A 57,671-nucleotide genomic window follows, 5' to 3' on the forward strand; every position below is an offset into this window, starting at 1 on the left:
CGATCCAGGGCGAAGCCGGCGTGGTGATGCCGCCGCCCGGGTACTTCAGCCGCGTGCGCCAACGGTGCACGGAACGCGGCATCACGCTGATCCTGGACGAGATCCAGACCGGCCTGGGACGCACGGGCAAGCTGCTGGCCGAGGAGCACGAAGGCATCGAAGCCGACGTCACGCTTATCGGCAAGGCGCTGTCCGGCGGTTTCTATCCCGTGTCCGCCGTGCTGTCCAACGCCGACGTGCTGGGCGTGTTCCAGCCCGGTCAACACGGCAGCACCTTTGGCGGCAATCCGCTGGCGTGCGCCATCGCGCGCGCCGCGCTGCGGGTGTTGACCGAGGAAGGCATGATCGAAAATGCGGCCGCCGTGGGAGCGCATTTCCTGGAGCGCCTGCGCAGCCTGCCCGGCCCGGTGCGCGAGGTCCGCGGGCGCGGCCTCATGCTGGCCGTGGAACTGGAGCCGGACGCCGGCGGCGCCCGCCTCTGGTGCGAACGCCTCCAGGCGCGAGGCTTGCTGGTCAAGGACACCCACGGTCATACCCTGCGCCTGTCGCCTCCCCTGATCGTCACGCGGGACGAGGTGGACTGGGCGTGCGACCAACTGGCAGCGGCGCTATCCGCCGCGTGACCCCACGCGCCGCAACGTGAACACTGCAATACGGAGCATGCGAATTGACGAACGCATTGACGAAACCCCCCACCCTGCCCACCCAAGTCACCCTGATCGGCGCACCGACCGACATCGGCGCCGGCGCGCGCGGCGCGTCAATGGGCCCTGAAGCGCTGCGCGTCGCGGACCTGGGGCCGGTCATCGAAGCGCAGGGCTTTCAGGTCCGCGACCGCGGCAACCTGTACGGCCCCGCCAATCCCTGGCTGCCGCCCGTGGACGGCTACCGCCACCTTGAGGAAGTGACCGCGTGGAATCAGGCGGTGCACGATGCCGTGTACGAAGAACTGGCCGAAGGCCGCCTGCCCGTCCTGCTGGGCGGCGACCACAGTCTGGGCATCGGCTCGGTCAGCGCCGTCGCACGCCACTGCCGCGCCACCGGCAAGAAACTGCGCGTGCTATGGCTGGACGCGCACGCCGACTTCAACACCCATCTGCTCACGCCCACCGGCAACCTGCACGGCATGCCGGTGGCCTGCCTGTGCGGCAATGGCCCCGCGCCGCTGACCGGCATGTCGGGCGAGTTTCCGGACATCGAGCCGTCCTGCGTGCGGCAGATCGGCATCCGCAGCGTCGATCCCGGCGAAAAACGCCTGCTGCACGACGCCGGCCTCGAGGTCTTCGACATGCGGTATCTGGATGAGATGGGCATGCGCGCCACGATGCAGGCCGCCTTGGCCGGGCTGGACGCCGACACGCATCTGCACGTGAGTTTCGACGTGGACTTTCTGGATCCCGAGATCGCGCCAGGCGTGGGCACCACGGTGATGGGCGGCCCAACCTATCGCGAGGCGCAGCTCTGCATGGAGATGATTGCCGACACCGGACTCATGCGCTCGCTGGATGTGGTGGAGCTGAATCCGGCGCTCGACGTGCGCAACCGCACGGCGGAGCTGGCGGTGGATTTGATTGAAAGCCTGTTCGGAAAGTCCACGCTGGTGCGGCGGGGGCCTTGACGCGGGCGGTCGATGACGCGCGGCGCATCGACCGCATCGCTTCCGGCGGCGTAGACCGATGGAAATATCCCCTTATCCCTCGCGATCACGCCGGATCGCCTCGGCCGCGTCGCGCAAATGAATCAGATTTTCCTCGCGCTGCGCCCACACGCGCGGCGTGGGACCTGCCACGCATAGCGCGTACCATTCGCCGCCCAGATCCAGTGCGACGGCCAGCCCCATGAGGTCCGCGACGCTTTCCCCCACGTTCGAGGCCCAGCCCCGCTCGGCAACCTTGCCCACGTCGGCCAGCAGGGCTTCGCGGGTTGTCAGCGTGCTATCCGTGTAGCGCGTGTATTGCGCCGCCGCCAGGACCTGATCGCGGTCAGCGGCCGGCAGGCGCGCCAGGATGGCTTTGGCAACCGAACTCGTGTGCAGCGGACGTCGTTCGCCGGCGCGCGCCGCATAGTGGACGGGCCGGGTCGACTCGGCCACGTCCAGAAACACGACGGCGCCATCCTGGATCTTGCCCAGCATCACGGTCTCGTTGACGGCATCGCGTAGCGCCAATAACCGCGGCCGCACCAGATCCAGCCACGGGTCGCCCGCGAGAATCTGCGCCGCCAGCCCGTGCAGCTTGCCGGTGGGGTAATACCCGGCGCGGCGCCTGACCTCGTACAGATACCCCCGAGCCACCAAGGTGCGCACCAGTGCCAGACAGCTCGACATCGGCGCGCCCAGCCCCTGGGCCAGCTCGGTCAGCGGCATGGGCCGCTTCGTCTGCGCAAACAGCTCCAGCAACTCCAGCGTGCGAGCGACAAGCTTGACTTCCACGGCGTCGGCCCTCCTTCGTGGCAATGCGTATTTGGCACCCGGACTAGGGTGTTCCACCGTGTTGACTTTTCATGTGCAGGTACCTAAATTCTTGCACAGGAATTTGCATTCACCAATGTGAAATACATTTCAGCCGGCTGGAGCACCGGCGCCCGCCTACCCGAGTTGCCGCGTCATCCATAACGTTCAATAAAACGGTCCGCTTCAGGGCTGGGAGACAGAAAGATGCGTATCAAACCCGTGTTGGCGGCTCTGGCCGCCACCTTGGCCGCCTGCGCGGCCCAAGCCCAGTCCGACGTCGTGCGGCTGGGCGTGTCCAACGACCGTTCCGGCATTTATTCCGAACTTGGCGGCCTCGGGTCCGAGACCGCCGTGCGCATGGCCGTGGAGGATTTCGGCGGCAAGGTGGCCGGCAAGACCGTCGAGGTGGTCGGCGCGGACAACCAGAACAAGGCCGACGTGGCGTCCGCGCTGGTGCGCCGCTGGTTCGACACGCAGAATCTGGTCGCGGTGGTGGACGGCGGCGCCAGCTCGGCCGGCCTGGCCGCCCAGGGCGTGGCGCGCGAAAAAGGCGGCACCGCGCTGATCAGCGGCGGTTTTGCCGGGGACTTCAGCGGCAAGCAATGCAGCAACCTCAGCACGCAATGGGCGCCGGATACCTACGCGCTGGCCAACGCCGTGGTCAAGAGCGTCGTCGAGAGCGGCGGCAAGAGCTGGTACTTCATCACCACCGATTACGTCTTCGGCAAATCGCTGGAAAGCAACGCGTCACGCTTCGTCGAGGCCGCGGGCGGCAAGGTCGTGGGCAGCACGCGCCATCCGCTGGGCGCGATGGACTTTGCGTCGTTCCTCATCCAGGCGCAGTCATCCAAGTCCGACGTCGTGGGCCTGGCCAGCGCCGGGGGCGACCTGGTCAACCTCATCAAGCAGGCGCAGGAGTTCGGCCTGGCGGGCGGCAAGCAGCGGATGCTGACGTTCCTGACCTTCATCAACGACGTCCATGCAATGGGGCTGCCCGTTGCGCAGGGGCTGACCTTCCCCACCGGCTTCTATTGGGATGCCGACGAGGACACCCGCGCCTGGACCCAGCGCTGGCAAAAGAAGATGGGCGTCACGCGCGCCCCCTCCATCGTCCAGGCCCTGAGCTATGTGGCCACCACGCATTACCTGCAGGCCGCGCAGGCCGCCGGCACCTTCGACGCCGCGGTGGTCAACCAGAAGATGCGCGAATTGCCCATCACCACCAAACTGATCAAGAATGCCCGGGTGCGCCCCGAAGATGGCCGCGTCATCATGGACCTGTACCTGGTCGAGGTGAAAAAGCCCGCCGAGTCCAAGCATCCGAACGATTACTACCGCATCCTGTCCACGGTGCCCGGCGAAAAGGTCTTCGTGTCGCTCGCCGACAGCGAATGCCCCCTGGTCAAGAAATAGGTCACGCCGGACGCGCCGGATTCCGGTCCGGCCGCAGGGTGCAGGAGATTACATAAAGGAGACAACCATGAAGTGCTATTGCGTCGTCAATTTCCGCGAACCGCTGCAGGAAATGGACCAGCCCACCCCCACGCCGCAAGGGTCGCAGGTCCTGCTCAAGGTTCGCGCGGCCGGCGTGTGCCACAGCGATATTCACTTGTGGGAAGGCGGCTACGACCTGGGCCAGGGCCGGACCCTGTCGCTCAAGGACCGGGGCGTGTCGCTGCCGCTGACCATGGGCCATGAAACGGTGGGCGCCGTCGTGGCGGCCGGCCCCGACGCGCAGGGCCTGGCCACCGACCGCAATTACCTCGTCTATCCGTGGATCGGCTGCGGCAAGTGCCCGTCGTGCATGGCCGGAATGGAAAACCACTGCACCGTGCCGGCCTGCCTGGGCGTCCACCGCGCTGGCGGCTACGCGGACCACATCGTCGTGCCGCATCCGCGCTACCTCATCGACATCGGCGACCTGGACCCCGCGCAGATCGCGCCTTACGCGTGCTCAGGGCTCACCACGTACTCCGCCTTGCAGAAGATCGGCGCAGACATCTACCGCGAGCATCCCGTCGTGATCTTCGGCGCGGGAGGCCTGGGCCTGATGAGTCTGACGCTGATCAAGGCGCTGGGTGGCGCGGGCGCCATCGTGGTCGACATCGACCCCGCCAAGCGCCAGGCGGCGCTGGATGCGGGCGCGCTGGCGGCCATCGACGGCGCCGCCCCGGACGCCGCGCAGCAGATCATGCAGGCGGCGGGGGGCAAGCCGGTGCGGGCCGCGATCGATCTGGTCGGCGCACCGGCCACCACCTCGCTGGCGTTCGACTTCCTGACCAAGGGCGGCAAGCTCATCATCGTTGGCCTGTTCGGCGGCGGCTCCACCTGGCCCATCGCCTTGATTCCGATGAAGGCCCTGTCCATCATCGGCAGCTACGTGGGCAACCTGGCCGAACTGAAGGAACTGATGGAACTGGTGCGGGCGGGCAAGGTGCCGCCGATGCCGGTCCACCGCCACGCATTGGCCGAGGCGGACAGCGTGCTGGCCTCGCTGCGCGAAGGCAAGGTCGTGGGCCGGGCGGTGTTGACGGTTGATTGAGGCTTTTGCGGCGATTGCGACTGAACGCGCCCGGCAATGGGCGCGTTCTTTTTGACGCCTGATTTTTCACGCCTGCCTTTGGACGCCTACGCCGGCCGCAACCGCGGATCGTAGACGAAGCGTTCGCGCCGCACCACCACGATATCCTCGGCGTCCGGATGCGCCGGATTGATCAGGAAATTGCAGTCCGGCACGCCGCGATATGGCACGATCGCGCTGGGCAGTTCCAGCAGCGCCGACACCCCCGACGCCACCCAGTTGTCGCCCACGGCCTGCGACGCTTCGGCAAAGGGCACCGCGTCCCAGAACGGATAATCGTCCTGCAGTTGCGCCAGCGACAGCGACTGGCGCGCTTCGAAGATGCTAGTGGGCACGGCCAGTTCAATCAGGTAGCGGTTGGCGTGCTCGGACGCGCGCGCGGCAAAATGCACCACCGTTTCCAGCACGGCCAGCGCGACACTGGCCGAGGCATACACCACCGGCGTGCCCGGGCTGTTGTAGCGTCCGCCCACCGCGGCCGCGCCGGCGCCGGAGAGGTCGTCCGCCCGGTACTTGCCCGCCGTGGTGCCAATGCGCCAGAGCGAAACGTAATCGGTCATGCGTAGACGCCCGCGGCGGCGCGGGCCAGCGTGTCTTCGACGATGCGGCTGCTGGCATCCGACGTCAGCAGCGACAGCGGCTTGACGTTGCCCAGCGCCGGCACGGGCGTGTTCAGCCACAGCACCGCTTCCGCGTCGCTGCCCAGCACCTGACGGGCGACGCGCACCACGCGGGCGACGCGGGCAAGCCGGTCGGATTCACCGAGCGGCAGCGCCTGCCCTTCGCGCGTCCAGCGCGACAGCGACGCCGCCTTGACCTCCGTGATCGCCATGATTTCCGACTTGGGCACCTGCAGGTAATCGGCGGCATCGTCGACCATCCGCGCGGGCAGTCCACGGTGCACATCCCGCGCAATATCGGTCAGCGGACTGTCGATCAGGCCGCGAAAAAGCTGCCTGGGGCGCGGCGGGCGCTTGGTGGAGGCGCCGCGCTTGGCGGGCGATTTGTCAGTCAGCGCGATGGTCATGATCTGCTCCGGGCGCCGCGTGGACGAAGCGAAAGCCGGAGAAACCGGCCAGACTTGCACGGCGGCTGAATTACCAAATTGAATTTATAATATCCCATTTGGAAATCGGCTTGCAAGGCGGCCGTTGCCGAGCCGGCTGCGGGCCGCGCTTTGCCATCGTCCGCGGCCCCGTCATGCACCATATTTGGGCCTATCATAGGCGGCGGCAAATTCGCCCCTCGAATTTCTCTCAAGGACACGCAATGACGGACCGGCAGCTCACCATACTCGCGGCGATCAACCTCATGGTGGCGGTGGGCGCCGGGGCATTCGGCGCGCATGGCCTCAAGCGCATCCTGACGCCAGAACTCCTGGCCGTCTGGCAGACCGGCGTCATGTACCACCTGGTCCACGCCCTGGGCATCTTCATCATCGCGTTGCTGGGCGCCCGCTTCGGGTCGCCGCTGCTTTCGGCCGCCGGCGTTGTCATGTTCGTCGGCATCGTGCTGTTTTCGGGCAGCCTGTACCTGCTGACGCTGACCGGCACCCGCTGGCTCGGCGCGGTGACGCCGTTCGGCGGAACGGCCTTCCTGGCCGCCTGGGCGATGGTCGCCATTGCCGCCTACCGCGCGCAGAGCTGAAAGGCCTTCCCGATCTTCACCTATCCGTTCTTCACCCTCAGGCGGCAGGAACCGCCGCCCTTGCAGGTTTCAGATGTCCCCAAGCACCGCATTACCCTCCGTCCGTGAACATTCCGCCGCCGCAGGCATCGCCTGCGTGGCGGGCGGCATCTTCTTTCTGACGCTCAGCGACGCCAATGCCAAATGGCTGGGCGCCAGCTACAACCCGCTGCAGATCCTCTTTCTGCGCGCGCTGATCGCGCTGCCCTTCGTGACCGCGCTGGCCCTGTGGCTGGGCGGACGCCGCGTGCTGCGTACGACGCATCCCGGCCTGCACCTGACGCGCGGCGCCATCAACGTGGTCTCGGCCTGTTGCTTCTATCTGGGATTGCAGGCGCTGCCGCTGGCCGAGGCCACCGCCATTGCGTTCGCCGCGCCGCTGTTCGTCACGGCGCTGTCGGTGCTGATCCTGAAGGAACGCGTGGACGGCAAGCGCTGGCTGGCAGTGCTGGCGGGCTTTGCCGGCGTGCTGATCGTGGTTCGCCCTGGCACGCAGGCCTTCCAGGCCGCCACCCTGCTGCCGCTGACCACCGCCCTGCTCTACGCGGTCATGATGATCACCGCGCGCGGCATCAACCGCGCAGAAGGCATGCTGACCACCACTTTCTACATCGTGTTGGGACAATTGGTGTGCAGCGCGATCGGATTGCCGTGGGTGTGGCGCGCGCCGGCCATGGACGACCTGCCCTATTTTGGCGGCGTGGCGCTGTTCAGCACGTTGGGCCTGGCGCTCATCACGCAGGGATTCCGCATCGGGCCCGCGTCTGTCGTGGCGCCTTTCGACTACACGGGTCTGGTCTGGGCCACGATCCTGGGATGGATCTTCTGGCGCGAGGCGCCCGACGCCTATGCGTACCTGGGCGCCGTTTTCATTGCCGGCAGCGGCGTGTACATCGCCGTGCGCGAAGCGCGCGGCAAATCGCGCCGGCGTGCCGCCACCTGAAGCTGCCCGCGTTATTCGGTGGGCGGCGGAAAGTGCCGCCGCAACACCCGGGCCACGTTCGGTTCCAACGCTGCTTCGCGGGCGACCGCGGTCAATGCCGGACACATCGCGCTGAACCACGACGGGCCGGGACGCCAATGCGTCATGACCGTCACATACAGGTCCAGCGCTGAAAAACGCCGCCCCAGCATGTGCGGCGCGCCGGCCTGGCGTTCCAGCTCCTGCCACAGCTCGGCGCGGCGCGTGTGGACCCGTTCGCGCAGCAGGTCCACCGCATCGCCCGGCGTCGTCCACTGCGCGGGATCGTCGCCGTACGTGAAGGTCGGGTAAACCGCCGCCACGACCCGCACCAGCAGGTTCAGAAAGCGCGCCCGTTCCGGCTTGTCCGGCGCGGGGGCAAGACCGGCCTGCGGCGCCAGGTCGTTCAGATGCAGGATCATCGCCGCGCTCTCGGTCATGACCTCGCCGTCGGGCAGGATCAGCGTGGGCACCTGCCCCAGCGGATTCAGATGCAGCAGCCGGTCCCGCTCGGGACCGGGCTTCAGGTACGGCACGTCCGTCAGGACGTGCGGCACATTGGCCAGCACCAGCGCCATCTCGACGATGGCGGAGCCGCACCCCGCGGATCCGATGAGCTCATAGGTCTTCATGACGGTCACCCTCCTGTTTCGGCCGGCGCCACCCGCAGCAGTTCGCCCGGGGAAGCGTCCGTCAGCACATACACATAACCGTCCGGCCCCTGCCGCACGTCGCGGATCCGGCGCTTGCGGTCGACCAGCAGCCTTTCCTTCTCGACCACGTTTTTGCCGTCGACGGTCAGGCGGATCAGGTTCTGGTTGCCCAGCGCGCCGATGAAGAGCGAATTGCGCCAGGCCGGAAAGCGGTCGGCGTCATAGAACGCCATGCCGCTGATGGCGGGCGATTTCGGCCACCAGTAGACCGGCGGCTCCATGCCCGGCAGCGTCTCGCCCTTGGCTTCCGGAATCTTCAGACCCGAATAGTTGATGCCGTAGGTCGCCAGCGGCCAGCCATAGTTCTTGCCCGGCTGCACCACGTTGATCTCGTCGCCGCCGCGCGGCCCGTGTTCGTTTTCCCAGAGCTCGCCGGTCCAGGGATTGAGCGCCATGCCTTGCGGATTGCGATGGCCGTACGACCAGATCTCGGGCCGCGCGCCCTGCTTGCCCACGAAGGGGTTGTCGTCAGGCAACGCGCCGTCGGCCTTGAGCCGCACGACCTTGCCCTGCAGCTTGTCCAGGTCCTGTGCGGTTGGCCGCTGGTTGTTCTCGCCCAGCGCAATGTAGAGGTAACCCTTGCCGTCAAACACCAGGCGCGAGCCGAAATGCAGTCCGGACGACAGCTTGGGTTCCTGGCGGAAGATGACCTTGAAGTCTTCAAGTCCGCTGGCATCGTCGGCCAGCCGGCCGCGTCCGACGGCCGTGCCGCTCTTGTCGCCGTCCGACTCCGCATACGACAGATACACGTAGCGGTCGGTCGCAAAGTTTGGCGACAGCGCCACGTCGAGCAGACCGCCCTGGCCGCGCGCGGCCACCTTGGGCACGCCGGTCAGCGGCTTGGACAACCCGCCGGGCGTACGCAACAGCCGCAGATTCCCGGGACGCTCGGTGATCAGGATGCCGCCGTCGGGCAGGAACGCCATGGACCAGGGATGATCCAGGCCGCCGACAACCGGCATCACGCGCGCAGGCGCCGAGGGCGGCTCCTGCGAGGCTTGCGCGATGGCGGGCGCAGCGGCGCAGGCCAGGGTCAAGGACAAGAGAAAGGGGATCGCGCGCGTGCTCGCGGCGGTGCGTGACTGCATGGACATCTCCGGCGGCGACAGATTGAAAAGCGGGCGCGGAAGGCATGACAGAGTGACGCGGGACCACTCGCGAATGGCATACCCGGTTGGCGTACCATAGCGCCCACGGACGGGAGCTCTCCCGTTCTTCCTTCCAGGAGTCTCCGACAGATGAAACTGTACTACATGCCCGGCGCGTGCTCGCTCGCTTCCCATATCGTGCTCGAATGGATCGGCGAGCCGTATGAAACGCACAAGCTCAGCCGCGAGGCGCTCAAGGAGCCTGAGTTTCTGCGGATCAATCCGATGGGCGCCGTGCCGGCGCTGACCGATGGCGACTGGACCCTGACGCAGAACGTATCCATTCTGGAGTATCTGGCCGAACAGGCGCCCGAAAGCACGCTGCTGGGCGACGGCTCCGCACGTTCGCGCGCCGAAGTGCGCCGCTGGGTCGGCTTCATCAATTCCGACGTCCACAAGACGTTCTCGCTGCTGTTCGGCGCGCAGCGTTATTTGAAGGACGAAGGCGCGCAGAAGGAACTGGCCGCATCGGCCTCGGCGCTGCTGACCAAGCTGTTCGCGCAACTGGACACGCAACTGGCCGGCAAGCAGTACCTGGCGGGCGCCGCGCCTTCGGTTGCCGATGCCTACCTGTACGTCGTGCTGCGCTGGGCGCACGCCAAGGAAGTGGACCTGACCGGCCTTTCCAACCTGTCCGCGTTCTTCGAGCGCATGCAGGCCAACGCCGGCGTCAAGGCCGCGCTGCAGGCCGAAGGGCTGTAAGGGTCTGCGCTGCCCCGCTGACGCCCGGGCGTCCTATTCCGGCGTCACCCCGGGCAGCGCCTCGCTCTCAAGGATCTTCTTGACGGCGGCCAGAAAGCGCCGCGCCAGCAGGGGCGGCGCACTCAGGTTGGAATGCGTCGCCCAGATCTCAACGCTAGCCTCGGGCGTGATCGGGCGCAGCGCCATGTGCGCAGCCTGGTCCGGCGTGACGCACCAGGCATCCACCAGCGCCGGGCCCAAGCCCTGCTGCACGAAAGAACAGGCGGTCACGGGCGAATGCACCTCGATCGACGCCGCGCAGTGCGGTCCTTCGCCAAAGAACGGCTGCAGCGCGCGCCCCAGCGGCGTATCGCGCGGATAGCCGATCCACGCCGCCGATGAAAAGTCTTCCGGACGCACCGCGTCGTGGCTGGCAAGCGGATGCCCGGGCGGCAGCACGCACACTACCGGCACTCGCGCCAGCCGGACCGACGTCAGGTTCGGATGATCCGGCGGCTGCATGGAAATGCCGATGTCCGCCTGTCCCGACAGAAAGTACGCCGCCAGTTCGTCGAACGTCACGCTGCGGTAATCGACGCGCGCGCCCGCATTGCGACCGCGAAACCGCTCCAGCGCCATGGGGATCAGCCGCTGACCGAAACTGGCGCTTGCCACGATCTTCAGCATGCCCGCGCCGGACTGCCCCAGGCTGGCGGCCAGGTCGTTCACGCGCTGGATGCCGCCGTACACCTGCTCGACCTCGGCATACAGACGCCGCGCCTCCGCCGTGGGGGACAGCCGGCTCTTGACGCGCTCGAACAGCCGATAGCCCAGACGGCTTTCCGTGAGGGCAAGCACCCGGCTCACAGCCGGTTGCGACACGTGCAGCATGCGCCCCGCTCCGCTGATCGAGCCGGCCATCATGATGGCGCGGAACACCTCGATCTGGCGCAGGTTCAGCGGCCGCCCGGCGCTCGGCCCGGCCTCGTCGGCATACGCATCGGCTTCCATTTCTTCCCCTTTTCCAATAACGAGGGATTATAGGTTTGAGACATTTTTCGATGACGCAGTGCCGCATGGCCGGGTGTAATCTGCCCGCTCCACAAAACAAAACCAGGGGAAATCCACCATGCGCAGCACGCTCCTTCGCAGTCTTTCCATGGCGGCGCTCAGCGTCGTCTTCGCCGGCGCCGCCTCGGCCGCCAGCTATCCCGACAAGCCCATCACTTTCGTGGTCCCGTCTGCCGCCGGCGGCTCGCCTGACGTGCTGTCGCGCCTGATCACCACGCAGATTGCCCGCGACACCGGCGCCACGATGGTCATCGAAAACCGCCCGGGCGCCGCCGGCAACATCGGCATCGCGCTCATCAAGCGCGCAGCGCCGGATGGCTACACGGTCGGCTACGGCAACATCAACACGCTGGCGGTGAACCGCTCGCTGTTCAAGCGCCTGCCGTACGACGTGGACAAGGACCTGACGCCCGTCGCGCACATGTTCGACCTGTACAACGCTCTGATCGTCCCGGCCGACTCGCCCGTCACCAGCGTGCAGGACCTGATCGACCGAGCCCGCAAGGAGCCGGGACGCTTGTCGTATGGCGCGTCGGGCGTCGGCACCACCGGCCACATGGGCGGCGAACTCTTCAAGAGCATGGCCAAGCTGGACGTGATGTTCATCCCCTACAACGGCGGCCCCGCTGCCATCCAGGATCTGCTGGGCGGCCGCCTGGACTACCTGTTCGTCAACACCTCCGAGGCCGCGCCGCTGGTCAAGAGCGGCAAGGTCCGCGCCATCGGCGTCAGCAGCCTGAAGCGCCTGGCGCTGATGCCCGACGTGCCCACGCTGGACGAGTCCGGCCTGAAGGGTTACGAGACAGTTGCCTGGGGCGGCGTGGTGGCGCCCAAGGGCACGCCCGACGACGTGGTGGCCACGCTGAACGCCGCCATCCAGAAGGCGCTGCAGGCGCCGGAAGTGCGCCAGGGCCTGGCAACGCTGGGCGCCGAGCCGGCGACCGGCTCCCCCGCCGACTTCAAGCAGCTGATCGATCGCGAAACCGCCAAGTGGCAGCAGATCATCGACAACGCCGGCATCGAAAAACTCGACTGAGCACGCTTCATGACGGCAGACACCTTGCAGGCTGACTTCATCGTCGCGGGCGCCACGCTCATCGACGGCTCGGGCGGGCCCGCCACCCAGGGCGACCTGGCCGTGCGCGGCGGACGCATCGCGGCGGTGGGCAGCTTTGCCCATCCCGCCGGCGTGCCGGTCATCGATGGCCGGGGCCAGGTCCTGGCGCCGGGCTTCATCGACTCGCACACCCACGACGACGGCTACCTGCTGGCGCATCCCGACATGCTGCCCAAGGTGTCGCAAGGCATCACCACGGTCGTCACCGGCAACTGCGGAATCAGCCTGGCGCCCCTGGCGCGCACGCAGATTCCGCAGCCGCTCGACCTGCTGGGTCCGCCGGCGCTGTTCCGCTTTGGCACCTTCCGCGCCTGGATGGACGCCCTGCGCGACACGCCGGCCGCGGTCAACGTGATTCCGCTGGTGGGCCACACCACCTTGCGCGTCGCCGTCATGGACGACACCTCGCGCGCGGCCAACGACGCGGAACGGGCCGCCATGCGCGACCTGATGCAGGAAGCGCTGGATGCCGGCGCGTTCGGCGTGTCGACCGGCACCTTCTATCCGCCAGCCAGCGCCGCGCCCACGGACGAGATCATCGACGTGTGCCAGCCGCTGCGCGGCCGCGCCGGCATCTATGCCACGCACCTGCGCGACGAGGCCGACCACATTGTGCCCGCCATGGAAGAGGCCCTGCTCATCGGACGCGAAACCGATTCCCGCGTGGTGTTCTCGCATCACAAGCTGGCGGGCGAACGCAATCACGGCCGCACCCGCGAAACGCTGGACCTCATCAGCCGCGCCGCGGCCGCGCAGCCGGTCTGCCTGGACTGCCATCCCTATCCGGCCACCTCGACCATGCTGCGGCTGGACCGCGCGCGGCTGGCCAGCCGCACGATGATCACGTGGTCCACGGGCTACCCCGAGGCCACGGGCCGTGACTTCAGTGACGTCATGGCCGAACTGGGCCTGGACGACGAAGCCGCGGTCGCCCGGCTGGCCCCAGCCGGCGCCATCTATTTCCTGATGGACCCGTCGGACGTCAAACGCATCTTTGCCCATCCGCTGACCATGGTCGGCTCGGACGGCCTGCCCTTCGACCCGCATCCGCACCCCCGCCAATGGGGCACGTTCACCAACGTGTTGCGCACCATGGTGCGTGAACAGAACCTGCTGTCGCTCGAAGCCGCCATCCACAAGATGACCGGGTTGGCCGCCGCCCAGTATGGCGTCGCCGGGCGCGGCCTGCTCCGGGAGGGGTATCATGCTGACCTGGTGCTGTTCGATCCCGCCACCGTCACCGACGTGGCCACTTTTTCAGCGCCCATTCAGGCAAGCCGGGGCATCCACGCCGTGTGGGTCAACGGCAGGCAGGTCTGGGACGGGGAACGGACGGGCACCGAACGCCCGGGCCAGGTCCTGACGCCCGGTGATGCATGAGCACGGAGTACTTAAAGTGAAGACGTTTTCCCAGGGCTGCTACCTGGGTGTATTGGGCGGAATGGGCCCCATGGCCGGCGCGGCCTTTGCCCTTCGCCTGGCGGCGCTGACGCCCGCCACGGTTGACCAGCAACACATCCCCACCCTGCTGCGCAACGATCCCCGTATTCCCGACCGCTCCAGCGCCTACATGGCCGGCGGCGAGAATCCCCTGCCCCACATGGTCGATGGCGTGCGCTTCCTGGAACAGGCCGGCGCCCAGCTCATCGCCATCCCGTGCAACACCGCCCACCTGTGGTTCGACGACATCGCCGCGTCCACGCGTCTGCCCGTGCTGCACATCATCGAAGCGGTCATCGAAGACCTGCGCCGCCTTGGCCTGCCCAGCGGCCGCATCGGCCTGATGGGCACCGCCGCCACGCTCAAGCTCGGCCTCTACCAGCGTCACCTCGAAGCCCAAGGCTACGAGTGCATCGTGCCTGACGACGACGAAGTCGAACGCTTCTGCATGGGCTCGATCCGCGCGGTCAAGGGCAACCAGCTCGAAGACGCCTTTGCGCCCGCCGCCGAATGCATCGCGCGCCTGAAGGCCCGCGGCGCCGACGCCGTCGTGCTCGGCTGCACGGAACTGCCCCTGGCCGTGCCGCACGCCCTGCGCCCCAGCCTCGGCGTGACCCTCACTGACTCCATCGACGCCCTCGCCCGCGCCGCCATCGCGCACTACCAGGCCGACCAGCCGGCCGAACGGATCGCCGCGTAAAAAAAAGGGCGCATCTTTCGATGCGCCCACTTCCTTCGCGGGGAAGAGGTCAACCGCCCAGGTACGCCTTGCGGACCTTGTCGTTGACCAGCAGGTTGGCGCCGGTGTCCTGCAGGACCACGCGGCCGTTTTCCAGCACGTAACCGCGGTCCGCCACGCCCAGCGCCTTGTTGGCATTCTGCTCGACCAGGAACACGGTCACGCCCTGCTCCCGGATCTCGCGGATGATGTCGAAGATCTGGGCGATCACCAGCGGGGCCAGGCCCAGCGTCGGTTCGTCCAGCAGCAAGAGGCGCGGCCGGGTCATCAGCGCGCGGCCGATGGCCAGCATCTGCTGTTCGCCGCCCGACATCAGGCCCGCACGCTGGCTGGCGCGTTCCTTCAGACGCGGGAACAGACCGTAGACGTGGTCAATCCCCGCCTCGATCTCGTCGCGCTTGGAAAAGAAGCCGCCCATCATCAGGTTCTCGGCGACCGTCAGGTCCTTGAACACGCGCCGCCCTTCAGGCGAAATGGCGATGCCACTGCGCATGATGTGGTGCGTGTCCTTGTTCGTGATGTCCTCGCCTTCGAACGTGATCTTGCCTTCGCGCGCCCGGGGATTGCCGCAAACGGTCATCAGCAGCGTCGTCTTGCCCGCGCCGTTGGCGCCGATCAGCGTGACGATCTCGCCCTGGTTGACGTCCACCGACACGCCGTTCAACGCCTGGATCGCGCCATAGTACGTGTGTATGTTTTCCAGCTTCAGCATCATTCCTCCCCCAGGTACGCCTTGATGACGCGCTCGTCGTTGCGCACCTGCTCGGGGGTGCCGGTCGTGATGGGCTTGCCGTGTTCCATGACCAGAATGCGGTCCGAAATGCCCATGATCAGGCTCATGTCGTGCTCGATCAGCAGCACGGCCACGCCGAATTCGCGGCGAAGCTGGTCGATGAGCGATTGCAGATCGCGCTTTTCCTGAGGATTCAGGCCGGCCGCGGGCTCGTCCAGCATCAGCAGACGCGGCTTGGTGATCATGCAGCGCGCGATCTCCAGGCGCCGCTGGTGGCCGTAAGCCAGATTGCCGGCTTCACGGTTGGCGAACTCGCGCAGGCCCATGAAATCCAGCCACTGCGCCGCGCGCGACAGCGCCTCGGATTCAGATTGGCGGTAGCCGCGGGTCTTGAGCAGGCCGGGCAGCAGGCGCGATTCCACCTGCGTATGCTGCGCGACCAGCAGGTTTTCCAGCACCGTCAGCTGCTTGAACAGGCGCACGTTCTGGAACGTGCGCACCAGCCCGTGGCGCGCCACCTTGTGGCTGGCAAGACCCGTGATGGGCTTGCCGTCCATGATGATTTCACCGGCGGTCGGCGCGTAAAAGCCGCCCACGCAGTTGAACACGGTGGTCTTGCCCGCCCCGTTCGGGCCGATGATGGCAAAGACCTCGTCGGACATGACCTCGAAACCCACGCTGTCGACGGCCAGTAGGCCGCCGAACCGCATGGTCAGGCCGGAAACTTTCAGCAATGCCTCGCTCATTTAGCCAGCTCCACGTGGGGACGCTTCATGGGCAACAACCCCTGCGGACGCCACATCATCATCAATACCATCACCAGACCGAACATCAGCATCCGGTACTCGGCGAACTCGCGCGCCAGTTCGGGCAGCACGGTCAGCAGGATGGCAGCGAGGATCACACCGACTTGCGAACCCATGCCGCCCAGCACCACGATGGCCAGGATCAGCGCGGACTCGATAAACGTGAAGGACTCCGGATTCACCATGCCCTGGCGCGCCGCGAAGAACGCGCCGCCAAAGCCGGCGAACATGGCGCCCAGCGTGAACGCGGACAGCTTGATGCGGGTGGGATTCAGGCCCAGCGAACGGCAGGCGATCTCGTCTTCGCGCAGCGCCTCCCAGGCGCGGCCGACCGGCATGCGGATCAGGCGCGTGGACACGAACAGCGTCACCAGCGCAAGCAGCAGCGCCATCATGTACAGGTAGATCACCATGTCCTGGTTCTGGAACGTCAGCCCGAAGAACTCATGGAACGTGGTGCCGCCCTCGGTACTGGGACGGCGCGTCATTTCCAGGCCGAAGAACGTAGGCTTCGGAATTCCGGAAATGCCGTCCGGACCGCCGGTGACCTGGTTCAGGTTGATCAGCAGCAGGCGGATGATTTCACCGAAGCCCAGCGTCACGATGGCCAGGTAGTCGCCGCGCAGCCGCAGCACCGGAAAGCCCAGCACGAATCCGAACAGCGCCGACATCGCGCCGGCAAACGGCAGCGCTTCCCAGAAGCTCCAGCCGCCCCAGTGATAGAGCAACGCGTAGGTATAGGCGCCGACGGCGTAAAAGCCCACGAAGCCCAGATCCAGCAGCCCGGCAAAGCCCACCACGATGTTCAGGCCCAGGCCCAGCATCACGTAGATCAGCACCAGCGTGGCGATGTCCACCGAACTGCGGCCCGCGAAGAACGGCCAGATCACCGCAATGGCAAGCAGCAGCACCATCAGCGGCTTGTGGTTGCGGGCCGGCGCCGATGACAGCGTGGGCAGGCCGGTCTTGAGCTTCTTGAACGGAATGGCAAGCCACGGACGCAGCAGCTGGAACACGAACACCACCGCCGCGGCCAGCGCCACCAGCGACCAGTTCGACTCCATCGACGTGCGCGCACCCTGACGGATGAGCTGCAGACCGAAGACCGGGGTGACGATGACCGCCGTCAGCACGGCCGCCATCGTGGCGTTTTTGAGATTGTTGGTCGACATCAGACTTTTTCCACCTCAGGTTTGCCCAGCAGCCCGGTGGGACGGAACAGCAGAATCAGGACCAGCAGCGAGAACGCCACGATGTCCTTGTACTGCGACGATATGTAGGCCGCCGCAAAGGTTTCCGCCAGGCCCAGCAGCACGCCGCCCAGCATGGCGCCGGGGATGCTGCCGATGCCGCCGAGCACCGCCGCCGTGAAGGCCTTGATGCCGGCCAGGAAGCCGATGAAGGGATTGAGTTTGCCGATGGTGATGGCGATCAGCACACCGCCGACCGCCGCCAGGATCGCACCCATCACAAACGTGAACGAGATCACGCGGTTGGTGTCGATGCCCAGCAGGTTGGCCATGTGCATGTCCTGCGAGCAGGCGCGCGATGCGCGGCCCATGCGGGAATACTTGATGAACAGCGTCAGCGCGATCATCAGCACCACCGTCACCACGATGATCATCAGGCGCGAGTACGGCACCGTCACATCGAAGTCCGAGCCCATGTGGAACTGCATGGCGCCGGACACCAGCGAGGGCACGGCCATGTCGCGCGCGCCTTGGCCGAGGGCCACCCAGTTCTGCAGGAAGATCGACATACCGATGGCGGAGATCAGCGCCACCAGACGGGGGCTGCCGCGCACCGGCCGATACGCCACGCGTTCGACCGAGAAGCCGTAGATGCCGGTAACCGTGATGGCCACGAGCAGCATGGCCGCGATGATGAACGGGGTCGGCAATCCGCTGTTGGTGCCGATCGCCGTCAAGGTGACCAGGCCCACATAGGCGCCGATCATATAGATTTCGCCGTGGGCGAAATTGATCATCCCGATGATGCCGTAGACCATTGTGTAGCCGATGGCAATCAGCGCGTAGATCGCTCCCAGGGACAATCCGTTGAAGAATTGCTGGGTAAGTTGGGGTATGAGGTCGGACATGATTCCAATGCTCCAAATAGTTCCGGCTCCGGTAGTGAGACCCGGAGCCGGAAACCTGGGCGTATTTTATAAGGGCCTGCCGGCGCCGCCTTGCCGGCCGCACAGCGCTTTTGGCGCATCGCTACGCGGATTTCGGCAAGACGGAGACAGCAGGCCCTACACGCCGGCAACACGCCGGCGGGATCGCGAGTTTACAGCTGGGTCTTCTTTCCGTCCTTGTCCCACTTATAGACGGCGAACTCAAAGTCCTTCAGATCGCCCTTGGCATCGTATTCGACCTTGCCGATGCCCGTATTGAACGTGGTCTTGTGCATGTAGTCGGCAACCTTGGCCGGATCTTCGCCGACAGCGTTGATGCTGTCCGCCAGGATCTGGACCGCGGCGTAGGCCGGCATCTGGAAGGCGCCGTCCGGATCGCGCTTGGCGTCCTTGAAGGCCTTGACGATGCTTTCGTTGCCCGGCAGCTTGGTGAAGTCGGCCGGCAGCGTGACCAGCAGGCCGTCGATGGCCGGACCGGCAATGGCCACCAGATCCTGGTTGGCCGTACCTTCCGGACCCATGAACTGGACCTTCAGGCCCTGTTCACGCGCCTGGCGCAGCAGCAGGCCCAGCTCGGGGTGGTAGCCGCCGAAGTAGACCAGGTCCACGCCCGAGGACTTCAGTTTGGTGATGATGGCCGAGTAGTCGCTGTCGCCGACGTTGATGCCTTCAAACAGCGCGACGTTGACCTTTTCCTTGGCCAGCGCGTCCTTGACCTGCGTGGCCACGCCCGAGCCGTAGGTCTGCTTGTCGTGCAGCACGGCAACCTTCTGCGGCTTCAAGGTCTTGGCGATGTAGCCGGCGGCGTACGGACCCTGCTGGTCGTCGCGGCCGATCGTGCGGAAGAAGAAGTGCGGCTTGATCGTGTCGGTGACCAGCGGCGACGTGGCGCCCGGGGTGATGCCGACGATGCCCTCTTCCTCGTAGACCTTCACGGCGGCCACCGTGACGCCCGAGCACGCATGGGCCACGGCGAACTTGGCGCCGGAGTTGACCACGCGGTTGGCGGCGGGCACGGCCTGCTTGGGTTCGCAGCCGTCGTCGATCAGGATCGGTTCGAGCTTCTTGCCCTTGACGCCGCCCTTGGCGTTGATGGTCTCGATGGCGGTCAGCGCGCCGGCCTGGATCTGGTCGCCGTATTGGGTGTTGGGACCGGTCATGGGCTGGGGAATGCCGATCTTGATCGTGTCGGCGGCGTGCGCGGCGCCAGCCAAGGCAAGTGCCCCAAGCGCCATGGCTACCGGGGTAAGGCGATTCAGAAACTTCATGCGGAGTTCTCCAGCGAGGTTTTGAGCGGCTCTGTCCAACACGGTTTATCGGGAGAGTACCCCTACGTCCGCATTGCCCGTCGCCGGCTTCTTGGGCAAAAACACGGTGTGGGCGGTATTCTGAAAGCAAGCCGTCATACTGTCACTGCGTGTAATCCCCAATATTTCACGCGGGGCTTTTATTCGTGACGGATAGGCCGCGCAGTGCCGTGAATTCGTTGGAGAAATCGTAATTTGGACTGTGATCTCTGCTGGCGTTTTGCTGGGATTTATGGTTGGCCGATTTATATGAAAACGCATTAATACGGTGTTTAAACTCGCATTTAAATACAGTGCTTACGCGGGACTTACTGCACACCCATCGGATAATCCGCCGCCCAATATAAAAAAACGCGCGTCCGGCTGAAAACAGCATCGGACGCGCGCAGTCATGGCCTTGCCGCAGACAAAGTGCAAAAACGCCGCTAGGCGTTTGCAGGCTTTGCCAGATTCCACATCAGCGCACGGAACGGCGCCAGCATGCTGATATTGACGACCAGCTTGATCGCCAGGTCGCCCAGCATCCAAGTCACCCATGGGGCACCGGTGGCGGCGAATGCCACGCTGAAGAACACCGCCGTATCCAATATGGCGCCCAGCACGCCCGACGCCAGCGGCGCGCGCCACCAGCGCTGGTCGCGCAGGCGGTCGAACACCTGGATGTCGACGAGCTGCGCACATATATAAGCCAACCCCGACGCCAACGCGATTCGCGGCGACGCCACCCAGACCGACACCGCCAGTGCGGCGGCAAAGCCAAACCACACCACGCGCCGGGCGGCGGCCGGGCCGAAACGCCGGTTGAGAACATCGGTGACCAGGAAAGCCACCGGATACGACAGCCCGCCCCATGTCAGCCAGTCATTGAGCGGCACCTGGACCAGGATATTGGAACCCACCACGACGGCCAGCATGCACAGCACCGAAATGCCGAACTGCAGGCGCGTCATGGCGGGAAAGCGCACGGCGGACGGTTTCATTTGCGACCCGCCTCGGCCGCGCCGCGCGCCCGTCCGGCGCTCGCCATGCGCGTCATCGGCCCGTCAATGCGCGACGAATGACGTCTCCAAGCCGCAACACCTTGCATGTTCCGTGTCGCGCCGGCGAACAGCCCGCCAGCATACGCGCGCGGGGCGCCACAAACCCGCACACCGGCCGTGTCACGGCCCTGCCCGGCACCGCGCGCTTGCTCGTTTATGTCAATGACATGAACGCCCCGCACGGCGCATACTTTGGCAGCCGCGCGCGAGGCCGTCGCAGGCGGCCGTCTGCCCGCGCCGGTGAACGCAATCGAAAGTTCGTTTTCCATAGGCGGCGATTGTAAACGGTCGGCTCCCTGCGGATAGCGCGGCGAAATGTTCGTTCGCGCCTGAAACGCGCAATTTGACAGGCGCAGGGAGTGATGTGAAAGTCACGGTTTTGTCACAAACAATTCATAAGGTGTCGTGTTTCATGCGGCCGGACAACCCGTTCGCAACACGCCCAACTGGAGAACCCTTTATGCGATCCCATCGTATTGCACTGACCTTTGCCGCCATCATGACGGCTTTCGCCGGCGCTTCCGCGCAAGCAGCCACCGAGATCCAGTTCTGGCATTCGATGGAAGGCGCCCTGGGCGACCGCGTCAACGGCCTGGTCGAGGAATTCAACAAGCAGAACCCCGACTACCAGGTCAAGGCCATCTACAAGGGCAACTACGGTGAATCCATGAACGCCGGCATCGCCGCGTTCCGCGCCGGCAACGCGCCGGACATCCTCCAGGTCTTCGAAGTCGGCACCGCGACCATGATGTACGCCAAGGGCGCCATCAAGCCGGTGCAACAGATGTCCGAAGAAGCCGGCAACCCGATCGATCCCAAGGAATTCATCGGCGCCGTGGCCGGCTACTACTCGTCGGCCGACGGCAAGCTGGTGTCGATGCCGTTCAACAGCTCGACCGTCGTCTTCTACTACAACAAGGACGCCTTCAAGAAGGCTGGCCTGGACGCCGACAATCCCCCCAAGACCTGGGAAGAACTGGCCGCCGCCGGCCAGAAGCTGAAGGCCGCTGGCCAGGAATGCGGCTACACCACGTCGTGGCCGTCGTGGACCCAGCTCGAGACCTTCTCGGCCTGGCACAACGTGCCGTACGCCACCAAGGACAACGGTTTCGGCGGCCTGGATGCGCGCATCGCCATCAACACCCCGCTGCACGTGCGTCACCTGGAAAACCTGGCCAAGCTCGGCAAGGAAGGCATCTTCATGTACGGCGGCCGCGGCGACGAGCCGAATTCGCTGTTCATCAGCGGCAAGTGCGCCATGATCACCGGTTCGTCCGGCCTGCGCGCCAACATCGCCAAGAACGCCAAGTTCGAATTCGGCACCTCGACGCTGCCCTACTACGCCGACGTGCAAGGCGCGCCGCAGAACACCATCATCGGCGGCGCTTCGCTGTGGGTCTTTGCCAACAAGAAGCCCGAAACCTACAAGGGCGTGACCGCGTTCTTCAAGTTCCTGGCCAGCCCAGAAATCGCCGCCCGCTGGCACCAGCAGACCGGCTACGTGCCCGTCACGAAGGCCGCCTACGAGCTGACCAAGAAGGAAGGCTTCTACGACAAGAACCCGGGCACCGAAGTTGGCGTCAAGCAATTGAACGTCGAAACCACCGCCCAATCGCGCGGCCTGCGTCTTGGCTTCCTGCCCCAGATCCGCGAAATCGAGGATGCTGAAATCGAACGCATCGTCTCGGGCAAGGTTGCTCCCAAGGACGGCGCCGAGAACATCGTCAAGCGCGGCAACGAGCTGCTGGAAAAGTTCGAGAAGAGTGTAAAGTAACGCCCTTTCGCGCGACTTGACCGCCGCCTTGTCAATCGGCATTTTCCATGTTGCGACAAGGACATACGAGGCTTAAAGCCCTGGTTTTTCAGGGGCTTTAAGCCTATCGTGCTTTTTATGAGTGCCGGTGCTTTCGGGCTCCGGGCGCCACGCGCGACACGCGCGCTGGCGGTTTCAGGCGGCGGTTATTTCAACCGCCGCTTTTCTGTACCTTGGGTTCCCCCTATGGAAAAACGCGTTGTATTCGGGCACAAGACCTTGCCCTATCTGCTGCTCCTGCCGCAGCTGATCATTACCGTGGTGTTCTTCTTCCTGCCCGCCGGACAAGCCATGTGGCAGTCCATGCGCCTTGAAGATCCCTTCGGCCTGTCCTCGCAGTTCGTCGGCCTGGACAACTTCATGGAACTGTTCTCGCAACAGAGCTACCTGGATTCCTTCCGCGTCACCGCCGTTTTCTCGGTGCTGGTGGCCGGCGTTGGCCTTGGCGTGTCGCTGGTGCTGGCCGTGATGGCCGACCGCGTGATCCGCGGCGCCGGGCTCTACAAGACCCTGCTCATCTGGCCGTATGCCGTGGCGCCCGCCGTCGTCGGCGTGCTGTGGCTGTTCCTGTTCTCGCCGTCGGTCGGCATCCTGGCCGTGGCCCTGCGCAAATCGGGCGTGGACTGGAATCCCCGCCTGGACGGCAACCAGGCGATGACCCTGGTGATCATCGCGGCCGTCTGGAAGCAGGTCTCGTACAACTTCCTGTTCTTCCTGGCCGGCCTGCAATCGATCCCGCGCTCGCTCATCGAAGCCGCCGCGATCGACGGCGCCAGCCCCGCGCGCCGCTTCTGGACCATCGTCTTCCCGCTGCTGTCGCCCACTACGTTCTTCCTGCTGGTGGTCAACATCATCTACGCGTTCTTCGACACCTTCGCCGTGATCGACACGACGACGCAAGGCGGTCCGGGCACGGCGACCTCGATCCTGGTCTACAAGGTGTACAGCGACGGCTTCCGCGGTCTGGACCTCGGTTCGTCCGCCGCCCAGTCCGTCGTCCTGATGTTCATTGTGGTTGCCTTGACGGTCGTACAGTTCCGGTACGTCGACCGCAAAGTGCAGTACTGATTTTGTCCGAGGCTGATAACAATGGTTGAACGCCGTCCCTGGCTGGATATTCTGGCCCACGTCATTCTGCTTTGCGGCGTGGCGATGGTGGCATTTCCGCTTTACGTCACTTTCGTCGCGTCCACCCAGACCGCGCAGGAAGTTGCTCAGGCGCCGATGTCCCTGATTCCCGGTCCGCATTTCGTGGACAACTACATGCAGGCGCTTTTTGGCGGTTCGTCAGGCGGCTCGTCGGGCGCGCCCGTCGGCCGCATGATGTACGTGAGCCTGATCATGGCGCTGGCAATCTCGATCGGCAAGATCGCGATCTCGCTGCTGTCGGCTTTTGCGGTCGTGTACTTCCGCTTTCCGGGCCGCATGTTCTTTTTCTGGATGATCTTCGTCACGCTCATGCTGCCGGTCGAAGTCCGCATTGCGCCCACCTACAAGGTCGTGGCCGATCTGGGCCTGCTCAACAGCTACGCGGGCCTCACCCTGCCGCTGATCGCGTCCGCCACGGCCACGTTCCTGTTCCGCCAGTTCTTCCTGACGGTGCCGGACGAGCTGATCGAGGCTGCGCGTATCGACGGCGCCGGTCCCGTGCGCTTCTTCTTTGACGTGCTGCTGCCCTTGTCCAAAACCAGCATCGCCGCGCTGTTCGTGATTCAGTTCATCTACGGCTGGAACCAATATCTGTGGCCCCTGCTGGTCACCACGCAGGAAGACATGTACCCCGTCGTCATCGGCATCAAGCGGATGATCAGCGGCGGCGACAGCGTGACCGAATGGAACATCACCATGGCCACCGCCATGCTCGCGATGATCCCGCCGGCGCTGGTCGTCATCCTGATGCAGAAATGGTTCGTCAAGGGTCTGGTCGACACTGAGAAGTGATCGCTCCCATCCCTCGCCTACCGAAAACGACTTCGAACACGAATATCTCATGGCTACTCTCAGCTTCCGCAACGTCAAGAAAACCTATGCCGGCAACGTGCCGGTCATCCATGGAATCGACATGGACGTCAAGGACGGTGAATTCATCGTCATCGTCGGCCCGTCGGGCTGCGGCAAATCCACGCTGATGCGCATGGTCGCCGGCCTGGAAACCGTGACCAGCGGCGACATCGTCATCGACGACAAGGTCGTCAACAACCTGGAACCCGCCGAGCGCGACATCGCCATGGTGTTCCAGAACTACGCGCTCTACCCGCACATGACCGTGTTCGAGAACATGGCCTATGGCTTGAAGATCCGCAAATTCTCCAAGGACGAGATCAAGAAGCGCGTCGACATCGCCGCGCAGATCCTGGAACTGGGTCACCTGCTGGACCGCCGTCCGCGCGCGCTTTCGGGCGGCCAGCGCCAGCGCGTCGCGATGGGCCGCGCCATCGTGCGTGAACCCAAGGTGTTTCTGTTCGACGAGCCGCTGTCCAACCTGGACGCCAAGCTGCGCGTGGCGATGCGTCTGGAAATTATGAAGCTGCATCGCCGCCTGGGCACGACCAGCCTGTACGTGACGCACGATCAGGTCGAGGCCATGACGCTGGCGCACCGCATGATCGTCATGTATCAGGGCGTTCCCGAGCAGATCGGCACCCCGATGGAAGTGTTTGAAAAGCCCGCCTCGACATTCGTCGCCGGCTTCATCGGCTCGCCCCCGATGAACCTGATGGAAGTCCAGGTCGCTGGCGACGGCACGGTGCAGACCGCCGACGGCAACCAGCTCGAGATCTCGCCGCTGCAGGTTCCCTCGCAGGTCCGCGGCCGCAAGATCATCATGGGCATGCGCCCCGAGCACATGCTGCTGAACACCCAGGGCATTCCCGCCGAAGTCGAAATGGTCGAGACGTTGGGTTCCGAGCAACTCGTGCACGCCCGCTGCGGCAAGAGCACGCTGGTCGTGCGCTGCACGACGCGCCAGCTTTCCGAGTCGTCCGCCAAGGTCGGCATGCAGGTCAACGTGGGCCCGGACGGCCGCCATCCCCTGCACTGGTTCGAGGCCGACACCGGCCGCCGCGTCCAAGGCCTGTAGAGCGGCGGGGGCGTCAGCCCCCTGCCCCGCGCCCCGCAAAAACAAACCGGGCCGCAAGCTGATCGCTTGCGGCCCGGTTCTCTTTTGCAGCGCCTGATGCGTGTGGCCGGATGCGCTGCATCCGACACGCGCCGCCGTTCGTTCGCGTGAAGCGGGCCTGGAACGGCCCGCCGCGCAGTGATTTACTTGTAGACGGTCTTGGAGCCGTCCTTGTGCCAGGTGAACACGTCGAATTGGAAGTTGTTCAGGTCGCCCTGCTTGTTCCACGACACCTTGCCGATCGGCGTGTCGAAGGAATTGGCGTGCAGGTACTTGGCCACCTTGGTGGGATCGTCCGAGCCCGCGCCCTTGATGCCGTCCGCGATGACTTGCGTGGCCGCGTAGGCGGTCATCTGGAACGCGCCGCTGGGATTGCGCTTCTTGGCTTCGAAAGCCTTGACGATGTCGGCGTTGGCGGCGTTCTGCGTGAAGTCGGCCGGCAGCGTCAGCAGCATGCCTTCGACGGCGTCGCCCGCGATGGCGTTGATGTCCGGGTTGCCCGTGCCTTCCGGACCCATCCACTTGGCCTTCACGCCCTGCTCGGCCGCCTGGCGCAGCAACAGGCCCATTTCGGGGTGGTAGCCGCCGTAGTAGACGAAATCCACGCCCTGGCTCTTGAGCTTGGTGATGACCGCCGAGTAGTCGCTGTCACCCGCGTTGATGCCTTCGAACACGGCGACGGCCACGCCGCCCTTTTCCAGGTCGTTCTTGACCGCGGTGGCGATGCCCTGGCCGTACGACTGCTTGTCGTGCAGCACGGCGACCTTCTTGGGCTTGATCTTGTCGAGGATGAACTTGGCGGCGGCGGGACCTTGCTGGTCGTCACGGCCAATGGTGCGGAAGATGAACTCGTAGTTCTTGCCGTCGGTCAGTGCCGGCGACGTGGCCGACGGGGTCACCATGACCACGCCTTCGTTGTTGTAGATGTCGGCGGCGGCAATGGTGGCGCCCGAGCACACGTGGCCCACGACGAAACCGATCTTGCTGTTCACTACGCGGTTGGCAGCGTTGGGACCCTGCTTGGGTTCGCAGCCGTCGTCGATGACCACGGTTTCCAGCTTTTTGCCATTGATGCCGCCGGCGGCGTTGATGCGCTCGACCGCGGTATCGACCCCTTCACGGACCATATCGCCATACTGCGTGACCGCGCCGGTGGTGGGGCCGACGACGCCGATCTTGATGGTCTGCGCGTGCGCGGCCGCGCCAAACGTCAAACCAGCGGCGACGCCCAGCGCTGCGATGACCGGGGTCAGACGGAAAACTGGCTTCATGAGTGGACTCCTCGAATGACTTTTAATCGTTGATCCATCAACGGGCTGACGGCCGGAAACGTAGATGTCATGCCCGTTGGCGGTGCATTTGCCCGGCAAGCATACACTGAAATTTCGCGGCTTTTGGGCCGGTTGGCGCAGGGTTTTCCGGGGTTTTTTTATTGCACCGCGGCATGATTCGCACCGCCGGCCTTATTCCGAACGCCGTATATGCAAAAGACCATTAATTCGTTTGAGTTACTAAACGGCGGCGGCATCATGTGCCGCATGAGACTCCAACCGATAATCGTCCCGGGCTGGAAAAACTCCGGCCCCGACCACTGGCAGTCCCGGTGGCAGGCCCTGTTGCCCAACGCCCGGCGCATCGAGCAGCACGACTGGGAAAATCCCCGCGCGGCCGATTGGATATCCCGTCTGACCGCCGAGGTCGACGAAGCCCGCAGCCCGGTCCTGCTCGTCGCGCACAGCCTCGGCTGCCTGATCAGCGCGGCCCTGCCCGTGCCCTTGCGCGCCAAGGTCGCCGGCGCACTGCTGGTCGCACCCGCCGACGTCGAACGCGCCGACATGCCCGAATGCCTGCGCGGCTTCGCGCCCATTTCGCGCCAGCCGCTGCCTTTCCAGAGCGTGGTGGTTGCCAGCGACAACGATCCCTATTGCACGCTGGAACGCGCGCGCGTCTTCGCGGCGGACTGGGGAAGCCGTGTCGTCGTCCTGCCCGGGGCCGGTCATATCAATGCGGAAAGCGGCCTGGATGACTGGCCGCAGGGGCTGAAACTGCTGGGCGCGCTGCGCCGCAGAGCGTCGTGGCGGATTCCGCCGCCGGCCAAACGCATTCCGCCGATTCCGGTGTACGACCTGTAGATTGATTGCGACGGGCGGCGCGCCACCTTCGCACGCCTCCTGGACGTAGCGGCACTGTGTTCACCGGCCCCAATTTCGGCGCGCACAGCGGTCAGGTAATAGGTCGTCACATAATGCGACTTGGCGCTTCACACATTAACGAACCAATTCGCGCCCGCACTGCTTGCTCAATCGCCATTCCCGCCCCGCTGTGAATCGTTTTGATGGATTTAGAACAAATTTCGTTACAGCCCGATTGGTAAGCTGTCGCGCCTTGATAACTCGTACGCGAGAAGCGCCGTTTCGAGTTAATGCTGTGCAGGGTAATTCGCACGTACCGACACGGATTCGGACAAATCCGACACATATAGTAAAATGGCCGCCTTATCTAAATGTTACGGCGGCTGCGACGCCCCCAACCCGCTTACATTTTGATTGAAGCGCGGAAGGCAGGGTCGCGATACCGGCAAGGCCGCCACAAAAAAACGAAAATGCAGAGCAATCTCATTACGCTTGGACGCCATCTGCGCCGAGCGCGCGCAAGCATCGTCACCCTGCCTCCCCACGCTGGCCGGAGTTGTCCGCTCATCCTGGGATCCACTGCCCGCGCCTGAACGCTGGCCCGGGCCATCCCATTCCCCCTGATCGTGTACGGCGGACACGCCGGTCATAAGTCTGATTCAGCATGCTGAATCGGACTTCACACCCATCGCATTCAGCTCAACACCCGCCGCCTTCCGGTCGGCCCAGAAGGACTCCGCATGCGTAAGCGCGTTGCCATTATCGGACTGTCGTTCCGATTCCCCAGCACCACCAATGACAGTTATTGGCCTGCTCTGCTGGAAGGCCGCGACCTGGTTACCCGAGTCGACGAGGATCGTTGGTCTGCGGACGCCTACCTGCATCCCGCAAAGGATCATCCCGGCACCGCCTACACTTTCGCCGCCGGCTCCATCGGAGACGTCTCGGGATTCGATGCCGGATTCTTCGGCATTTCTCCGCGCGAGGCAGCGCTCATGGATCCGCAGCAGCGCCTGCTGCTGGAAATGAGCTGGGAAGCGGTGGAGCACGCAGGCGTTCCCGCATCGACACTGCGCGGTTCCGACTGTGGCGTCTACATCGGGATTGCCAGCTCGGATTACGCCTATCGCATTGCCGAAGATCTGGGCGCCGTCGACGCGTCGATGGCCACCGGCAACACCGCCAGCATCGCCGCCAATCGCCTGTCGTACTTCCTGGACCTGCGAGGCCCCAGCATTGCGATGGACACCGCATGTTCGTCGTCGCTGGTCGCCTTTCATCAGGCGTGCCGTGCCATTCAATCGGGCGAATGCAGCCAGGCGCTGGCCGGTGGCGTCAGCCTGCACCTGCATCCCTACGGATTCATTACGTTCTCCAAGGCGTCCATGCTGTCCCCGCGCGGCCGCTGCAACGTTTTCGACGCCTCGGGCGACGGCTACGTCCGTTCGGAAGGCGGCGGCATGTTCCTGCTCAAGGACTACGACCAGGCCATCGCCGACGGCGACAACATCCTGGCGGTAGTCGCGGGAACGGCCGTCAATACCGATGGCCGCAAATCTGGCCTGACCGTTCCCAGCGCCGACGCGCAAGCGGCCCTGATGCGCCAGGCCTATGAGCAGGCTGGCATCTCGCCCGCCGAGATCGACTACCTGGAAGCGCACGGCACCGGCACCGCAGTCGGTGACCCGATCGAGACCCGCGCCATCGGGTTGGCCCTGGCCCAGCAACGGAGCAAAGACGCACCGTTGCCGATCGGCTCCGTGAAAAGCAATCTCGGCCACCTGGAGGCCGCCTCCGGCGTCGCCGGGCTGGTCAAGGCGCTGTACGTGCTGCGCCACCGCGAGGTGCCCGCCACCATCGGCATCAAGACGCTCAATCCCAGGATCGAGTTCCAGGATTGGAATTTGGACGTCGTCACCCAGAACCGCAAGCTGCGGCCTGCCGGCAAACTGATCGTCGGCGTGAACTCGTTCGGCTTCGGCGGCGCCAACGCCCACGTGATCCTGGAAAGCGCCCCGCCGCGCGGCGCGGCCACCGAAGGGAAGATGGCCAAGACGGCCCCGATCCCGGTCGTGGTGTCGGGCAAATCCGTCCCCGCGTTGCGGGCCGCGGCCGCCGACATGGCCGAGGCCCTGCGCGGCCAGCCAGCCAAGTTCCTCTACAACGCGGCCTACCACGCCGCCATGCGCCGCGATTGGCACAACGAGCGCGCCGTGGTGTTCGGCACGCAGTGCAACGCCGTGGCTGACGTGCTCCAGCAGTTCGCGGAAAGCGGAGAAGCCAACGCCCACGTCGTTGCTGGCAGTGTCGTACCGGAGGCCAGCGGCCCGGTGCTGGTGTATTCGGGCAACGGTTCGCAATGGACCAACATGGGGCGTCGGCTGCTGGCCGATCCCGTATTCGCCACCGCCGTCGATGAAGTGGACGCGCTCTTCTCCGCATACGCCGATTTCTCGCTGCGCAAGGAACTGGCCGGCGAGAACGGATCCAACCGCTACGATCGCACCGAAGTCGCCCAACCCGCCTTGTTCGCGCTTCAGGTGGGCATCACCCGCATGCTGGCGCAGCGCGGCGTCGTGCCGTGCGCCGTCATCGGCCATAGCGTCGGTGAAGTCGCCGCCGCGTGGGCGTGTGGCGCGCTGACCCTGGCCGACGCCGTCCACGTCATCTTCCAGCGCAGCCGCCTGCAAGGTCAGACCCGGGGACTCGGCCGCATGACGGCTGTGGGCATCAGCGGCGAGGAAGCCCTGGCGCTGATCGCCCAGCACAACCTGGGCGCAAGCGTCTGCGTCGCCGGCTTCAACAGCAGCCGTGGCGCCACCTTGGCCGGTTCGCCGGATGCGCTTGTCGTCCTGGAAGCCGCGCTGGCCGCGCAATCCCTGTTCCATCGTCGCCTGGATCTGGACTACGCCTTTCACAGCCCGGCCATGGACAGCATCGAAGCCGGCATCCGCGAGGCGCTGGCAGACATTCAGCCGCGCGCGGGCGAAGTGCCCTTCTATTCCACCGTTACCGGCACGCTGCTGGACGGCGCGGAACTCAACGCTGGCTACTGGTGGCGCAACGTGCGCGAGGCCGTGCGCTTCGAGCAAGCCGCGAATGTCCTGGCCGCCGAAGGCCGCAACGTCTACGTCGAAGTCGGCCCGCACCCGGTGCTGCGGTCCTACTTGAACGACACTCTCAAGACTGCCGACATGCAGGGCCGTGTCCTCAGCACCGCCACGCGCGGCGGCGACGATCCGGAAAAGATCTGGAACGCTGCCGGCCAAGTCATTGTCAGCGACGGCCAACTGGACCTGCAGTCGCTCTTTCCGTGGGTTGGCCCGTTCGTCGACCTGCCGACCTATCCCTGGCAACGCGAACGCCATTGGCACCCGGTCACCTCGGAATCCCTGGGCCAGCTCGCGCGACGCCTGGCGCACCCGCTGCTGGGTTACGCCATGCCGCAGCATGAGCACAGCTGGGAAAACCAGCTCGACACGCAATCTCATCCCGCGCTGGCGGACCACGTCGTCGGCGACGCGGTCGTTTTCCCTGGCACCGGTTTTGCGGAGATCGCCCTTGCCGCCGCGCTGCGGTGGCAAGCCGGCAGCGCAGACTGCGCCGAACTCGAAGATCTGGAAATCCACGCCCCGCTGCTGCTCAACGCCGCGCCCAGCAAATTGCTGCGGCTGCATCTCGACGACAGCGACGGCCGTTTCCGCATCAACGCGAAGGACACCGGCAGTACGGAACCGTGGGTCAGGCACGCCAGTGGCCGCCTGCTGCGCGAACCGCGCCTGACCCGCCTGACGCAGGCTGAACTGAAGCTACCCGATCGCGTGCCCGACTTTACGGGCGACAGCCACACTGCGCTGACTCGCGCCGTGGGGCTGGATTACGGTCCGGCTTTCCGCGCCGTCAGCCACGGCTGGATCGAATCCGGGACCAGTGCGCTCGCCGTGCTTGAACCCGACGCCTCCCTGGCCACGGAACTGCACGCCACGCATCTGCACCCGGCGCTGCTCGACTGCACCTTCCAGCTCATCATCCAGCTGTTGCGGAACGACCCCGCGATGGGCCTGGGCATCGCCTACGTGCCGTCCAAGATCGGCCGTCTGAGCCTGCGCGCCAACGCCGGCCAGCCCGCCGCTGCACGCGTGCGGCTGGAACGCCGCGCCCCGCATTCGCTCACCGCGAGCTTCGAGATCTACAACGCGGAAGGCGTGCAGATCGCCGCCGTCGAACAGGCGCGCTTTCGCAGCATCCGCCTGCGCAAGGCGGCAGCCGACCACCTCAGCTTCCTTGACACGGTCGCCATCCCGCGCCCACACGCCCCGTTCGGCCCCAATCCGGTCAGCCACGAAGGCCTTCGCGCCGCGCTCGCAGGCGCCGTTGCCGAATGCATGGCTGGCGGGGCGCATGCGCGCTACGCGGACGAAGTCGATCCGCTGCTGGAAAGCCTGTGCGACAGCTTCGCAGTGGACGCGCTGCGCGTCATCGCTCCCGACGGCAAGCATGTGCCGCAGGCGCTGATCACCGAACTAGGCCGTCACGCGCCGGAATCCGCGCCGCTGCTGCAGAACGTCATCGGCCGCCTGACGTCGGCTGGTCACATCGACGTGCGGGCCTCGGGCATCGACCTGCCTGCCGATGACGGCGAAGGCGCCGCTTCAGACATCTGGAACACGCTGCTGCGCGAATATCCTGACTACGCGCAAATCGTCCACGCGGTCGGACGCGTCGGCTTGCACCTGCCTGCCCTGCTGCGTGGCGAAGCGGCCGTCGATCAGATCTGCCCGCGCGCCACCACCCCTGCCACCATCCTGCGCAGCCTCCTGGGAGCCGCCAGCGGTCAACGCCTGGGACTCGCGCTGCGCGCCGTGCTCGAACAGGCGCTGGCGGCACGCCTGCCCGGCCAGCGCCTTGCCATCATGGAGGTCGGCCAGTCCGCGCCGCTGTTCAACTTCAGCTGCTGCGACGCGCTCGACTTCAATGTGGCCGATTACTGCTTTGCTTCGACGGATGTCGACATGCTGGACCACGTCGGCCACCAGCAATCCGAGCGCTATCCCAACGCCCGCATCGAGCGCATCGCCAAGGATGGCGATGCCACCGTTGCGCGTTGCGACCTGGTTATCTTCCACTGCGACTTCGACACGCTTGAAGCCGCCCGCGCTGCACTCAAGCACGCTCGCGCCAGCCTGCGGGCGGGCGGCGAGCTGGTGTTCTGCGGCGCCCATCCTGCCACGTGGGCAGACTTCGTTTTCGGCGGCCACCCCCAGTGGTGGCAGGCCAGCGAACAAGGCGAACAGCTTTCCACGCAGCAACCCGCCCGCTTCTGGCAAGAAGAGCTGCTGGCGCTCGGCCTGCAATGCGATGCGCCGCTGGGGTTCACGGATTCGCTCGCGACCGGCGCTTACCTGCTGACCGCCCGCCTCGACGCCGCCCTGGCCGCAGCCCCGCCGCAACCTGCGGCCACCACGCCGGCGCGCTGGCTGATTCTGGCCGACCGGAATCCCGAGCATGGCGCTTTCCTGGCGCAGTCCCTGGAAGCCAGCCTCAGTGCAGCCGGCCATCATGTCCGCCTTGTGACCGACGCTGCGCCTGATGCCCTTGACGCCCTGCTTGCCGGCGACGCGTCCGCGCCGGTGGCACATGTCGTGCACCTGGCCGGCCTCGCTTGGGCGGATGCGCACGAAACGCCAGACGAGCTGCTTGCCAAGCAGACGCGCCGCTGCGCGATGGCGGCCGCCACCATCCAGGCGTGCGAGCGCACGCAGGTGCCTGCCACCGTCTGGCTCATCACGGCGGATGCCGCGCAATACCTGCGCGAGGCGCCGCAAGCCGCTGGCATGCACGCGCTGAACGACGCCTCGCTGTGGGGCTACGGTCGCACGCTTGCCAACGAGGCGTCGAACTACCGCATCCGCATGGTCGACGTGCCGCTGGCCCAGGCCGGCCAGATGGCCGACGCCCTGGCGCGGGAATTGACGTCCGTGGATGATGAGGACGAAATCCTCCTCGCGCCGGATGGCGAACGCTACGTGCCGCGCCTGCGACTCGCCGCGCGTCCGGCTCCGCAAACGGCACGAGACGCCGGCGCGCAAGCCGTGCGCCTGGGTTTCGAATTTCCGGGTCAGCTGCGCAACCTGCGCTGGGAATCGTGCCCCGCGCCGGCCCCGACCGGCGACGAGCTCGAAGTACGCATCGAAGCCACCGGCCTGAACTTCCGCGACGTCATGTACGCGCTGGGTCTGCTGTCCGACGAAGCGATCGAGAACGGCTTTGCCGGCCCTACCCTGGGCCTCGAATTCTCCGGTACGGTCACCCGCGTCGGACCCGATGCCTCGGGCTACAGCGTCGGCGACGCTGTGGTGGGCTTCGGACCCGCCAGCTTTGGCGACCGCGTGCTGACCCGTCCCAGCGCCATCTCGCACATTCCCCAAGGCTTCTCGTTCGAGGCCGCCGCCACCATTCCCAGCACCTTCTTCACGGTTTACTACGCGCTGCAGCACCTGGCGCGCCTCGAAGAAGGCGAGAAGATCCTGATTCACGGCGCCGCGGGCGGGGTCGGCATCGCGGCCATCCAGTTCGCCCAATGCCTGGGCGCCGAGATCTACGCCACCGCCGGCTCCGACGAGAAACGCGACCTCCTGCGCCTGCTGGGCGTGCGTCACATCTACGACTCGCGCTCCCTGTCCTACGCCGACGAGATCCTGGCCGACACCGGCGGACGCGGCGTGGATGTCGTTTTGAACTCCCTGGCCGGCGAAGCCATCAACCGCAACCTGCGCGTGCTCAAGCCGTTTGGCCGCTTCCTTGAACTGGGCAAACGCGATTTCTACGAGAACACGCGCATCGGGCTGCGTCCGTTCCGCAACAACATCAGCTACTTCGGCATCGACGCCGACCAATTGATGAACGAGCGGCCCGACCTCACGCAGCGGCTGTTCGGCGAGATGATGGCCCTGTTCCGCCAGGGCGCACTGCACCCGCTGCCCTATACCGTCTTTGACGCCAACGACATCGTCGACGCCTTCCGCTACATGCAGCAGGCGCGACAGATCGGCAAGATCGTCGTCACCTACCGCAACGGCATCAGCGGCGTGCATCGTCCTGTTGCGCCGGCCACCGACGGCTTGGCACTGCCGGCCGACGCCACGTATCTCGTCACGGGCGGACTGGGCGGATTCGGCTTGCGAACCGCGCAGTGGCTGGCCGAGCGCGGCGCGCGCAACCTTGTCCTGATCAGCCGCAGCGGCCCCGCCAGCGAAACCGCCCAGGCGGCCATCGCGGCATTCGAAGCCCAGGGCGTACGCGTCCACGCCGCCGCCTGCGACGTCACCGACCGCGCCGCGCTGGCCAGCCTGCTGCAGGAAACCGCAGTCACGCTTCCGCCGCTCAAGGGCGTGGTCCACGCCGCAGTGGTCATCGACGACGGCCTCGCCCGCAGCGCCACGCCCGAACAGATCCAACGCACCCTGGCCGCCAAAGTGCTGGGCGCCCAGCACCTGCACGACCTCACGCGTGCTCTGCCCCTGGACCTGTTCATCTTCTACTCGTCGGCCACCACCCTGTTCGGCAACCCGGGGCAGAGCAACTACGTTGCCGCCAACGCCTGGCTCGAACGCCTGGCCGCGCAGCGCCGCGCCGAAGGCCTGCCCGCCACCTGCGTGCGCTGGGGCGCCATCGACGATGTCGGCTTCCTGGCCCGCAACGAGAAAATCAAGGACGCCCTACAGAGCCGGATGGGCGGCGGCGCCCTCGCGTCCCACGTCGCGCTGGACGCGCTGGAGGCCATGCTGGTGTCCGACGCATCCGGACTGGGCGTGCTGGAACTGGACTGGCGCGCATTGAGCCGCTTCCTTCCTTCGGCCGGCCTGCCCAAGTTCTCGGACATCGCCCGCCGCAGCGCCGATGCGGGCGAGGACGACGGCAGCGCGGACGACATCGCGCAATTGCTTGCGACGCTCGACGACGAGGCCCTGCACGAACGCTTCACCGAAATGCTCAAGGCAGAGATCGGGGAAATCCTGCGCGTCGCGCCCGACAAGATCGAAGCCACCCGGTCGGTCTATGACCTGGGCCTCGATTCGCTGATGGGCGTGGAACTGGTGGTCGCGCTGGAGAACCGCTTCGGCATCCGCCTGCCCGTCATGGCGCTGAGCGAAAGCCCCACCCCGGCCAAACTCGCCGAGAAGCTCGTGCTCCTCTTGCGCGACGAACACGACGCCGACGCTGCAGACGCCGTCACCGTCAGCGTGCAACAGGTGGTCGCGAGCCACGCCGCGGAGGTTACTTCCAGCTCGGTCACGGCGTTCGTCGACGAGATCAAACTCAGCGGAAGCCTTTCCAAGCAACGCATGATCCAGTAGGACTGAAGTGAGCACCGTAAAGAAGCTGCCCGGCCTTGCCGCCGGCATCAAGGACAGACTCATCCAGCAGGCGCTGGAGCGCAAGCTTCGCCAGGCGGCCGAGCCCGGCGCGCACGCGCTTGCGCGTCCCGCCGAAAAGAAGGCCGAGATCCCTGAGGAACACTATCGGTTCCACCTGCATCCCGGCTATCAGCAACTGCGCATCATCAACGATGGCGCCAGTCGCCTGGGCGTGAAGAACCCCTTCTTCAAACTGCACGAAGGCACCGCCGGCGCGCGCACGCAGATCGATGGCAACGGCTACATCAACTACGCCAGCTACAACTATCTGAACATGTCCGGCGACCCGGCCGTGATCGCCGCAGCCAAGGCCGCCATCGATCGCTACGGCACGTCGGTATCCGCCAGCCGTCTGGTCTCCGGTGAACGCCCCGTGCACCGCGAACTGGAAGCCGAGCTGGCGGCGCTTTACGGCGTGGACGACGCGATCACCTTCGTCAGCGGCCACGCCACCAACGTTTCTACGATCGGCTACCTGTTTGGCCCGCGCGACCTCGTGCTGCACGACGAACTGATCCACAACAGCGTCCTGCAGGGCATCCAGCTGTCAGGTGCCCGCCGACTGCCCTTCCGCCACAACGACTGGGAAGCGCTCGACGCCATCCTGCGCGATCAACGGCACCAGTTCGAACGCGTGTTGATCGTGCTGGAAGGCATCTACAGCATGGACGGGGATTACCCCGACCTGCCTCGTTTCGTTGAAGTCAAACAACGCCATCGCGCCTTCCTGATGGTGGATGAAGCGCATTCGCTCGGCGTGATGGGCGCGCGTGGCTACGGCATCCGTGAGCATTTCGGTATGGACGGCAAAGACGTCGATATCTGGATGGGGACGCTGAGCAAGACGCTGGCTGGCTGCGGCGGGTATATCGCCGGTGAAACGGCGCTGGTCGAGCATTTGAAGTTTTTGGCGCCGGGGTTTTTGTATAGCGTGGGGATGCCGCCGACGGTGGCGGCTGCGTCACTGGCGGCGTTGCGGCGGATGAAGGAACTGCCGGATCGCGTTGCGACGCTGCAGGCGCGGGGGAAGTTTTTTCTGGAGCAGGCGAAGGCGGCGGGGATTGATACCGGGACGAGTACCGGGTTGGCGGTGGTGCCGGCGATTACGGGAAGTTCGTTGAAGGCGACGCGGGTGTCGGCTGAATTGTTCAAGCAAGGGATCAACGTGCAACCGATCCTATATCCGGCGGTGCCGGAGAAATCTGCGCGGTTGAGGTTTTTCATTTCCTGTATGCATACGGAAGCGCAAATTCAAGAAACGATCCGAGTGTTGTCGTCCGCATTGCGCTGAATTATTCACATCACCATGTCGTTCTCCACGTTTTCCCGCCAACTCGCTCGACTGCCTTATCTCGACACGTTCGTCGGGCACCGCGTGACGCATTTAAGCATCGGCCAAATTTTTAGTGTGCGCAAATTGAGTGCTTTGTATGGATGGGGCTTTCGTCCCTCCACACGTCTCCCGCGCCGGCTCGCCAGCCATTTCGGCGTCCCATTCATAAACTTGGAGGACGGCTTCCTTCGATCGTTTGCCCCCGGAAGGGACTTTCCGCCTGTGTCGCTGGTATTAGATCGTCAAGGAATCTACTACGCGGCCGATCGACCTTCGGACTTAGAAACGTTACTGGCGTCTGATTCGGACATTCTGCGGGGGCCGGGAGCCGACCACGCAATCGCGCTGGAGCGCATTCTGGCGGAGGGCCTCAGCAAGTACAACCACGCGCCGGATATCGATTCACTGCCAGGCCGTCAGAGCGGGCCGCGCATCCTGATCATCGACCAGACTCGCGGCGACGCCAGCGTCAAGTATGGATTGGCCAACGCCCATTCGTTCTCCGAAATGGTCGCGGCAGCAAGACGGGACAACCCAGGGTCTACGTTCTACATAAAAACTCATCCTGAGGTCAGCAGCGGCGCCAAAAGTGGATATCTTTCAGAGCTTGCAAACGACGAGCGTTGCATCATGCTCCGAGATCCGATATCGCCTGCCAGCCTCCTTAAACACGTCGACAAGGTCTATACCGTCACGTCGCATTTAGGATTCGAAGCTTTGCTGCGAGGTCTGCCAGTCCACTGCTTCGGGCTCCCCTGGTATGCAGGTTGGGGTTGCACGCATGACGCGCTTATATGTGAGCGACGCACCAAACGTCGTACTGTGAATGAATTGTTCGCTGCGGCATACATGCACTACACCCGCTATCTCGATCCAACCACCGGCCTGATTGGCTCGATCTTCGATGCCATTGAATGGCTCGCGCACCAGCGACGCTCACATCACCGTCATTCCGGCCGCACCATTGCGATCGGATACCGACGCTGGAAGGCGGAAAACGTCGAGCCTTTTCTCCGATTCAACGGCAAGGCACCGAATTTTGTTAAAGATGCTACCGCTGCGGCCGCGCTAAAGCCCTCGCCTGCCGATCATCTGGTTGTGTGGGGCACGGATGCGCCACCGCCGGTAAAAGTCTTGGCGCAGGCCAGTGGCGCGCAGTTGCTACGCATGGAAGACGGCTTTGTGCGCTCCGTGGGACTGGGATCCGACTTCGTTCCTCCGAGCGCCCTCGTCTTGGACGGTCAAGGACTGTACTTTGACCCGAGACAAGCCAGCGACTTGGAAGATATGCTGAACATGCGGGAGTTCACCGATGAGGATCGCAAACGAGCGCGCTTAGTCCGGGAAATGATCGTCGCCAATGGCATCACGAAGTACAACGTAGAACCTAACGAGATCCCATCGTGGAGTGATCCTGATCGTTATACGATTTTGGTGCCTGGGCAAGTTGAGGACGACGCATCGGTACGCTATGGTTCTCAGCACGTGCAGTCCAACTTGCAGCTCCTGCGCGCGGTAAGGCTCGCCGCGCCAGCGGCTTACATCGTCTACAAGCCTCATCCCGATGTCATGGCCAACAACCGCGTCGGTCGTCTCCACCGATGCGCAGCTTTGGAATTTGCTAACACCATCGAGTCAAAATCTTCGATCGTTAGTTGCATCGAAGCATGCGACGAGGTCCATACGATTACCTCCCTGAGCGGCTTTGATGCGCTTCTGCGCGGTAAGTCCGTGACCACGTACGGAACGCCGTTCTATGCTGGATGGGGCCTCACCACAGATCGAGTGGCCGCCGCTCGCCGCCAAAGAAAACTCACGGTAGACGATTTAGTTGCGGGAGCTTTGCTGCATTACCCGATTTATTTTGATAGATGCCTAAATGGTTATACCACCTGTGAGGCGACACTACGTTATCTGATTAAGGCTCGCCAGCTCCAATCTGGCTATGGAGTGCATGCTCCATTCCGGCAGTCACATTGGAAAAGGCAGTGGAAAAAGATCGCAATTTGGATCCGCGCCGGATTCACGGTGACGCGATGAACGACACTCAGCGCTTTCTGTTTTTACAGGGTGTCCGCTCTCCGTTTTTTCGACGTCTGGGCCGTGCCCTCCGCAAATCAGGCCATTACGTTCGTAAAGTCAACTTTACGGTCGGAGATACTCTATATTGGCGTTCTGAAAATGCAGTGTCTTACCGCGGAGCGATGGATAGACTCGAAGCCTTTTATCAATGCGAGTTTGACCAACACTCCATCACCGACATCGTGCTATTCGGCGATTGCCGACCCGTACATAGACCTGCCATTGAGCTAGCGAAACGACGAAACATTCGGGTTCATGTGTACGAAGAAGGTTATTTCCGGCCGTTTTGGGTCACGTTGCAACAGGGTGGCGTTAACGCAAATTCTTCCCTGCCACGTGATCCGGATTGGTATAGGCAGAGGGCCAAAACTCTACCGCAATACGATAATGGCGAAGCGTTCTCAGCACCCTTCTGGCTTCGAGCTGCCTACGATGTCGGATACAACTTCTGGGCGGGCCTTAATCCAATCTTACATCCCGGCGTGACGAGCCATGTTCCTTATTCCCCTGCAACGGAATATTTGGGGTATCTGTCGCGGGGAATTCGAGTCAAATGCCTTGGGCGCAAGTCTAGACGTATTGAAGAAAAGCTCATCGCCGAAGCTGGAAAGTATCCGTTCTTCCTGTTGCCGCTCCAGCTCGATTCAGACGCCCAAATTGTGCACCATTCCCCATTTCAAAGCATGACGCATGCCGTTGAAACCGTTTTAGAATCGTTCGCTACAAATGCGCCCGAACATAGTCGACTCGCAGTGAAGATTCATCCCCTTGATCCTGGAATGGTCAATTATGAAAAACACGTCCGCGAAAGCGCAAAGTCCTACGGAATTTCTAATCGAGTGTTCTATCTTGAAAGCGGTAACCTGCCCGCATTGTTAGGCGCGACACGGGGCGTTGTGACAGTCAATAGCACGGTGGGCAGTTCGTCATTGATCCATGGTTGCCCTACCAAGGTTTTGGGTTTGGCAATATACGACTTAGTTGGCCTTACGTTTCAAGGGCCACTCGATTCATTCTGGAAAGAAGGTTTACCGCCCGATGGAAAGCTCTTCCACAATTTCCGAAATACCGTAATTAATCTTACCCAAATAAATGGCGGGTTCTACTCAAATTCTGCTATAGAAAAAGCTATTCGTCACAGCCTACCACGTCTGCTCCGAGCTAGCTTATTGGACACGGGCTCATCACACATATCTGCGCCAGTCCCTCAAAGAGAATTCGACTCAACAGCACAAGATAAGAAGAAATGAAGATAGCTCTAATTGCCGACGCTCTGACCAGTTGCTGCTTTAACGAACGCTATCGTATCTCACCCATTACCCCATGGAACTATCGCTGGATGCTGCGTTACGGAAAGCCAGACATTCTCTTCGTTGAGTCTGCATGGCAAGGTAAGCGGGATCGGTGGAAGTATAAGATTGCCTCATATCCCGATCATCCAAAACGAAGCAACGCGGCATTGCGTAAGGTCGTGGCCTATGCCCGTGACCTGGGTATTCCTACTGTATTCTGGAACAAAGAGGATGCGGTCCACTTCGACCGTTTCATCGACAGTGCGTGCCTGTTCGACCATATTTTCACCGTCGACGAGAACTGTATACCCCTTTACATCGCAGCAACCAAGGGCCGGGCCACCGTAGCAACCTTGCCGTTTGCTGTAGAACGAAAACTTCATTACTTTCGAGGCTTTGACTTCCGGATCCGCGGTGCCAATTTCGTGGGTAGCTACAGTCGTCACATTCATACTCGACGGCGTGCGTGGCAAGAAATGATGTTTACTGCATGCAGAGAATCTGGCATGCCGCTCACAGTATATGACCGAAACTCTGATCGTCATTCCACGAATTATCGCTACCCCGCCCATCCCGGATTAATCGTCAGCCCAGCTGTTCCTTACACTGCTACAGCAGAGATATACCGCCAGCATTTCATCTCACTAAACGTCAACACCGTCGAAGACTCTCCAACTATGTACTCCCGCCGCCTCGTCGAGATTCTCGCATGCGGGGGCATCGCGATAACCAATCCCAGTTTGGCCGTAAGCAAATATTTCCACGACTTTTGCCATATCGTTCAGGACATCGATGACTGTCAGGAAATTATTAAACGTCTTCTTCAGTATGGGCCTAGCAAGAGAGATAAAGAGCGTGCGAGAGCCGGTGCAGAAGAAGTCGAAAAACGACACTCGTGGGATGTGCGCTTCGAAACTATTAAAACCACGGTCGGCCTTTGAACAGATCAAATTGCCATTCAACATCAATAATTTGTTTTTGGCCAATCAAGAGGAATGCGACTTCAACCTTGGATATTACTTTGAGAATTCAAAATATGTACAAGATCTCGTGACTGAAGTGGAGTCCGCCTTTGGCGAAGCCATTGCGCAGACCCCGCCCCAAGTGGACAAGTTCGCACATAAAAACCACACTTGCGCCATCATAGAACTTGCCAGTCAGATCGATCCAACTTATGCAAGGCAAAAGCTATGGCATAAGAGATATCGCAATTCCTTCCTCAATCTCGTGCGTATCATTGAGCCATTTCGCTACTACGACTACCCGGATCACTCAAAATTCTGGCTGCGCGCATTTGAGGAGGACCAATACTCTTCCGGAATCACCATCGAGGAACAGCAGCGAGAAAAACTCATTCTCCTCGATCGTTGCGCGCAGGCCAATGTCGAAGTTAGTTACGCATATGAATTTACTGGAGTCAATACCGGGAGGGTTGTTTCGTATAGGTACGGTGATGCGGGTAAACAAATGGAATGCCTTTAAAGACATCCCTGGAATACGGTTTAACACCGCGTGAAAGCCGACCTGAGGACGCTGCTAACGGCCAGGATCGTTTTAAACAAACGATTTACCTTGTAGGCAGCACACAATTTTTAATAATTGATTCATCCGCACTCTTACAAAGTGGTGACAACCTAGAGCGAACCCCGCTTAGCATGCACACTACCTAAGCCACTTGAGCATCAGCATACGAAGTAAAAGAAGCTCGCCGGTATTCTGAGTGGTGAAGCTTAACCGCCCACTTGCGACACGGCGAGCCCGCTGATCATAAACCAATTCCCCGCAAAACCACGATGCGCAAATCAAAGGCTATCAATAATAGCTAGGTACCGGAGGGTTGTTTCCTTATTGGGAGGGGAGTGTCCCAACACATGATCCTCATACAGCAGTACATTAAGAGATTTCACCTCGCTCCGTTTCGCACTCTCTATATCAACCACATAATAGTCATTTTTATTGAGCTGCTTCAGAAACAACTTTAGATGAAGCTCGTAGTGTCGTTCATCCATAGTATTCTGAATTATGAAAATCCGACCGCTTCGATGCGCCGAGGGCACCTCAACCACAATCCGATCTCGATAGCGTGTCGCGCTTTCGGCCAGCGAGTGGCTCGGATAACACGCAAGCATCATGCGCTCATAATGGCTTTGCACATAATTAAACAAGAAGATTTGGGGATTTATAGCGACGAACCGCGCATCCGGAAATCTGCTCGCCAGCTTGAGCGCGACAAATCCTCCAGCTGAAGAGCCTAGGACAGTCATCCGTGAGGGGTCAAATCTGTTCTCTTTGAGCAACGAATCTATCAGTTCAGCAAGCAGATCTATCGCAAAGGCATTTTCATTTCCCTGAAACCAACCAATAGAAATATCATTCTCGTACAAAATTGTGGGGTCAGAAAATGAAATGACATTAGTGCCAAGCTCCTTCGCCCAACTATGGCGCTGAAAATCAACTAGGCCCTTTTCACGATTTATCGCCCCCGGTAGCAGCACGGTAAGATCATGCGCTCGTGAGATATTGGCGTAAAAGTGAAACTTCAGCCCATTTCTTTCAATGGTGTAAGTTGCCGGCCCTACTTTTAGCTCGAATGAATCCTCATCAAGTGTGAAATGTGGGACCCCCTTGAGCATCCTCGATGCAGCTTTCTTATCGTCCGGTATTGAGCGATCATCAACGCCTCGAGAGACGAAAGTTTCCAAGTCATTTGTGCCGGCGTCCAAGCCCTCTGAACATACATCGGCAGAAAACGAAAAACCATTGGATACAAAATCTTGGACCTCAATGTGCTCCTTTTCGCCCAGTGCCAGTGTCGTAACGATCGAACGTTGTTTATCAACTGCGGAAAATCCGATTGCCCACGCGGAATCAAACTTATAATCTTTCTCCGACACAAAGCCGTTGATTCCGACGTCGTCACCGTGATACCCACTCACCTCTAAATCGTTGTCTAGGCATTGAATTATCACAGATCGATTTTTATCGGCCGCGACAACTTTATTTCCCGAGATCGACCTTACGTCAAAGCCCGCCGCTAGATGGAACCACTGCGTAAATTTTCTGGCGCGTTGAAATGCGAGATCGTCGTAAACAGCAACCCACCGCCCGGGACAAAAGTAGACCTGCCGACGATGCTTGATTGCCGGGTACTCGAGGGATGCAGAAAGACAATACACATTTTTGGCCACTTTCTTGATATCCCGTACTGCCGATCCATACGGTTTTATCTTGATTATGTCAAAGTTTTCTATTTCAACAGAATTATGCGCTCTAGCGCTCAAGAAGTAATTTCTGTACTTGTCGCTCTTATATCCATATTTCCCACCGTCACAAACTATACGATCGCCGCGATCGAACCAGTCGAACGACATGCAGTCACGATGCTTATGCGACTTCGAGTGATAGGCCGCCGTCAAAAACAACATGGATGCGACGTCGGACTTTTCCTTCCATGGGGAACGAACGACCGCGTAGCCACTGTCATGGAAATCGCTGATCACGACCTCGTCATTGTGGCTATCGTGCGGCTCCAATAAGAACGTTGCCGTTTGCTGGGGGGTGAGGATTGAGTCACCAACACAAATCGGTCGCGTAAGCGGGTCTACTAGCCAGCGTTTCCGTTCCAACGCCTTCGAAATCCGAGCTGAAATAATTTCGCTATCTTTATACCAACCTGCCTGGATAACCGCTTCAAAAGTCGAGCAAACATAAAAATGGTAATGGGGAGAATGCTCCAAATGGATTCCATTTTCGCCGAACTGACTTCGGACCAATTCCTCCATTTTTCGAATGCCATAAGACAAGATCTCGTCTTTTCTGTCGACCTTGTCAAGCAGTTGAACCAACGCGACCAATCCCTGAACCTGAAAAATCCCATGGTTGTTAAGACTAAAGATTTTTTCCTGACTCAGGTGGCGAAGGTGCTTTTGACCAACTATTTGAAGAAAATCTAGATCCGCTTCGGGCAAGGATATCTTGTAAAACGAAATCCTATCAATAAAAAAAGCAATAACGAGAGCCCGAAATCCGACGGACATGTCATACCACGCATAACTGTCTGGCATTCTGCTTGTCTTTATATCCTCGGGATCCTCCCCATATACAGAATACCAATCACGCGAGAGCTCAAAAAAAACTCGAACCAACTCTTCTTTATCGCCAAATTGATCGAACATATTCATCACGGCGTGAAAGTAGGTCCAGCCCTGAAGTTGCATCCTCCAGTTTCTATCCTCTAAACGATCCGACGCTTCCCAATCAACGGGGCAATTCAAGAAGAAAGGGTCGCAATCGTTCCGCGGCTTGAAAAGTTTTCGTCTTACTATAAGCTCGGCATTATCATCGTAAGTGCCATAGGGAAAAATTCTGTGCAAGAACGAGGCGAGCGGTATCATGCGTTATTAACCCCTGTGACATTATTTATTGCAAAGCGCATTATATATTGAATTTACGATACGAGCAGAATTACTCCAATCCCTGTGCTTTATAACCCAGGCACGGCCGGCGTCTCCAAGGCTGGATCTCAACGTTTGATCATTTATCAAAAGCTTCAGTTTATCTGCAAGATCTTCGTAACTGCCCTTTTGAAAAACCAACCCGTTTGAGCCGTGTTCAATAATTTCGGTCAATGCTGCGCAACTCGAAACCAGCACTGCCTTACCGCAAGCCAGCGCTTCAAATGGTTTAAGTGGCGAGACGATCTCGCACACTTGAAACGGTTCTCGGGGAAAAGGAGTTATATCAACGAGTGAATAATATCTATTTACCAGGGCATGCGGCACGCGCCCCGTAAATATGACGTTTCGCGTTATGCCGAGTGAACCCGCCAAGTCTTTCAAGCCTTGTAACACGGCACCGTCGCCTACGATCAGAATTTTGAAATGGTCCATTCCGTCGTCTAATAGCTTTCTGCCAGCGCGCAGAAGGTCATACAACCCTTCGTAATTCACGACGGAACCTATGTATCCGATCACGACTTCCGCGGGAGCGATATTGAGCTGTGCGACAAGTTCTTCGTCCCTTTTACTCGAAGGAGTGAATAGCTCCACATGCACGCAATTTGGGACCACAGAGATCTTTTCACGGTCGACGCCTCGCTCGACCATTACATCTTTTAGAGCTTCAGTAATCGTTATGACATGATCGGCCTGACGGCACGCCTCAGCCTCCATTTTTGCCATGAAGTTGCAGTAATCGGAGTGCTCCCAGTTACGTTGGCGCGACATTCGCGTAACTTCCCAAAGCCCACGAACTTCATAAACAGACGGTACACCCAATCGACGAGCGGCAACGCTGGCCGCGAGCCCATTTGGATAGTTCGACGCCGCGTGAATAAGGCGAACCCGCTGCTCACGGCCGCGCTGTTCCAGTTCTTTGGCGAATACTTCGACATATTCCTCCAGAGTCAAGCTGCTCTTTCGAATCGACTGATCCGCGCGATAATATTCCACGCCATCCACAGAATCGATCCGAGGAATAACCGAAGGAAGTGACTGGCTTATATACTTTTTGTGATCGGAGGGGTAACCAGGCCGAGAGAACCCCGCTGGATCAAACTCACCTAAATTCCTTATGCCGGTCAATAAACCATGCGTGCGGGTCGCATAGCCCCCGGAGTTGTATGGCAAGGAGTTATGTAGAAGATAAAAAACCCGAGAACCGGGTTTGTAGTCGCAGTTCTCCCCAACGACCGGCATCTCGAAGCCATGTTCAAAATTGCGAATGTCTGCGACAACTCTCCGGGATGTATGCTTCCATCCAAAAGGTGGATCTTCGCTCACCTCGTCAATAAAATCTCGAAGCAGGTATAGACATCCTTGCTCCACCAGCATCGCACGCACTTTGTTCGCCAGCTCGAAGTCGGGCATCAATCGATAAGAACACCAACCAATCATGGGTGCGATGGGCGCGTTGATTTCCGCGTAGTGCCCGAATGCCGTGCACAAAAGTAAATATTGTTGAATTGGAGAGCACTTGCCATACTCCTCGCTAAGGAGATTTTGCACCTCGTGCAAAGAAAAGTCGCCCGCCGTGCGATTGGGGCTACGCGCAACCAAGACGTCGATTCTTTCGACGAGATTTGCAGCTTCGGCTATCGAAATGTCCGAGACACGTTCGATCGTTGCGCCTGCAAGCAGAATAGCATTCGCGCCGCCTTTCGCATGAATCTCTAGCTTTAATGCCCGAGTCTCAGACGGGACCGGAAGGAAAAAATGAAATCGCTGACCGAGTGCAGTGCCAGGAAGATACTTGTACTTTCCGTATTTAGCCGAATTGGAAAACCCTGTAAGAGTTTCCCCCGATACAATCTTCTTCCTATTGCTATCGAACATATTGACTGCAAGAATCGCGGCTCTTGCGACGTCATTTTCCTGCGTTAAGATCCTACCGGAAATTATAAAGCCTTCGTTTGGATCGGTTCGCTCCATATTGAAGACAATTTTTCTGTTGTTCAAGATGCGATCGGCTGCGTTTAACCGCACAATCGATATGCGCCTGCGTCTCGATAGCAAAAAAGCGCGAATGGTTTTTTTTAATTTTTTGATCAAGAACACGACGAACTCCTGCATCCTTCAAAATTAAAATAGGGGGTTACCCCCCTATTTCGGCTCTTTGTAATCAGCTAACTTAGCTTAGCCAAATACCCTTGGTATCGACGAGAATTTGGTCATCTCTAAAGTCGGGCTTAAACTCCAAGAATTCGGAGTGGTCGACCAGCATCACAAGAACATCACACTCTTCGCATGCCGTACGAACGTCATGCAGTTTCACTCCCAAATCCTTCAACCGACTTGGAAGTTCGGTGATATTTGGCTCGACCGCTGTAACTTGTCCACGGTATTCTTTGGCGAGCGTAATAACGATATCCAGCGACGGACTCTCCCTCAAGTCGTCAATATTGGGCTTGAACGCTAAGCCAAAGAACCCGATCTTAACTGCGGTTTGTTCAATACTGTGTCGGGAGGCGAAGCCTCGCACTGCCTCAACAACTTTGTTTTCCACCCAGCGCGGCTTGGCATTATTGGTCTCTCGAGCTTGTCGAATCAATTTTGCCGCTTCAGGCGCACTATGTACGATGAACCAGGGATCGACGGCAATACAATGTCCGCCCACCCCAGGGCCAGGCTGCAAAATGTTAACGCGAGGGTGATGATTTGCGAGCCTGATCAATTCCCAAACGTTAATATCGAGACGATCACAAATGAACGACAATTCATTTGCAAATGCAATGTTCGCATCGCGGAAAGCGTTTTCAGTGAGCTTGCTCATCTCAGCTGTTCTCGCGTCGGTAACCAACAATTCGCCAGCCACGAAAACCCGATATACTTCAACTGCCCGTTGACTGCAGGCCGCGGTCATCCCACCAATAATGCGATCATTTTGCACGAGCTCTCGTACCACATGTCCGGGCAAAACACGTTCAGGGCAGTAAGCAACATTCACATCAGGATTGGCGACGCTGGAAGTCGGGAACCGAAGATCAGGGCGCGCTTCAGCCAGCCATCCGATCATTTGCTCAGTGGTTCCGACCGGAGACGTTGACTCTAGAATTATGACGTCACCTTTCTTGAGAACCGGTGCAATCGACATAGTCGCGGCCCTGATGTAGCTCAGGTCCGGCTCATAATCTTTTTTGAATGGAGTCGGCACCGCGATCACGAACGCGTCCGCGGGCTCCGGGATGGTGGTCGCTCGAAGGTATCCCTCCGTGACCGCAGCATGGACAAGAAGGTCAAGCTCCGGCTCGACGATGTGAATCTTCCCGCTGTTGATCGTGTCAATCGCGTCTTGGTTCACATCGATGCCGACAACCTTCACCTTGCGTGAAGCAAACATTGCGGCGGCGGGTAGACCAATATAGCCAAGGCCAACTACCGAAACAGATTTTACATTAGAAGATTGCATAAAACGCCTATTTCCAATTTTTCAAAACGCTAATTATTTTTTCGCAGGCGTTGCCGTCGCCGTAAGGATTATGAGCGTCGCTCATCAATGAATATTCCGTTTCGTCTTCTAGAAGCAGCTTCGCCTGTTTGACTATTTCTTCTCTCTCAGTTCCGACTAGACGGACTGTTCCGGCTTCAACCCCTTCAGGTCGCTCCGTGGTATTCCGCATTACGAGTACTGGCTTTCCAAGAGAAGGAGCTTCTTCCTGAATGCCACCGGAATCGGTCATAATCAGATAGGCCCGACTCATTAGATAGACAAAAGGTACATATTCAAGAGGTTCTATCAGGTGAACGTTCGACAACCCGCTAAGTAAGCGATTTACCGGCTCGCGAACGTTTGGGTTCATGTGCACAGGATAGACAAAATCGACGTTTGGATACTTAGCTGCCAACTCAGCAATTGCGCCGCATATGTCGTCAAATCCACGGCCAAAGTTTTCCCGTCGATGCCCAGTAATCAGCACTAACCGAGACTCGTCCCTGAGAAAGGAAAACTGCCTCCGGGTAAGTGCTTGTAAGGATGCATCGCTTTCGAGCTTGCGATTAACCCATAACAACGCGTCAATTACAGTATTCCCGGTGACGTGGATGGCGGATTGCGCGACTCCTTCTGAGAGCAGATTAGCTTTCGCACCCACGGTTGGGCAGAAATGTAGGCTCGCAAGCACGCCTGTCAGCTTCCTATTCGCCTCTTCTGGCCAAGGTGATTGCAGATCTCCGGTGCGCAGTCCCGCCTCCACGTGAGCCACGGGCACTTTGCTGTAGAACGCAGCCAGACTTGCACAAAGAGTTGTTGAAGTGTCCCCGTGGACCAGGATCAAATCAGGCTTGTACTCGTCCATCACTGGCGAAAGAGTCGTGAGGATATTTGCTGTTATGTCTGCCAAAGTCTGGCCGGGCTTCATGACATTTAAATCGAAGTCTGGCGCGATACCGAAAAGGCTGAGGACTTGATCAAGCATTTGACGATGCTGAGCAGTAACGCAGACCTTATTTTCAAAGCCCTTCTCTCGTTCAAGCAACTTGACCAGGGGAGCCATTTTTATGGCCTCGGGCCTAGTCCCAAATACAGTCAACAACTTCACCAAGAACCTCCCTCAGTATCTGCAAAAATGCTAGCCCGCTTCATATGCGGCAATTCCTTGTTCGACATCTTCAAATTGAAGAACGCGGCCGTCTTTTACCAACAAGATCAAATCGCACATTCTCCGGACCTGGCTCATTCCATGTGTGACTAGGATTATGTTTGCCCTGCCTGTTCGCTCGCGAAACGCTTGAACAGCTTTTTCTCGAAAATGAGCATCTCCAACCGACATCGCTTCATCGACGAGGTAGTAATCAAAGTCGATTGCAAGGCTGAGCCCGAACGCGACGCGCGCCCGCATACCCGATGAATAGGTTTTTACTGGTTGATCAAAGTAGCTACCTATTTCGGCGAATTCTTCTACGTAGCGCACAAGACGGGACATAGTTTCGCCTTCGGCTCCATGTACACGACACACGAATTTCACATTTTGGCGTCCGGTCATCGACCCTTGGAAACCGCCCGATAGCCCGACCGGCCATGAGATGCTTTTCTCTGTTTCCACCCTACCGCTATCAGGCATATCGAGACCGCCCAACAATCGCATTAATGTGGATTTTCCGGCCCCATTCTTTCCGATCAGCGCGATGTTCTTGTCCGAGGGGATCACCAAATTCAGATCCCTAAACACGTAACGCCTGCCCGCATTAGTCCGATACGACTTCGTTAGGTTTTTCAACTCAATCATGTTGTTATAGGCTTTCACATTGCAACGAGTTGCAATCGACGCGCCCGATATGAAACCATTCCGACAAAAAGAGTGATCAAAGATATTTTTGCTGCATACGTGAGGTCTATGCCTACCACGTCTGGATAATGCTCGAACGTACCCACTCGAAGTTCATCAATGATGTGCAAAAAAGGATTCCATGTCATCCAATCTAGAATTTGTCTTGGCAATAGCCACAAGGGAATAATCACCCCAGACAAAAAATAGAGCGGTAAAAACATAATTCGAAGGAAGGTTTTCAGTTCTGGAAATGCGTCGGCCACCACACACAGAACTAGCGCCAGTCCAAACGACAAGACGCAACCGACTCCCAGCACCAAAATCCAGTGCAAAGGGCTGTGAATCGCCACGTCTAGTCCTCCCCAAAATCCAAGTCCAAAATTTAATGCAAAATAGACGCATGCCATCAATGAAAACTCAACGATGGCGCGGGCAACTATAGCGTCGAAGGGTTTTATTTGTTTGTAAGAAAATAACGCACGGTTGGCACTAACCGCTTCCATGCCCTTCAAGGCAATATTTTTAAAAAGAATATATGGAACGATGCCTGTCACGAGAAACACGGCATAGTCAAAACCCGGTAGCGTTTTGCCGCGAATGACAATGAAGACAGTCATAAGCACGAGAACATGAGCGATTGGCTCGAAAACAAACCAAAAAGCACCAAGTCGGTTAGCCCCAAACCTTCCTCGCATCTCTCTTAATATCAGAGCGAAAATAACAGTACGCGAGATCTTTCCCGGCGATCGCACTAACATGTCAAAGCCCGTTAATAGTGCGGCCAAGCACTAGAACTTGGACAATAGGAGAAATGATTTTTTGCCATTCGTACACAGCCGCGTTCGTGACATAGATGGCGTCTTCAGGCTGAACCAAGAATTGGCGCGCGATGAACATTGCAGCGGGCGTCTTCAAGTTCAACCTGAACACTTGCGCTTTGCTCACAACTTCCCCAGTGGTAACGTCTTTCTCATCGTTCAACCGAAACACGAACACCCCTGCTGCATCCGCTTTGGCCTCGTTTAATCCTTTTACCGTTCCGAGCACTTCAAGCAAACTGGGATTGTTGGACGGCAGATCGTGCAGACCTGGATCACCTACAGCCCCCATTGCAACAAAACGTTTTCGCGCACGCTCAAGCACGATTTCCGCGCCAGGCGGAACTACCTGGTTTTTGCCGGCCAGCAGATCTTGGTAATTGAATTGATAGAATCTGTCCCCCGTGCGAACAACGACTTTAATAAGATGAGGTTCAAGAAGGGGTCCGCCGGCTTGGTTGATCGCGTCGAGAAGGGTCAGTGGGCCTTGCAAAGCTGAAAATCGACCGGGGGTCTTTACCGCGCCAGCGACCAACACTGATCCCGACAGGTCTCCCGTAAGCGCAACCTGCACTTGGGCATCGCTAGTGATACCTTTCAGCTTCTGACGCACAAGGTTCTCGACCTCCACCACGCTCATCCCCGCAATTTTCGCGCGGCCTACGTATGGGAGTGAGATGGTCCCCTTGCTGTCGAGGCGTACGTTCTCAAACACGGTGCCGCCAGAAGCCAGCGGTGCAAACACTGCACCCTCCCCGGCACTATCAGAAATCATTATTCGAAGGACGTCACCTGCCACCAAGCGCACATCCGGCACCGACGGCAAAGCTACCGCGGATTCAATCTCCGAGTCGGGCAGCCGCATATATGGAGCGATAGTTTGTGCACTAAGATCTACCAGCGAGTAATCTTGTGAGTCCTCATTGGTCATTACCGCGTGGCGTGAGGGCCCCGCAGCAGACAATAAACTTCCACACCCAGCAAGCAATAAGGGCAGGCAAAGTCCAGCTGCAACAGCAACAGTGCGAGACGAATAGGCTTTCATTTTTCAGTTGCGTGCGATTAGTCGCGATGGTCTTCGATTGTGGCGATTACGAACCTAGCGATACCAAACAGTAGTAGTAGTGCAATAAAAATGGTGACAAGGTTATAAGCGCGCTCTGGATATATCGCCCTGTCCGGTGCGTTAGGAGATACAACGGTAACGAGGCTACGCAATTTCTTGCTTGCTTCGATGCGTGCGGACTCGACCGAGCTCACAGCAAACTTGTACGCCTCTTCCGCGATTGCGGCATCAATCGTCAGGTTTCTATAGCGGGACGCAACTACATTAAGCTTATCTCCGCCCTTTTCCGACACCAATCGCTGAGTTTCTGCAGTTAGCTGTTGTTCAAGCGCCTGAATCCGGTTTCGTTGCTGGCGAACCTGGGGCGTGTTTGCGCTGAGTGTCGCAAGCAAGCCCTTTAAAGCGGTTCGCTCTTTCGTTAGATTGCTTTCAAGCTCCGCAATAATTTCAGCACGCGCCTTAGCCGTTGCCTCTGCATCCAGCAGGCTATTTGTGCTTTGAAAGGCCAGCATATCGTCTCGCCGGTTTTCGTAAGTGGCTCGTGCCTTAGCCAACTCATTTTGAGCGAACGCCATTTGTTCGCGCGCCATGCGGTGAGACAATTCATTAACGAAGCGCTCGCTCTCGCTTAACATGATTTGAAGGACTTTTTCTGCAAAGTCAGGCTCGAAGGCCTCGACACTCACATTTAGAAGGCCTGTCTGCTCGTCGAAGTGTGCGGTTACCAAACGACGATAGTATTTGAGTAGGTCTTCACGTTGCGCACCATTTGAAAGCCAATACATCGGATCACGCCAGCGATCTGAGTAATGTGCTGCCCAATCAGCTTTCTGTTGCAACACGTTAAGCATATCTTGCGAGGTCAGGAACTCGCGGAGATAAAGAGTCTCTTCTCGCGAAGTTGGATTTAGCCCGCTCAACATAACGGCCAAACCCGGGATCTGAGGTGCCTCGTTATTTCCCACCTGCCGGACGGCGACTTGAGCTGTACTTACATAGCGGTCCAAAGCGAAAAATGAGTAGTACAAGATCGCTAACAGCATTGGTACGCCTACCAGCCACACGACGAGGCGCCTTGATTTCAGTTTGTCAAAATATGTCATCTAAAGTTTTGCACCGCTGATCAACAACGCCTCATGAATAGTTGCATTTTTTAATTTTTAGCTTGGTTCTGCTTGCCGGCGCAGGCATTGTACCGGATTTGCCAGCATATCGTTACATTCACCACTTTTTCTCATGACAATTTGTCTCGCATGTCTTTTCGTTTACTCGCAATTCGCCGTGTCTCATCGTTATGTTTGATGACTTGGGTACACCCTGCTCGGTCAAATTGCCAAGGACATCAAGCACTCGGTCCCAAGCTTCTGCACTTCGGTTTGGACTTCGAGCGAAGGGCCACGCCTAGTCGAATTCCAGAGAAGATAATCGGTCCCTCCTTCCCAGTCGCCCAAGGTCGAGTAGACCGTCGGCATGATCGGCAGATGGTCTCCGTAAATACACAACGACGAAGGTCTGCTCCGACTAGTCAATTCCGCCTTGATTGTTGCAAACATGAAGTCCGCGCTCTTCAGGTGCCTGGCATAGGCCACGAGATCTTCACACCCTTGTGGCACCTGTCCATTCAGTACTTCCGCCACATCGAGCTTATCGACGCTTTCCAGATGCAAAGGGCCGTGATTTTCCATGGTGATGACATGGATATAGATCGGACCACCAGCGTGTCGTTGCAAAAGATCAACAACATATTTCGCTAGCGCCTGATCGCTCACATACGGACCGTATCGTTGCGCGTGCCGAAATTCCTCTATTCCGATAAATTCATCAAACCCTAAAGCGGGAAGCACCCTATCTCTTCCGTAAAACCCGCGATGAAAGGGATGTATACAGACCGTGCGGTAGCCGAGCTTTTGTAGGCAGGATGCGATAGTTGGAAACCCCTGCGCTGCCAGTTTGCGGTAGGGATTGAATTTGTGAATACCGAGGTCCTTTGCAGGCATCCCGCTCAGGAATGCAAATTCGGTACGAACAGTATTCGCGCCGCGCGCGGGCACTATCAGTTGTCCGTGTGCAACAGCCTCGGCCTTTAACTGGTCAAAATTTCCTAAAATGTCATTCCGTAGCACTTCCCGATACGCACGCCGAGCATCAAAGAACGATTCACTTTGGATAACTACGAGGTCGCAAAAAGCCTGTGATTCGGAAAGCAACGACGAGGCGGTGGCAAAAGGCGCGATGCGGCGCATGTCGGTGGGGGGTTTGTGTTCAGCGCAACCATAGGCCCACAGAGCGGCGGCTAAACCTATGCGGCGCAGATCATTAACGGCCTCGAAATGGACGGAATTGCGCGCACCCGCGATCACTATAAGAACGAACCCTGCGGCCGCCAGACCGAACGTATGCCCGAAAAACGGAACAACCGGCGCCGTGGCATCGAACATATGCTCCTGTGGCAACTCGGCAAACGACACCAGCCACATTCCAGCGCCCGCCGTAACCGAGTCTTCCAATGCCAGCCCAGCCCACAATGCCGCACCGTACCCTCCGCCCGCGGCCAGCGCACGTCCCACCCCGAAAAACGGCAGGTATAAGCGAGGATGCTTAATCGCATCTGAGAAATATTCAAAGTCCGGATAAACGAACGGCTCACGCAATGCGCGGTACTTGGCATTGCTGACCAGCACGATCAGCAGCTGGATCGCCAGCACGTTGGCCACGCCGAAGTACGGCCGCCGGAACAAGGCCAGTTCCAACGCAAAAGCCAACGTCCAGACCCCCACGTGCACGGCGTTGGCCGCAGCGGGCCGGCGCCAAGGGGCAACGGGGCGCGGCGTCAGCATGGCCTCAATCGCCCACGACAAAGCCAACCCAATCAAATACGGCGGCAGCAACGGTATCCAAAACGCCTCAATCACCGTAACCCACCCTCTTCAATATCCACCCGGACACGGCCGGGTGAATCACCGACAGCAGAAAGCACGACAAATTCAAAGGAAACGGAAAGCTGATACGAGCGCGATTGGCTTGCAGTCCACGGCGGATCACCCGGGCTGCCTTGTCCGCCTTCCACAAGAACGGTTTGGGGCCGGGCATGTCGAAGCACATCTGTGATTCGACGTAGCCGGGCATGATGACGTTAAAGCGGATACCTGCGTCCGCAAGCGCATCACGCATGGCTTCGCCATACACCTTGACGGCGGCCTTGCTTGCGCTATAGCTGGGGGTTTCGGGCAGGCCGCGCCAGGCGGCCAGCGAGCTGACAAGGGCGATCTGGCCGTAGCCTCGATTGCGCATGGCCGGCAGCACGCCGTGCACCGTGGCAAACACCGCCTTGACGTTGACATCGAGCAGCCGGTGCACATCCTGCCAATCCTCGCCTTGGCGCTTGGGTCCGGTGTTGATGTTGACGCCCGCATTGGCGATGACAAGTTCCGGCATCTCGGCCTCGGAGATGGCGGCCAGCCAGGACATCAAGGCGTCGTGATCGCGTACGTCGCATTCATGCGTGACGACTCGCGCGCCGTGCTGCTCGCAGGCTTGCCGCAGCTCGGCAAGGCGGGCACTGTTGCGCCCCTGCAGAATGACGGTCTTGGCGCCATACGCCGCATACTCCAGCGCCAGCGCGCCGCCAATGCCGCCGGTGGCTCCGGTGATCAGCACGCATCTTGGGGATCCGGGTTCGCGAACTACGGTACGACTCATGACCTGCCTGTCCAGACGGGTCCCGAGCGTAGGTTTTCGGATGCTCGCTGATAGCAAACCGGCGCGCGGAGCCGACGCGGCGTAACCGCGGCAAAAGCGAGGATGACAGAGGGTGGCGTCTGGGGCGTTATCTGTGGCACGTCGTATAGACATGGCCGCCTTGCGGCGGCCATTGTCGGTGTTCACAAAGATCCGGCCGTCCCCCCTTGCGGGTGAGACGGCCGGCCATTGTATGCGAAGTTAAGAAATTTATTACTGCAGCAGGCTGCGCAGCATCCACGCGTTCTTTTCATGCACGTCCAGACGTTGCGTCAGCAGGTCGGCCGTGGGCTGGTCGTTGGCGGCGTCGGCCTTTTCGAAGGCTGCGCGGGCGGTCTTGGCGACCGATTCGTTGCCGTCCACCAGCAGGCGCACCATTTCCAGCGCGTCCGGCACGGTTTCCGGTTCAGAGATCGACGACAGCTTGGCGTATTCGCGATACGTGCCCGGCGCGTAGTGGCCCAGCGCGCGGATACGCTCGGCGATGCTGTCCAGCGCGTTCCATTCTTCGGTGTACTGCGTCATGAACATCTGATGCAGCGTGTTGAACATGGGCCCCGTGACGTTCCAGTGGAAGTTGTGCGTCATCAGGTACAGCGTGTATGAATCGGCCAGCAACTTGGACAGTTCGCCGGTAACCGCGGCGCGGTCCTTGTCCGAAATACCGATGTTGATGCGCGGAACGCTCGAGGTCTTCTTGGTGGACTTGGCCATTGCTAGCTCCTATGGAAAAAGGCGGAAATAAGAATACCACTGCAAACACGACAGAACAGGCGTTGTGGAGGCGCCGTTCTCACGATGGGCTGCGACCAATTGACGCGGTGCAAGGGGCGCGTCTTACGCAAGGACGCCCACGCAAATCCGCGCCGGCCATTGGCCGTCGTTTAGCGTTCAATCTTGCACGGCCGCCGCTTCGCCGGCCAGCATCTTCACGCCCGGCAGCTCGCACTCATAGACTGCCTGCGCCAGCGCTTCGATTGCCGCCAGGCGCGGGAAGCTGCGCCGCCATGCAAGGACGACGCGGCGCTCGGGCACATGGCCTTCGAACGGCAGATAGCGCAACAGGCTGTTGGAGGGCGGGTTTTCGGGGACGGCGGTGACCGGAAGCACGGTGACGCCGATGCCGGCCGCAACCATGTGGCGGATGGTTTCGAGCGAGGAGCCTTCGAAAGTACGCTGGATGCCATCGCTGGCCGCCGAGAAGCGCGACAGTTCGGGACAGACTTCAAGCACCTGATCGCGGAAGCAATGGCCACTGCCCAGCAGCAGCATGGTCTGCTGTTTCAGGTCCTGGGCGTCGATGGACTTGCGCTGGGCCAGTTCATGGTCGTTGGGCACGGCCACCACGAAGGGTTCGTCGTAGAGCGGCTGCATGACCAGGCCGGCTTCGGGCAGCGGCAAGGCCATGATGGCGCAGTCGATCTCGCCCTGGCGCAGCAGCTCGACGAGACGGACGGTGAAGTTCTCCTGCAGCAGGAGCGGCATCT

The 57,671-nt window shown here is 60.7% G+C and carries 46 protein-coding genes (2 of these 46 running past the window's edge); 21 read left to right on the top strand and 25 right to left on the bottom strand.

Features of this window, described 5'->3' with window-relative positions; all coding sequences use genetic code 11:
* Positions 1-623: the 3' portion of an ornithine--oxo-acid transaminase gene (rocD, locus tag HV681_RS02835; protein ID WP_217467818.1), read on the top strand. Its footprint begins 613 nt before the window's first position; the window shows 623 of its 1,236 coding nt (coding positions 614-1,236); its start codon lies off the left edge, out of view; it ends in the stop codon at positions 621-623.
* A gap of 56 nt (positions 624-679) precedes the next feature.
* Positions 680-1,618 (top strand): arginase, encoded by a 939-nt coding sequence (gene rocF / locus HV681_RS02840; protein ID WP_254594871.1) that lies wholly within the window; start codon positions 680-682, stop codon positions 1,616-1,618.
* Between the two features lie 72 nt (positions 1,619-1,690).
* Here the strand turns inward: rocF and HV681_RS02845 are convergent, their stop codons facing one another.
* Positions 1,691-2,431: an IclR family transcriptional regulator gene (locus HV681_RS02845; RefSeq protein WP_175121611.1), complete on the bottom strand. Its 741-nt coding sequence runs from the start codon at positions 2,429-2,431 to the stop codon at positions 1,691-1,693.
* Between the two features lie 225 nt (positions 2,432-2,656).
* Here HV681_RS02845 and HV681_RS02850 point away from each other — a divergent pair, with 225 nt between their 5' ends.
* Positions 2,657-3,865: an ABC transporter substrate-binding protein gene (locus HV681_RS02850; RefSeq protein ID WP_175121612.1), complete on the top strand. Its 1,209-nt coding sequence runs from the start codon at positions 2,657-2,659 to the stop codon at positions 3,863-3,865.
* Positions 3,866-3,932: 67 nt separating this feature from the next.
* Positions 3,933-4,994: an alcohol dehydrogenase gene (locus HV681_RS02855; protein WP_175121613.1), complete on the top strand. Its 1,062-nt coding sequence runs from the start codon at positions 3,933-3,935 to the stop codon at positions 4,992-4,994.
* A gap of 86 nt (positions 4,995-5,080) precedes the next feature.
* On the opposite strand, the gene HV681_RS02860 is transcribed toward HV681_RS02855, so the two are convergent.
* A complete protein-coding gene (locus HV681_RS02860) occupies positions 5,081-5,593 on the bottom strand; it encodes an RES family NAD+ phosphorylase (protein WP_175121614.1) in 513 nt (170 codons plus the stop codon).
* A complete protein-coding gene (gene parS / locus HV681_RS02865; RefSeq protein WP_175121615.1) occupies positions 5,590-6,060 on the bottom strand; it encodes a type II RES/Xre toxin-antitoxin system antitoxin in 471 nt (156 codons plus the stop codon). The genes HV681_RS02860 and parS overlap by 4 nt, the downstream gene beginning before the upstream one ends.
* Positions 6,061-6,302: 242 nt before the next feature.
* On the opposite strand from parS, the gene HV681_RS02870 reads away from it, so the two are divergent.
* Together HV681_RS02870 and HV681_RS02875 are read left to right on the top strand one after the other, a co-directional pair.
* Positions 6,303-6,680: a DUF423 domain-containing protein gene (locus HV681_RS02870; protein ID WP_175121616.1), complete on the top strand. Its 378-nt coding sequence runs from the start codon at positions 6,303-6,305 to the stop codon at positions 6,678-6,680.
* A gap of 73 nt (positions 6,681-6,753) precedes the next feature.
* Positions 6,754-7,662, top strand: coding sequence for a DMT family transporter (locus HV681_RS02875; RefSeq protein ID WP_175121617.1), 909 nt, complete (start codon positions 6,754-6,756; stop codon positions 7,660-7,662).
* An 11-nt stretch (positions 7,663-7,673) separates the two neighbouring features.
* On the opposite strand, the gene HV681_RS02880 is transcribed toward HV681_RS02875, so the two are convergent.
* Together HV681_RS02880 and HV681_RS02885 are read right to left on the bottom strand one after the other, a co-directional pair.
* A complete protein-coding gene (locus HV681_RS02880; RefSeq protein WP_175121618.1) occupies positions 7,674-8,312 on the bottom strand; it encodes a glutathione S-transferase family protein in 639 nt (212 codons plus the stop codon).
* Between the two features lie 5 nt (positions 8,313-8,317).
* Complete coding sequence (locus HV681_RS02885) at positions 8,318-9,481, bottom strand: PQQ-dependent sugar dehydrogenase (RefSeq protein WP_175121619.1); 1,164 nt, start codon at positions 9,479-9,481, stop codon at positions 8,318-8,320.
* 150 nt (positions 9,482-9,631) lie between these two features.
* On the opposite strand from HV681_RS02885, the gene HV681_RS02890 reads away from it, so the two are divergent.
* Complete coding sequence (locus tag HV681_RS02890) at positions 9,632-10,243, top strand: glutathione binding-like protein (protein ID WP_175121620.1); 612 nt, start codon at positions 9,632-9,634, stop codon at positions 10,241-10,243.
* 33 nt (positions 10,244-10,276) lie between these two features.
* Here the strand turns inward: HV681_RS02890 and HV681_RS02895 are convergent, their stop codons facing one another.
* Positions 10,277-11,233, bottom strand: a complete 957-nt coding sequence (locus HV681_RS02895) for a LysR family transcriptional regulator (protein ID WP_175121621.1) — start codon at positions 11,231-11,233, stop codon at positions 10,277-10,279.
* 118 nt (positions 11,234-11,351) lie between these two features.
* Here HV681_RS02895 and HV681_RS02900 point away from each other — a divergent pair, with 118 nt between their 5' ends.
* From HV681_RS02900 to cuyB, 3 genes are read left to right on the top strand one after another with little or no spacing between them, the layout of a single operon-like run.
* Complete coding sequence (locus HV681_RS02900; RefSeq protein ID WP_175121622.1) at positions 11,352-12,329, top strand: Bug family tripartite tricarboxylate transporter substrate binding protein; 978 nt, start codon at positions 11,352-11,354, stop codon at positions 12,327-12,329.
* 9 nt (positions 12,330-12,338) lie between these two features.
* Positions 12,339-13,790, top strand: coding sequence for an N-acyl-D-amino-acid deacylase family protein (locus HV681_RS02905; RefSeq protein ID WP_175121623.1), 1,452 nt, complete (start codon positions 12,339-12,341; stop codon positions 13,788-13,790).
* A gap of 16 nt (positions 13,791-13,806) precedes the next feature.
* Complete coding sequence (cuyB, locus tag HV681_RS02910; RefSeq protein ID WP_175121624.1) at positions 13,807-14,550, top strand: cysteate racemase; 744 nt, start codon at positions 13,807-13,809, stop codon at positions 14,548-14,550.
* 49 nt (positions 14,551-14,599) lie between these two features.
* Here the strand turns inward: cuyB and HV681_RS02915 are convergent, their stop codons facing one another.
* The 6 genes from HV681_RS02915 to HV681_RS02940 form a co-directional block, all read right to left on the bottom strand.
* Entirely contained in the window at positions 14,600-15,301 is a 702-nt protein-coding gene (locus tag HV681_RS02915; protein ID WP_175122001.1) for an ABC transporter ATP-binding protein, read from the bottom strand.
* The gene (gene livG, locus HV681_RS02920) at positions 15,301-16,068 is read right to left on the bottom strand and encodes a high-affinity branched-chain amino acid ABC transporter ATP-binding protein LivG (RefSeq protein WP_175121625.1); all 768 of its coding nucleotides are present in this window, start codon (positions 16,066-16,068) and stop codon (positions 15,301-15,303) included. The genes HV681_RS02915 and livG overlap by 1 nt, the downstream gene beginning before the upstream one ends.
* Complete coding sequence (locus HV681_RS02925) at positions 16,065-17,300, bottom strand: high-affinity branched-chain amino acid ABC transporter permease LivM (RefSeq protein ID WP_175121626.1); 1,236 nt, start codon at positions 17,298-17,300, stop codon at positions 16,065-16,067. Before HV681_RS02925 ends, livG begins: the two co-directional genes overlap by 4 nt.
* The gene (livH, locus tag HV681_RS02930) at positions 17,300-18,226 is read right to left on the bottom strand and encodes a high-affinity branched-chain amino acid ABC transporter permease LivH (RefSeq protein ID WP_175121627.1); all 927 of its coding nucleotides are present in this window, start codon (positions 18,224-18,226) and stop codon (positions 17,300-17,302) included. Before livH ends, HV681_RS02925 begins: the two co-directional genes overlap by 1 nt.
* 191 nt (positions 18,227-18,417) lie before the next feature.
* Positions 18,418-19,533, bottom strand: a complete 1,116-nt coding sequence (locus HV681_RS02935; protein WP_105238831.1) for a high-affinity branched-chain amino acid ABC transporter substrate-binding protein — start codon at positions 19,531-19,533, stop codon at positions 18,418-18,420.
* 464 nt (positions 19,534-19,997) lie between these two features.
* Positions 19,998-20,552: a queuosine precursor transporter gene (locus tag HV681_RS02940; protein ID WP_175121628.1), complete on the bottom strand. Its 555-nt coding sequence runs from the start codon at positions 20,550-20,552 to the stop codon at positions 19,998-20,000.
* 520 nt (positions 20,553-21,072) lie between these two features.
* Between HV681_RS02940 and ugpB the strand changes: the two genes are divergently transcribed.
* The 4 genes from ugpB (at position 21,073) to HV681_RS02960 (ending at position 25,504) form a co-directional block, all read left to right on the top strand.
* Positions 21,073-22,386 carry a sn-glycerol-3-phosphate ABC transporter substrate-binding protein UgpB gene (gene ugpB / locus HV681_RS02945; protein ID WP_175121629.1) on the top strand — a complete coding sequence of 438 codons (1,314 nt, stop codon included), beginning with the start codon at positions 21,073-21,075 and terminating at the stop codon, positions 22,384-22,386.
* 225 nt (positions 22,387-22,611) lie between these two features.
* Positions 22,612-23,493 (top strand): sn-glycerol-3-phosphate ABC transporter permease UgpA, encoded by an 882-nt coding sequence (gene ugpA, locus HV681_RS02950; RefSeq protein ID WP_175121630.1) that lies wholly within the window; start codon positions 22,612-22,614, stop codon positions 23,491-23,493.
* A 21-nt stretch (positions 23,494-23,514) separates the two neighbouring features.
* Positions 23,515-24,366 (top strand): sn-glycerol-3-phosphate ABC transporter permease UgpE, encoded by an 852-nt coding sequence (gene ugpE, locus HV681_RS02955; RefSeq protein WP_175121631.1) that lies wholly within the window; start codon positions 23,515-23,517, stop codon positions 24,364-24,366.
* A 49-nt stretch (positions 24,367-24,415) separates the two neighbouring features.
* On the top strand, positions 24,416-25,504 hold the full coding sequence (locus HV681_RS02960) for a sn-glycerol-3-phosphate import ATP-binding protein UgpC (protein ID WP_175121632.1): 1,089 nt from the start codon (positions 24,416-24,418) through the stop codon (positions 25,502-25,504).
* A 182-nt stretch (positions 25,505-25,686) separates the two neighbouring features.
* Here HV681_RS02960 and HV681_RS02965 read toward each other — a convergent pair whose 3' ends face one another.
* Complete coding sequence (locus HV681_RS02965; protein WP_175121633.1) at positions 25,687-26,814, bottom strand: branched-chain amino acid ABC transporter substrate-binding protein; 1,128 nt, start codon at positions 26,812-26,814, stop codon at positions 25,687-25,689.
* A gap of 267 nt (positions 26,815-27,081) precedes the next feature.
* Here HV681_RS02965 and HV681_RS02970 point away from each other — a divergent pair, with 267 nt between their 5' ends.
* The 7 genes from HV681_RS02970 to HV681_RS03000 all read left to right on the top strand — a co-directional run bounded on the left by HV681_RS02970 (position 27,082) and on the right by HV681_RS03000 (position 42,281).
* Positions 27,082-27,675 (top strand): RBBP9/YdeN family alpha/beta hydrolase, encoded by a 594-nt coding sequence (locus HV681_RS02970; RefSeq protein ID WP_175121634.1) that lies wholly within the window; start codon positions 27,082-27,084, stop codon positions 27,673-27,675.
* A 740-nt stretch (positions 27,676-28,415) separates the two neighbouring features.
* Positions 28,416-36,032, top strand: a complete 7,617-nt coding sequence (locus tag HV681_RS02975) for a type I polyketide synthase (protein ID WP_175121635.1) — start codon at positions 28,416-28,418, stop codon at positions 36,030-36,032.
* Between the two features lie 7 nt (positions 36,033-36,039).
* The gene (locus HV681_RS02980; protein WP_175121636.1) at positions 36,040-37,383 is read left to right on the top strand and encodes an aminotransferase class I/II-fold pyridoxal phosphate-dependent enzyme; all 1,344 of its coding nucleotides are present in this window, start codon (positions 36,040-36,042) and stop codon (positions 37,381-37,383) included.
* 15 nt (positions 37,384-37,398) lie between these two features.
* Positions 37,399-39,465 (top strand): capsule polysaccharide biogenesis protein, encoded by a 2,067-nt coding sequence (locus HV681_RS02985; protein ID WP_175121637.1) that lies wholly within the window; start codon positions 37,399-37,401, stop codon positions 39,463-39,465.
* Positions 39,414-40,757 (top strand): capsule polysaccharide biogenesis protein, encoded by a 1,344-nt coding sequence (locus HV681_RS02990; protein WP_254594872.1) that lies wholly within the window; start codon positions 39,414-39,416, stop codon positions 40,755-40,757. Before HV681_RS02985 ends, HV681_RS02990 begins: the two co-directional genes overlap by 52 nt.
* On the top strand, positions 40,754-41,740 hold the full coding sequence (locus tag HV681_RS02995) for a CgeB family protein (protein WP_175121638.1): 987 nt from the start codon (positions 40,754-40,756) through the stop codon (positions 41,738-41,740). Before HV681_RS02990 ends, HV681_RS02995 begins: the two co-directional genes overlap by 4 nt.
* 10 nt (positions 41,741-41,750) lie before the next feature.
* Positions 41,751-42,281, top strand: a complete 531-nt coding sequence (locus tag HV681_RS03000; protein ID WP_175121639.1) for a hypothetical protein — start codon at positions 41,751-41,753, stop codon at positions 42,279-42,281.
* Between the two features lie 320 nt (positions 42,282-42,601).
* On the opposite strand, the gene HV681_RS03005 is transcribed toward HV681_RS03000, so the two are convergent.
* The 12 genes from HV681_RS03005 to HV681_RS03060 form a co-directional block, all read right to left on the bottom strand.
* A complete protein-coding gene (locus tag HV681_RS03005) occupies positions 42,602-45,193 on the bottom strand; it encodes a YqiA/YcfP family alpha/beta fold hydrolase (RefSeq protein WP_175121640.1) in 2,592 nt (863 codons plus the stop codon).
* Between the two features lie 21 nt (positions 45,194-45,214).
* Positions 45,215-47,353, bottom strand: a complete 2,139-nt coding sequence (locus tag HV681_RS03010; RefSeq protein ID WP_175121641.1) for a glycosyltransferase — start codon at positions 47,351-47,353, stop codon at positions 45,215-45,217.
* Between the two features lie 73 nt (positions 47,354-47,426).
* Positions 47,427-48,704, bottom strand: coding sequence for a UDP-N-acetyl-D-mannosamine dehydrogenase (gene wecC / locus HV681_RS03015; protein WP_175121642.1), 1,278 nt, complete (start codon positions 48,702-48,704; stop codon positions 47,427-47,429).
* A gap of 7 nt (positions 48,705-48,711) precedes the next feature.
* Positions 48,712-49,836 carry a non-hydrolyzing UDP-N-acetylglucosamine 2-epimerase gene (wecB, locus tag HV681_RS03020; RefSeq protein WP_217467819.1) on the bottom strand — a complete coding sequence of 375 codons (1,125 nt, stop codon included), beginning with the start codon at positions 49,834-49,836 and terminating at the stop codon, positions 48,712-48,714.
* Positions 49,837-49,863: 27 nt separating this feature from the next.
* Positions 49,864-50,520: an ABC transporter ATP-binding protein gene (locus tag HV681_RS03025; RefSeq protein ID WP_175121644.1), complete on the bottom strand. Its 657-nt coding sequence runs from the start codon at positions 50,518-50,520 to the stop codon at positions 49,864-49,866.
* A gap of 14 nt (positions 50,521-50,534) precedes the next feature.
* Complete coding sequence (locus HV681_RS03030; protein ID WP_254594873.1) at positions 50,535-51,347, bottom strand: ABC transporter permease; 813 nt, start codon at positions 51,345-51,347, stop codon at positions 50,535-50,537.
* Positions 51,322-52,425, bottom strand: a complete 1,104-nt coding sequence (locus HV681_RS03035) for a polysaccharide biosynthesis/export family protein (protein WP_175121645.1) — start codon at positions 52,423-52,425, stop codon at positions 51,322-51,324. The genes HV681_RS03030 and HV681_RS03035 overlap by 26 nt, the downstream gene beginning before the upstream one ends.
* Before the next feature lie 17 nt (positions 52,426-52,442).
* Positions 52,443-53,549 (bottom strand): KpsE/RkpR family capsule polysaccharide export protein, encoded by a 1,107-nt coding sequence (locus HV681_RS03040; RefSeq protein WP_175121646.1) that lies wholly within the window; start codon positions 53,547-53,549, stop codon positions 52,443-52,445.
* Between the two features lie 222 nt (positions 53,550-53,771).
* Positions 53,772-55,358, bottom strand: a complete 1,587-nt coding sequence (locus HV681_RS03045) for an LTA synthase family protein (protein ID WP_217467820.1) — start codon at positions 55,356-55,358, stop codon at positions 53,772-53,774.
* Complete coding sequence (locus HV681_RS03050; RefSeq protein ID WP_175122004.1) at positions 55,351-56,145, bottom strand: SDR family NAD(P)-dependent oxidoreductase; 795 nt, start codon at positions 56,143-56,145, stop codon at positions 55,351-55,353. Before HV681_RS03050 ends, HV681_RS03045 begins: the two co-directional genes overlap by 8 nt.
* Before the next feature lie 252 nt (positions 56,146-56,397).
* Positions 56,398-56,898 (bottom strand): Dps family protein, encoded by a 501-nt coding sequence (locus HV681_RS03055; protein WP_175121647.1) that lies wholly within the window; start codon positions 56,896-56,898, stop codon positions 56,398-56,400.
* Between the two features lie 177 nt (positions 56,899-57,075).
* On the bottom strand, positions 57,076-57,671 hold the 3' portion of the coding sequence (locus tag HV681_RS03060; protein WP_175121648.1) for a LysR substrate-binding domain-containing protein. It continues 355 nt past the right edge of the window; only the last 596 of its 951 coding nucleotides appear in the window; its start codon lies off the right edge, out of view — the gene reads right to left on this strand; it ends in the stop codon at positions 57,076-57,078.

It is taken from the genome of Achromobacter animicus (genome assembly GCF_902859585.1).
In the GTDB taxonomy this organism is placed as follows: domain Bacteria; phylum Pseudomonadota; class Gammaproteobacteria; order Burkholderiales; family Burkholderiaceae_B; genus Achromobacter; species Achromobacter animicus.

Bases quoted from the DNA above. Each gene is read 5' to 3' on its own strand.
- HV681_RS02965 (WP_175121633.1), bottom strand. From the start codon at position 26,814: ATGAAGCCAGTTTTCCGTCTGACCCCGGTCATCGCAGCGCTGGGCGTC.
- HV681_RS03050 (WP_175122004.1), bottom strand. From the start codon at position 56,145: ATGAGTCGTACCGTAGTTCGCGAACCCGGATCCCCAAGATGCGTGCTG.
- HV681_RS02940 (WP_175121628.1), bottom strand. From the start codon at position 20,552: ATGAAACCGTCCGCCGTGCGCTTTCCCGCCATGACGCGCCTGCAGTTC.
- HV681_RS02970 (WP_175121634.1), top strand. From the start codon at position 27,082: ATGAGACTCCAACCGATAATCGTCCCGGGCTGGAAAAACTCCGGCCCC.
- HV681_RS02975 (WP_175121635.1), top strand. From the start codon at position 28,416: ATGCGTAAGCGCGTTGCCATTATCGGACTGTCGTTCCGATTCCCCAGC.
- HV681_RS02880 (WP_175121618.1), bottom strand. From the start codon at position 8,312: ATGAAGACCTATGAGCTCATCGGATCCGCGGGGTGCGGCTCCGCCATC.
- HV681_RS02985 (WP_175121637.1), top strand. From the start codon at position 37,399: ATGTCGTTCTCCACGTTTTCCCGCCAACTCGCTCGACTGCCTTATCTC.
- HV681_RS02875 (WP_175121617.1), top strand. From the start codon at position 6,754: ATGTCCCCAAGCACCGCATTACCCTCCGTCCGTGAACATTCCGCCGCC.
- HV681_RS03040 (WP_175121646.1), bottom strand. From the start codon at position 53,549: ATGACATATTTTGACAAACTGAAATCAAGGCGCCTCGTCGTGTGGCTG.
- HV681_RS02960 (WP_175121632.1), top strand. From the start codon at position 24,416: ATGGCTACTCTCAGCTTCCGCAACGTCAAGAAAACCTATGCCGGCAAC.
- ugpE (WP_175121631.1), top strand. From the start codon at position 23,515: ATGGTTGAACGCCGTCCCTGGCTGGATATTCTGGCCCACGTCATTCTG.
- HV681_RS02995 (WP_175121638.1), top strand. From the start codon at position 40,754: ATGAAGATAGCTCTAATTGCCGACGCTCTGACCAGTTGCTGCTTTAAC.
- HV681_RS02905 (WP_175121623.1), top strand. From the start codon at position 12,339: ATGACGGCAGACACCTTGCAGGCTGACTTCATCGTCGCGGGCGCCACG.
- livG (WP_175121625.1), bottom strand. From the start codon at position 16,068: ATGAGCGAGGCATTGCTGAAAGTTTCCGGCCTGACCATGCGGTTCGGC.
- HV681_RS02870 (WP_175121616.1), top strand. From the start codon at position 6,303: ATGACGGACCGGCAGCTCACCATACTCGCGGCGATCAACCTCATGGTG.
- HV681_RS02855 (WP_175121613.1), top strand. From the start codon at position 3,933: ATGAAGTGCTATTGCGTCGTCAATTTCCGCGAACCGCTGCAGGAAATG.
- HV681_RS02860 (WP_175121614.1), bottom strand. From the start codon at position 5,593: ATGACCGATTACGTTTCGCTCTGGCGCATTGGCACCACGGCGGGCAAG.
- livH (WP_175121627.1), bottom strand. From the start codon at position 18,226: ATGTCCGACCTCATACCCCAACTTACCCAGCAATTCTTCAACGGATTG.
- HV681_RS02915 (WP_175122001.1), bottom strand. From the start codon at position 15,301: ATGCTGAAGCTGGAAAACATACACACGTACTATGGCGCGATCCAGGCG.
- HV681_RS03005 (WP_175121640.1), bottom strand. From the start codon at position 45,193: ATGATACCGCTCGCCTCGTTCTTGCACAGAATTTTTCCCTATGGCACT.
- HV681_RS03025 (WP_175121644.1), bottom strand. From the start codon at position 50,520: ATGATTGAGTTGAAAAACCTAACGAAGTCGTATCGGACTAATGCGGGC.
- HV681_RS03035 (WP_175121645.1), bottom strand. From the start codon at position 52,425: ATGAAAGCCTATTCGTCTCGCACTGTTGCTGTTGCAGCTGGACTTTGC.
- HV681_RS02850 (WP_175121612.1), top strand. From the start codon at position 2,657: ATGCGTATCAAACCCGTGTTGGCGGCTCTGGCCGCCACCTTGGCCGCC.
- HV681_RS02925 (WP_175121626.1), bottom strand. From the start codon at position 17,300: ATGTCGACCAACAATCTCAAAAACGCCACGATGGCGGCCGTGCTGACG.
- ugpA (WP_175121630.1), top strand. From the start codon at position 22,612: ATGGAAAAACGCGTTGTATTCGGGCACAAGACCTTGCCCTATCTGCTG.
- HV681_RS02890 (WP_175121620.1), top strand. From the start codon at position 9,632: ATGAAACTGTACTACATGCCCGGCGCGTGCTCGCTCGCTTCCCATATC.
- HV681_RS02935 (WP_105238831.1), bottom strand. From the start codon at position 19,533: ATGAAGTTTCTGAATCGCCTTACCCCGGTAGCCATGGCGCTTGGGGCA.
- parS (WP_175121615.1), bottom strand. From the start codon at position 6,060: ATGACCATCGCGCTGACTGACAAATCGCCCGCCAAGCGCGGCGCCTCC.
- HV681_RS03055 (WP_175121647.1), bottom strand. From the start codon at position 56,898: ATGGCCAAGTCCACCAAGAAGACCTCGAGCGTTCCGCGCATCAACATC.
- HV681_RS02900 (WP_175121622.1), top strand. From the start codon at position 11,352: ATGCGCAGCACGCTCCTTCGCAGTCTTTCCATGGCGGCGCTCAGCGTC.
- wecC (WP_175121642.1), bottom strand. From the start codon at position 48,704: ATGCAATCTTCTAATGTAAAATCTGTTTCGGTAGTTGGCCTTGGCTAT.
- ugpB (WP_175121629.1), top strand. From the start codon at position 21,073: ATGCGATCCCATCGTATTGCACTGACCTTTGCCGCCATCATGACGGCT.
- HV681_RS02895 (WP_175121621.1), bottom strand. From the start codon at position 11,233: ATGGAAGCCGATGCGTATGCCGACGAGGCCGGGCCGAGCGCCGGGCGG.
- HV681_RS02885 (WP_175121619.1), bottom strand. From the start codon at position 9,481: ATGCAGTCACGCACCGCCGCGAGCACGCGCGCGATCCCCTTTCTCTTG.